At 59.9% G+C, this 54,441-nt stretch carries 61 protein-coding genes (2 of these 61 running past the window's edge); 32 read left to right on the forward strand and 29 right to left on the reverse strand.

Features of this window, described 5'->3' with window-relative positions:
* The 3 genes in view from deoC to NOR97_RS14040 are tightly spaced (at most 23 nt apart) and all read left to right on the forward strand, a layout consistent with a single transcriptional unit that may run on beyond the window.
* Positions 1 to 359, forward strand: the end of a protein-coding gene (gene deoC / locus NOR97_RS14030) for a deoxyribose-phosphate aldolase (RefSeq protein ID WP_257599484.1). It extends 640 nt beyond the left edge of the window; 359 of the gene's 999 nt are visible here — the last part of the coding sequence; the start codon falls outside the window, past its left edge; it ends in the stop codon at positions 357 to 359.
* 11 nt (positions 360 to 370) lie between these two features.
* On the forward strand, positions 371 to 2,704 hold the full coding sequence (locus tag NOR97_RS14035; protein ID WP_257599485.1) for an aldehyde dehydrogenase family protein: 2,334 nt from the start codon (positions 371 to 373) through the stop codon (positions 2,702 to 2,704).
* A gap of 23 nt (positions 2,705 to 2,727) precedes the next feature.
* On the forward strand, positions 2,728 to 3,537 hold the full coding sequence (locus tag NOR97_RS14040; RefSeq protein WP_257599486.1) for an SDR family oxidoreductase: 810 nt from the start codon (positions 2,728 to 2,730) through the stop codon (positions 3,535 to 3,537).
* A 22-nt stretch (positions 3,538 to 3,559) separates the two neighbouring features.
* Here NOR97_RS14040 and NOR97_RS14045 read toward each other — a convergent pair whose 3' ends face one another.
* The 7 genes from NOR97_RS14045 to NOR97_RS14075 form a co-directional block, all read right to left on the reverse strand.
* Complete coding sequence (locus NOR97_RS14045; RefSeq protein WP_257599487.1) at positions 3,560 to 4,870, reverse strand: pitrilysin family protein; 1,311 nt, start codon at positions 4,868 to 4,870, stop codon at positions 3,560 to 3,562.
* The gene (locus NOR97_RS14050) at positions 4,867 to 6,207 is read right to left on the reverse strand and encodes a pitrilysin family protein (RefSeq protein WP_170346674.1); all 1,341 of its coding nucleotides are present in this window, start codon (positions 6,205 to 6,207) and stop codon (positions 4,867 to 4,869) included. Before NOR97_RS14050 ends, NOR97_RS14045 begins: the two co-directional genes overlap by 4 nt.
* Positions 6,208 to 6,288: 81 nt before the next feature.
* Positions 6,289 to 6,804, reverse strand: coding sequence for a DUF3035 domain-containing protein (locus NOR97_RS14055; RefSeq protein WP_257599488.1), 516 nt, complete (start codon positions 6,802 to 6,804; stop codon positions 6,289 to 6,291).
* A gap of 50 nt (positions 6,805 to 6,854) precedes the next feature.
* Positions 6,855 to 7,331, reverse strand: a complete 477-nt coding sequence (gene lspA / locus NOR97_RS14060; RefSeq protein WP_170346676.1) for a signal peptidase II — start codon at positions 7,329 to 7,331, stop codon at positions 6,855 to 6,857.
* On the reverse strand, positions 7,331 to 8,920 hold the full coding sequence (purH, locus tag NOR97_RS14065; RefSeq protein WP_257599489.1) for a bifunctional phosphoribosylaminoimidazolecarboxamide formyltransferase/IMP cyclohydrolase: 1,590 nt from the start codon (positions 8,918 to 8,920) through the stop codon (positions 7,331 to 7,333). Before purH ends, lspA begins: the two co-directional genes overlap by 1 nt.
* Positions 8,921 to 8,942: 22 nt before the next feature.
* Positions 8,943 to 10,682 (reverse strand): heparinase II/III family protein, encoded by a 1,740-nt coding sequence (locus NOR97_RS14070; RefSeq protein ID WP_257599490.1) that lies wholly within the window; start codon positions 10,680 to 10,682, stop codon positions 8,943 to 8,945.
* A 90-nt stretch (positions 10,683 to 10,772) separates the two neighbouring features.
* The gene (locus NOR97_RS14075) at positions 10,773 to 12,032 is read right to left on the reverse strand and encodes an RsmB/NOP family class I SAM-dependent RNA methyltransferase (RefSeq protein ID WP_257599491.1); all 1,260 of its coding nucleotides are present in this window, start codon (positions 12,030 to 12,032) and stop codon (positions 10,773 to 10,775) included.
* Between the two features lie 88 nt (positions 12,033 to 12,120).
* Between NOR97_RS14075 and NOR97_RS14080 the strand changes: the two genes are divergently transcribed.
* Positions 12,121 to 12,303 carry a DUF1674 domain-containing protein gene (locus NOR97_RS14080; RefSeq protein WP_152459369.1) on the forward strand — a complete coding sequence of 61 codons (183 nt, stop codon included), beginning with the start codon at positions 12,121 to 12,123 and terminating at the stop codon, positions 12,301 to 12,303.
* A gap of 4 nt (positions 12,304 to 12,307) precedes the next feature.
* Here the strand turns inward: NOR97_RS14080 and NOR97_RS14085 are convergent, their stop codons facing one another.
* The gene (locus NOR97_RS14085) at positions 12,308 to 13,162 is read right to left on the reverse strand and encodes a LysR family transcriptional regulator (protein WP_257599492.1); all 855 of its coding nucleotides are present in this window, start codon (positions 13,160 to 13,162) and stop codon (positions 12,308 to 12,310) included.
* 99 nt (positions 13,163 to 13,261) lie between these two features.
* On the opposite strand from NOR97_RS14085, the gene NOR97_RS14090 reads away from it, so the two are divergent.
* Genes NOR97_RS14090 through NOR97_RS14100 form a run of 3 tightly spaced genes read left to right on the forward strand, consistent with a single transcriptional unit; the run spans position 13,262 to position 15,650 of the window.
* Positions 13,262 to 14,398 (forward strand): TauD/TfdA family dioxygenase, encoded by a 1,137-nt coding sequence (locus tag NOR97_RS14090; RefSeq protein WP_171616979.1) that lies wholly within the window; start codon positions 13,262 to 13,264, stop codon positions 14,396 to 14,398.
* Positions 14,395 to 14,985: an HD domain-containing protein gene (locus tag NOR97_RS14095; RefSeq protein WP_257599493.1), complete on the forward strand. Its 591-nt coding sequence runs from the start codon at positions 14,395 to 14,397 to the stop codon at positions 14,983 to 14,985. The genes NOR97_RS14090 and NOR97_RS14095 overlap by 4 nt, the downstream gene beginning before the upstream one ends.
* On the forward strand, positions 14,982 to 15,650 hold the full coding sequence (locus NOR97_RS14100) for an ureidoglycolate lyase (protein WP_257599494.1): 669 nt from the start codon (positions 14,982 to 14,984) through the stop codon (positions 15,648 to 15,650). Before NOR97_RS14095 ends, NOR97_RS14100 begins: the two co-directional genes overlap by 4 nt.
* Here the strand turns inward: NOR97_RS14100 and NOR97_RS14105 are convergent.
* Together NOR97_RS14105 and dapB are read right to left on the reverse strand one after the other, a co-directional pair.
* Entirely contained in the window at positions 15,637 to 16,320 is a 684-nt protein-coding gene (locus tag NOR97_RS14105; RefSeq protein WP_257599495.1) for a DUF2306 domain-containing protein, read from the reverse strand. The genes NOR97_RS14100 and NOR97_RS14105 overlap by 14 nt on opposite strands.
* A 39-nt stretch (positions 16,321 to 16,359) precedes the next feature.
* Complete coding sequence (gene dapB, locus NOR97_RS14110) at positions 16,360 to 17,169, reverse strand: 4-hydroxy-tetrahydrodipicolinate reductase (RefSeq protein WP_257599496.1); 810 nt, start codon at positions 17,167 to 17,169, stop codon at positions 16,360 to 16,362.
* 91 nt (positions 17,170 to 17,260) lie between these two features.
* Between dapB and rbfA the strand changes: the two genes are divergently transcribed.
* From rbfA to rpsO, 6 genes are all read left to right on the forward strand, one after another.
* Positions 17,261 to 17,656 carry a 30S ribosome-binding factor RbfA gene (gene rbfA / locus NOR97_RS14115; protein ID WP_152459376.1) on the forward strand — a complete coding sequence of 132 codons (396 nt, stop codon included), beginning with the start codon at positions 17,261 to 17,263 and terminating at the stop codon, positions 17,654 to 17,656.
* On the forward strand, positions 17,653 to 18,390 hold the full coding sequence (locus tag NOR97_RS14120) for a phosphodiester glycosidase family protein (RefSeq protein WP_257599498.1): 738 nt from the start codon (positions 17,653 to 17,655) through the stop codon (positions 18,388 to 18,390). Before rbfA ends, NOR97_RS14120 begins: the two co-directional genes overlap by 4 nt.
* Positions 18,391 to 18,450: 60 nt before the next feature.
* On the forward strand, positions 18,451 to 19,356 hold the full coding sequence (truB, locus tag NOR97_RS14125) for a tRNA pseudouridine(55) synthase TruB (protein ID WP_257599499.1): 906 nt from the start codon (positions 18,451 to 18,453) through the stop codon (positions 19,354 to 19,356).
* A gap of 21 nt (positions 19,357 to 19,377) precedes the next feature.
* Complete coding sequence (locus NOR97_RS14130; RefSeq protein WP_170346689.1) at positions 19,378 to 19,881, forward strand: DUF1643 domain-containing protein; 504 nt, start codon at positions 19,378 to 19,380, stop codon at positions 19,879 to 19,881.
* 94 nt (positions 19,882 to 19,975) lie between these two features.
* Complete coding sequence (locus tag NOR97_RS21170; RefSeq protein ID WP_306977554.1) at positions 19,976 to 20,989, forward strand: calcium-binding protein; 1,014 nt, start codon at positions 19,976 to 19,978, stop codon at positions 20,987 to 20,989.
* 143 nt (positions 20,990 to 21,132) lie between these two features.
* Entirely contained in the window at positions 21,133 to 21,402 is a 270-nt protein-coding gene (gene rpsO / locus NOR97_RS14145; protein WP_152459381.1) for a 30S ribosomal protein S15, read from the forward strand.
* A 161-nt stretch (positions 21,403 to 21,563) separates the two neighbouring features.
* On the opposite strand, the gene NOR97_RS14150 is transcribed toward rpsO, so the two are convergent.
* Positions 21,564 to 22,316: a class I SAM-dependent methyltransferase gene (locus NOR97_RS14150; RefSeq protein ID WP_257599500.1), complete on the reverse strand. Its 753-nt coding sequence runs from the start codon at positions 22,314 to 22,316 to the stop codon at positions 21,564 to 21,566.
* A 399-nt stretch (positions 22,317 to 22,715) separates the two neighbouring features.
* Between NOR97_RS14150 and NOR97_RS14155 the strand changes: the two genes are divergently transcribed.
* Positions 22,716 to 23,873 (forward strand): Hint domain-containing protein, encoded by a 1,158-nt coding sequence (locus tag NOR97_RS14155; RefSeq protein ID WP_257599501.1) that lies wholly within the window; start codon positions 22,716 to 22,718, stop codon positions 23,871 to 23,873.
* An 83-nt stretch (positions 23,874 to 23,956) separates the two neighbouring features.
* On the opposite strand, the gene NOR97_RS14160 is transcribed toward NOR97_RS14155, so the two are convergent.
* Positions 23,957 to 25,558 (reverse strand): BCCT family transporter, encoded by a 1,602-nt coding sequence (locus NOR97_RS14160; protein ID WP_257599502.1) that lies wholly within the window; start codon positions 25,556 to 25,558, stop codon positions 23,957 to 23,959.
* A gap of 480 nt (positions 25,559 to 26,038) precedes the next feature.
* Here NOR97_RS14160 and pnp point away from each other — a divergent pair, with 480 nt between their 5' ends.
* Positions 26,039 to 28,189 carry a polyribonucleotide nucleotidyltransferase gene (pnp, locus tag NOR97_RS14165; protein ID WP_170346693.1) on the forward strand — a complete coding sequence of 717 codons (2,151 nt, stop codon included), beginning with the start codon at positions 26,039 to 26,041 and terminating at the stop codon, positions 28,187 to 28,189.
* Between the two features lie 177 nt (positions 28,190 to 28,366).
* A complete protein-coding gene (locus tag NOR97_RS14170; RefSeq protein ID WP_257599503.1) occupies positions 28,367 to 29,374 on the forward strand; it encodes a Hint domain-containing protein in 1,008 nt (335 codons plus the stop codon).
* Between the two features lie 7 nt (positions 29,375 to 29,381).
* Here NOR97_RS14170 and NOR97_RS14175 read toward each other — a convergent pair whose 3' ends face one another.
* Positions 29,382 to 30,017 carry a DUF1326 domain-containing protein gene (locus NOR97_RS14175; protein ID WP_257599504.1) on the reverse strand — a complete coding sequence of 212 codons (636 nt, stop codon included), beginning with the start codon at positions 30,015 to 30,017 and terminating at the stop codon, positions 29,382 to 29,384.
* 235 nt (positions 30,018 to 30,252) lie between these two features.
* Between NOR97_RS14175 and NOR97_RS14180 the strand changes: the two genes are divergently transcribed.
* The 4 genes from NOR97_RS14180 to NOR97_RS14195 all read left to right on the forward strand — a co-directional run bounded on the left by NOR97_RS14180 (position 30,253) and on the right by NOR97_RS14195 (position 31,894).
* Positions 30,253 to 30,525, forward strand: coding sequence for a PepSY domain-containing protein (locus NOR97_RS14180; protein WP_171233448.1), 273 nt, complete (start codon positions 30,253 to 30,255; stop codon positions 30,523 to 30,525).
* Between the two features lie 23 nt (positions 30,526 to 30,548).
* Positions 30,549 to 31,070 (forward strand): helix-turn-helix transcriptional regulator, encoded by a 522-nt coding sequence (locus NOR97_RS14185; protein ID WP_257599505.1) that lies wholly within the window; start codon positions 30,549 to 30,551, stop codon positions 31,068 to 31,070.
* 134 nt (positions 31,071 to 31,204) lie between these two features.
* Positions 31,205 to 31,645: a hypothetical protein gene (locus tag NOR97_RS14190; RefSeq protein ID WP_257599506.1), complete on the forward strand. Its 441-nt coding sequence runs from the start codon at positions 31,205 to 31,207 to the stop codon at positions 31,643 to 31,645.
* A gap of 30 nt (positions 31,646 to 31,675) precedes the next feature.
* Complete coding sequence (locus NOR97_RS14195; RefSeq protein ID WP_257599507.1) at positions 31,676 to 31,894, forward strand: hypothetical protein; 219 nt, start codon at positions 31,676 to 31,678, stop codon at positions 31,892 to 31,894.
* A 226-nt stretch (positions 31,895 to 32,120) separates the two neighbouring features.
* Here the strand turns inward: NOR97_RS14195 and NOR97_RS14200 are convergent, their stop codons facing one another.
* Positions 32,121 to 32,771, reverse strand: a complete 651-nt coding sequence (locus NOR97_RS14200; protein WP_117871788.1) for a peroxiredoxin — start codon at positions 32,769 to 32,771, stop codon at positions 32,121 to 32,123.
* A gap of 213 nt (positions 32,772 to 32,984) precedes the next feature.
* Between NOR97_RS14200 and NOR97_RS14205 the strand changes: the two genes are divergently transcribed.
* Positions 32,985 to 34,424, forward strand: a complete 1,440-nt coding sequence (locus NOR97_RS14205; protein ID WP_257599508.1) for an aldehyde dehydrogenase family protein — start codon at positions 32,985 to 32,987, stop codon at positions 34,422 to 34,424.
* 59 nt (positions 34,425 to 34,483) lie between these two features.
* Here NOR97_RS14205 and NOR97_RS14210 read toward each other — a convergent pair whose 3' ends face one another.
* Both NOR97_RS14210 and NOR97_RS14215 read right to left on the reverse strand, forming a co-directional pair.
* Entirely contained in the window at positions 34,484 to 34,921 is a 438-nt protein-coding gene (locus NOR97_RS14210) for a glyoxalase superfamily protein (RefSeq protein WP_374041586.1), read from the reverse strand.
* Positions 34,922 to 35,095: 174 nt separating this feature from the next.
* A complete protein-coding gene (locus tag NOR97_RS14215) occupies positions 35,096 to 35,947 on the reverse strand; it encodes a bifunctional helix-turn-helix domain-containing protein/methylated-DNA--[protein]-cysteine S-methyltransferase (protein WP_257599509.1) in 852 nt (283 codons plus the stop codon).
* 116 nt (positions 35,948 to 36,063) lie between these two features.
* On the opposite strand from NOR97_RS14215, the gene nth reads away from it, so the two are divergent.
* The 4 genes from nth to NOR97_RS14235 all read left to right on the forward strand — a co-directional run bounded on the left by nth (position 36,064) and on the right by NOR97_RS14235 (position 38,521).
* The gene (nth, locus tag NOR97_RS14220) at positions 36,064 to 36,708 is read left to right on the forward strand and encodes an endonuclease III (protein WP_257599510.1); all 645 of its coding nucleotides are present in this window, start codon (positions 36,064 to 36,066) and stop codon (positions 36,706 to 36,708) included.
* Positions 36,705 to 37,694, forward strand: a complete 990-nt coding sequence (locus NOR97_RS14225) for an adenosine kinase (RefSeq protein WP_257599511.1) — start codon at positions 36,705 to 36,707, stop codon at positions 37,692 to 37,694. Before nth ends, NOR97_RS14225 begins: the two co-directional genes overlap by 4 nt.
* Positions 37,695 to 38,039: 345 nt before the next feature.
* Positions 38,040 to 38,246 (forward strand): cold-shock protein, encoded by a 207-nt coding sequence (locus tag NOR97_RS14230; RefSeq protein WP_257599512.1) that lies wholly within the window; start codon positions 38,040 to 38,042, stop codon positions 38,244 to 38,246.
* 146 nt (positions 38,247 to 38,392) lie between these two features.
* Entirely contained in the window at positions 38,393 to 38,521 is a 129-nt protein-coding gene (locus tag NOR97_RS14235; RefSeq protein WP_257599513.1) for a hypothetical protein, read from the forward strand.
* Between the two features lie 27 nt (positions 38,522 to 38,548).
* Here NOR97_RS14235 and NOR97_RS14240 read toward each other — a convergent pair whose 3' ends face one another.
* Positions 38,549 to 39,397 carry an AbiJ-NTD4 domain-containing protein gene (locus NOR97_RS14240; RefSeq protein ID WP_257599514.1) on the reverse strand — a complete coding sequence of 283 codons (849 nt, stop codon included), beginning with the start codon at positions 39,395 to 39,397 and terminating at the stop codon, positions 38,549 to 38,551.
* Positions 39,398 to 39,495: 98 nt separating this feature from the next.
* Positions 39,496 to 39,981, reverse strand: coding sequence for an RNA pyrophosphohydrolase (locus tag NOR97_RS14245; protein ID WP_257599515.1), 486 nt, complete (start codon positions 39,979 to 39,981; stop codon positions 39,496 to 39,498).
* Between the two features lie 137 nt (positions 39,982 to 40,118).
* Here NOR97_RS14245 and NOR97_RS14250 point away from each other — a divergent pair, with 137 nt between their 5' ends.
* Positions 40,119 to 42,146: an NADPH-dependent 2,4-dienoyl-CoA reductase gene (locus NOR97_RS14250; RefSeq protein ID WP_257599516.1), complete on the forward strand. Its 2,028-nt coding sequence runs from the start codon at positions 40,119 to 40,121 to the stop codon at positions 42,144 to 42,146.
* Between the two features lie 21 nt (positions 42,147 to 42,167).
* Here the strand turns inward: NOR97_RS14250 and NOR97_RS14255 are convergent, their stop codons facing one another.
* Positions 42,168 to 42,776, reverse strand: coding sequence for a LysE family translocator (locus NOR97_RS14255; RefSeq protein ID WP_306977576.1), 609 nt, complete (start codon positions 42,774 to 42,776; stop codon positions 42,168 to 42,170).
* 99 nt (positions 42,777 to 42,875) lie between these two features.
* Positions 42,876 to 43,316, reverse strand: coding sequence for a DUF4399 domain-containing protein (locus tag NOR97_RS14260; RefSeq protein ID WP_257599517.1), 441 nt, complete (start codon positions 43,314 to 43,316; stop codon positions 42,876 to 42,878).
* Between the two features lie 227 nt (positions 43,317 to 43,543).
* Here NOR97_RS14260 and NOR97_RS14265 point away from each other — a divergent pair, with 227 nt between their 5' ends.
* Positions 43,544 to 44,449: a LysR family transcriptional regulator gene (locus NOR97_RS14265; protein ID WP_117871765.1), complete on the forward strand. Its 906-nt coding sequence runs from the start codon at positions 43,544 to 43,546 to the stop codon at positions 44,447 to 44,449.
* A 52-nt stretch (positions 44,450 to 44,501) separates the two neighbouring features.
* Here NOR97_RS14265 and NOR97_RS14270 read toward each other — a convergent pair whose 3' ends face one another.
* Positions 44,502 to 45,419 carry a hydrogen peroxide-inducible genes activator gene (locus NOR97_RS14270; RefSeq protein ID WP_257599518.1) on the reverse strand — a complete coding sequence of 306 codons (918 nt, stop codon included), beginning with the start codon at positions 45,417 to 45,419 and terminating at the stop codon, positions 44,502 to 44,504.
* Between the two features lie 98 nt (positions 45,420 to 45,517).
* Here NOR97_RS14270 and NOR97_RS14275 point away from each other — a divergent pair, with 98 nt between their 5' ends.
* The gene (locus NOR97_RS14275) at positions 45,518 to 46,480 is read left to right on the forward strand and encodes a sodium-dependent bicarbonate transport family permease (protein WP_257599519.1); all 963 of its coding nucleotides are present in this window, start codon (positions 45,518 to 45,520) and stop codon (positions 46,478 to 46,480) included.
* Here NOR97_RS14275 and NOR97_RS14280 read toward each other — a convergent pair.
* Genes NOR97_RS14280 through NOR97_RS14295 form a run of 4 tightly spaced genes read right to left on the reverse strand, consistent with a single transcriptional unit; the run spans position 46,473 to position 49,389 of the window.
* A complete protein-coding gene (locus tag NOR97_RS14280; protein WP_257599521.1) occupies positions 46,473 to 47,375 on the reverse strand; it encodes an OmpA family protein in 903 nt (300 codons plus the stop codon). The two genes, NOR97_RS14275 and NOR97_RS14280, sit on opposite strands and share 8 nt — an antisense overlap.
* Complete coding sequence (locus NOR97_RS14285; RefSeq protein ID WP_170346797.1) at positions 47,372 to 47,929, reverse strand: peroxidase-related enzyme; 558 nt, start codon at positions 47,927 to 47,929, stop codon at positions 47,372 to 47,374. The genes NOR97_RS14280 and NOR97_RS14285 overlap by 4 nt, the downstream gene beginning before the upstream one ends.
* Positions 47,930 to 47,959: 30 nt before the next feature.
* Positions 47,960 to 48,670 carry a GNAT family N-acetyltransferase gene (locus NOR97_RS14290; protein ID WP_257599523.1) on the reverse strand — a complete coding sequence of 237 codons (711 nt, stop codon included), beginning with the start codon at positions 48,668 to 48,670 and terminating at the stop codon, positions 47,960 to 47,962.
* Positions 48,667 to 49,389 (reverse strand): molybdopterin-binding protein, encoded by a 723-nt coding sequence (locus NOR97_RS14295; RefSeq protein WP_170346715.1) that lies wholly within the window; start codon positions 49,387 to 49,389, stop codon positions 48,667 to 48,669. The genes NOR97_RS14290 and NOR97_RS14295 overlap by 4 nt, the downstream gene beginning before the upstream one ends.
* Positions 49,390 to 49,440: 51 nt before the next feature.
* Here NOR97_RS14295 and sfsA point away from each other — a divergent pair, with 51 nt between their 5' ends.
* The 3 genes from sfsA to map all read left to right on the forward strand — a co-directional run bounded on the left by sfsA (position 49,441) and on the right by map (position 51,540).
* Positions 49,441 to 50,148, forward strand: coding sequence for a DNA/RNA nuclease SfsA (gene sfsA, locus NOR97_RS14300; RefSeq protein ID WP_257599524.1), 708 nt, complete (start codon positions 49,441 to 49,443; stop codon positions 50,146 to 50,148).
* 5 nt (positions 50,149 to 50,153) lie between these two features.
* Positions 50,154 to 50,642: a GNAT family N-acetyltransferase gene (locus NOR97_RS14305; RefSeq protein ID WP_257599525.1), complete on the forward strand. Its 489-nt coding sequence runs from the start codon at positions 50,154 to 50,156 to the stop codon at positions 50,640 to 50,642.
* An 85-nt stretch (positions 50,643 to 50,727) separates the two neighbouring features.
* The gene (map, locus tag NOR97_RS14310; protein ID WP_257599526.1) at positions 50,728 to 51,540 is read left to right on the forward strand and encodes a type I methionyl aminopeptidase; all 813 of its coding nucleotides are present in this window, start codon (positions 50,728 to 50,730) and stop codon (positions 51,538 to 51,540) included.
* Here map and NOR97_RS14315 read toward each other — a convergent pair.
* The 4 genes from NOR97_RS14315 to NOR97_RS14330 form a co-directional block, all read right to left on the reverse strand.
* The gene (locus NOR97_RS14315; RefSeq protein ID WP_257599527.1) at positions 51,528 to 51,707 is read right to left on the reverse strand and encodes a hypothetical protein; all 180 of its coding nucleotides are present in this window, start codon (positions 51,705 to 51,707) and stop codon (positions 51,528 to 51,530) included. The two genes, map and NOR97_RS14315, sit on opposite strands and share 13 nt — an antisense overlap.
* A gap of 25 nt (positions 51,708 to 51,732) precedes the next feature.
* Positions 51,733 to 52,368 (reverse strand): HAD family phosphatase, encoded by a 636-nt coding sequence (locus NOR97_RS14320; protein WP_257599528.1) that lies wholly within the window; start codon positions 52,366 to 52,368, stop codon positions 51,733 to 51,735.
* 89 nt (positions 52,369 to 52,457) lie between these two features.
* Entirely contained in the window at positions 52,458 to 53,015 is a 558-nt protein-coding gene (rsmD, locus tag NOR97_RS14325) for a 16S rRNA (guanine(966)-N(2))-methyltransferase RsmD (RefSeq protein ID WP_257599529.1), read from the reverse strand.
* Entirely contained in the window at positions 53,012 to 54,223 is a 1,212-nt protein-coding gene (locus NOR97_RS14330; RefSeq protein WP_257599530.1) for an NAD(P)/FAD-dependent oxidoreductase, read from the reverse strand. Before NOR97_RS14330 ends, rsmD begins: the two co-directional genes overlap by 4 nt.
* 99 nt (positions 54,224 to 54,322) lie before the next feature.
* Between NOR97_RS14330 and NOR97_RS14335 the strand changes: the two genes are divergently transcribed.
* A protein-coding gene (locus tag NOR97_RS14335; protein ID WP_257599531.1) for a peroxiredoxin crosses the window boundary here: on the forward strand, positions 54,323 to 54,441 show its 5' portion. The gene runs 367 nt beyond the window's last position; only the first 119 of its 486 coding nucleotides appear in the window; the start codon lies at positions 54,323 to 54,325; its stop codon lies off the right edge, out of view.

The following is a 54,441-nucleotide window of genomic DNA, read 5'->3' on the forward strand; positions in this document are numbered from 1 at the left end:
GTAATGTCGCGCGCGCCTCGCTGGTCTGCATGATGGCGGGGGCGGATTTCATCAAGACCTCGACCGGTAAGGAAAGCGTCAACGCCACCCTGCCGGTGTCGCTGGTGATGATCCGCGCCATCCGCGACTATTACGAGCGCACCGGCCATCGCGTGGGCTACAAGCCCGCGGGCGGGATTTCCAAGGCCAAGGACGCGCTGGTCTACCTGTCGCTGATCAAGGACGAGCTTGGCGACCGCTGGCTGCAACCCGACCTGTTCCGCTTTGGCGCCTCGTCGCTGCTGGGCGATATTGAGCGGCAGTTGGAACATTTCGTCACCGGGGCATACTCGGCCGGATACCGGCACCCGATGGGCTGAGGACAGGAACAATGACAGTCAAAGAGATTTTCGAGACCATGGAATACGGACCCGCCCCGGAAAGTGCCGCCGAAGCCCTGGCATGGCTGGTCGATCAGGGCGACAAGTTCGGCCATTTCATCGACGGCGCCTTCACCAAACCCGGCAAGGGTTTTGAAAGCCGCAACCCGGCCACGGGCGAGGTTCTGGCCAAGCTGACCCAGGCCACCCAGGCCGATGTGGACGCCGCCGTGGCCGCCGCCCGCAAGTCGCAACCCAAATGGGAAAAGCTGGGCGGCCCGGCCCGCGCCCGCTACCTCTATGCCATCGCGCGGCTGATCCAGAAGCATGCCCGCCTGTTCGCGGTGCTCGAGACGCTGGACAACGGCAAGCCGATCCGGGAATCGCGCGACATCGACATTCCGCTGGTGCAGCGGCATTTCTACTATCACGCGGGCATGGCCCAGCTGATGGAAACCGAGCTGCCCGACGCTGAGGCGCTGGGGGTTTGCGGCCAGATCATCCCGTGGAACTTCCCGCTGCTGATGCTGGCGTGGAAGGTGGCCCCGGCGCTGGCCATGGGCAACACGGTGGTTCTGAAACCGGCCGAATACACCTCGCTGACGGCGCTGCTGTTTGCCGATATCTGCATGCAGGCCGGGCTGCCCAAGGGCGTGGTCAACATCGTCACCGGCGACGGCGCGGTGGGCGAGATGATCGTGAACGCCGACGTGGACAAGATCGCATTCACCGGTTCGACCGAAGTGGGCCGCCGCATCCGCGAGGCCACCGCCGGGTCTGGCAAGGCCCTGACGCTCGAGCTGGGCGGCAAGTCGCCCTATATCGTCTTTGACGACGCCGATATTGATTCAGCCATCGAAGGTCTGGTCGATGCGATCTGGTTCAACCAGGGCCAGGTCTGCTGCGCGGGCTCGCGCCTGCTGGTGCAGGAGGGCATTGCCGAGCGGTTCTATGCCAAGCTGCGCGCCCGCATGGACAAGCTGCGTGTCGGCAACCCGCTTGACAAATGCATCGACGTGGGCGCCGTGGTGGACCCGGTTCAGTTGCAGACGATCACCTCCATGGTCGACAGCAATACGGTGGGCCGTGTGCATCAGGCTGCCTGCGAATTGCCCGCAAACGGCTGCTACTACCCCCCGACGCTGATCACCGGGCTCGAAACCTCGGACCCGTTGATGCAAGAGGAGATATTCGGCCCGGTTCTGGTTTCGTCGACCTTCCGCACCCCGGCCGAGGCGGTCGAACTGGCCAACAATACCCGCTATGGGCTGGCGGCCACGGTCTGGACCGAAAACGTGAACCTTGCGCTGGACATCGCACCCAAGCTGGTTGCGGGCGTGGTCTGGGTCAATGCCACCAACCTGTTCGACGCGGCGGCGGGCTTTGGCGGCGTGCGCGAAAGCGGCTTTGGCCGCGAAGGCGGCTGGGAAGGGCTGAGCGCCTATACCAAGCCCAAGGGCAAGGCTAAGCCGCTGGCGAAAATCGACCCCGTCGTGCGCGAAGGCGCTCCGGTCGATCCGATCGACCGAACTGCCAAAATGTATGTCGGCGGCAAGCAGGCACGGCCCGATGGCGGCTATTCCCGCGCGGTCTGGGGCAAGGCGGGGCTGCTGGGCCATGTGGGTCTGGCCAACCGCAAGGATGTACGCAACGCGGTCGAGGCTGCGGCGGGGGCCAAGGGCTGGTCCAAGGCCACCGGCCATTTGCGGGCGCAGATCCTGTACTATATCGGCGAGAACCTCTCGGCCCGCGCCGACGAGTTCGCGCATCGCATCGACGCGATGACCGGCCGCAAGGACGGCGCGAAAGAGGTCGACGCCGCGATCCAGCGCCTGTTCACCGCCGCCGCCTGGGCCGACAAGTATGACGGCCAGGTGCATGGCGTTCCCATCCGGGGCGTGGCGATTGCGATGAAGGAACCGTTGGGCGTGATCGGCGCGCTCTGTGCGGACGAGGCACCTCTGCTGGGTCTGGTCTCGGCCATGGCCCCGGCGATCGCGATGGGCAACCGGGTGGTTCTGGTGGCCTCTGAACCCTATCCGCTGGCGGCCACCGATTTCTACCAGGTGCTGGACACCTCGGACGTACCCGCAGGCGTGGTCAACATCCTGACCGGCAGCCACGCTGAACTGGCGAAACCACTTGCCTCGCATCTGAACGTGGATGCGGTCTGGTCGTTCTCATCGACGGACCTGTCGAAGGAGGTCGAGGTCGTTTCTGCCGGGAACCTGAAACGGACCTGGGTGAATAACGCCACGGCACTCGATTGGGGCATGGACCATTCCCGCCGCTTCCTTCAGGCTTCGACCGAAGTGAAAAACATCTGGGTGCCCTACGGCGAGTAGGGCTCCCGCCAAGGGAGGCCTACATGGATTTTTCGGGAAAAACCGTCATCGTCATCGGTGGCACCAGTGGCATCAATCGCGGCATCGCCGAGGCCTTCGCGGCCTCGGGTGCGAAACTGGCCGTGGCCAGCCGCTCGCAGGAGAAGGTGGATGACACCGTCGCTGCGCTGAAGGCGGCAGGCGCGGCCGAGGCCATCGGCGCGGCCTTTGACGTGCGCGATGCCGAAGCGGTCGCGGCGGGGCTGAAACAGTTCCACGCGGCGCTCGGCGATTTCGACGTGCTGGTTTCGGGGGCGGCGGGCAACTTCCCGGCGCTGATGGCGGAGATGTCGGCCAACGCCTTCCGCACCGTGGTTGAGATCGACCTGATGGGCACCGTGCATGTTCTGAAAGGCGCCTATCCCTATCTGAAACGGCCCGGCGGCAACATCATCAACATCTCAGCCCCGCAATCCTATCTGCCCTACGAGGGCCAGGCCCATGTCTGTGCCGCCAAGGCGGGGGTCGATCAGATCACCCGTACCCTGTCGATGGAGTGGGGCGTGGAAGGCATCCGGGTGAACTCGGTGGTGCCGGGCTTCATCGAGGGCACCGAAGGCGCGAAACGGCTGGCCCCCACCCCAGACGCGGGCGAGCAGCTGCGCCGGGACGTGCCGCTGGGCCGCTGGGGCACCCCGCAAGACGTGGCCAATGCCTGCCTGTTTCTGGCCTCGGACATGGCCAGCTATATCAGCGGTACGGTTCTGGCAGTGGACGGGGCGTTGTATCAGCGCGGCTCGGGCCAGTTCGGCCAGATGATGGGAGACATGCTGCGCAGCATGAAAAAGGGGTAAGCCGCAGCTTACCCCAAAAGGTTCAGTTCGTTGTTTCCAGGCCCACCGGCTTGCCAACGACGACAAAGTGCAGACCGTCCGGGTCAAGCAGTTCGGCAGCAACGCGGTTCACATCTTCCAATGTCACCGCGTTCACCTTGTCATTGCGGGTGGCGATATAGTCAATCGGCAGGCCTTCCATCTGCATTCCGACCATGATCGAGGCAATCTGACCATTGCCATCGAACCGCAGCGGATAGGCGCCGGTCAGATAGGTCTTGGCGTCGTCAAGTTCCTCTTGCTTCACACCCTCGGTGGCCGCGCGCGCCCATTCATCGCGAATTACGTCGATGGCTTCGGCGATACGGTCATTGGCCGAGGACACGGACCCAAGATAGACCGAAGCCAGATCCTTGGGCACCAAATAGGTCCCGACCCCATAGGTCAGGCCGCGCTTTTCGCGCACCTCCTGCATCAGCCGGCTTTCAAATCCGCCGCCGCCAAGAATGTGGTTCAGAACGAAGGCCGCAAAGAAATCCGGGTCATCCCGATCAATCCCGGCCTGACCGAACAAGGCCACGGACTGAGGTGTGTCGAATTCGACAACGCTGACGCCGCCGGGAATGTTCACCTCTGCCTTGCCCGGGATGGGCTTGCCGGTGTCCGGCAAGTCGCCAAGCAGGGTATCAAGCAGGGTACCCAGTTCCTCTGCCGTGATATCGCCGACGGCCCCCACGTACAGACGATCCTTGGCGAACACGCCATTGTAAGCCGCGACCACGTCATCGCGGGTCAGGGCCGAGACACTTTCGATGGTGCCTTTCCCTTCGGATCCATAGGGGTGATCGCCGTAGGCCATTTGCGCAAAGGTGAGGCCTGCGATTTCGTTCGGGTCAGTCTGATCCGAGCGCAGGCCCGACAGAACCTGCGCGCGCACCCGGTCAACCGCATCCTGATCAAAACGCGGTTCGTGGATCGTCGTGCGCAGCAAATCGACCACTTCATCCCGGTTTTCGGACAGAAAACGCGCGGAAATCGAAACTGAATCGTCGCCAGCATTGTATCGGAACGAAGCCGCCAGAGCTTCCAGCTCGCGGGCATAGGTCCGCGCATCCAGGTCGCCCGCGCCTTCTTCGATCAGCCCGCTCATCAAGTTGACCGCGCCGCGTTTGTCGGGGTCGTCCAGTGACGTACCACCACGAAACCGCAACTCCAGCGCGGTGAATGGGATGGAATGGTCCTCGACCAACCAGGCTTTGATGCCGCCGGGCGAGGTCACTTCTTCGATCTGGATCTCGGCCAAAGCCGGCAGGGCGACCAGGCAGGCAATCAGCGTTGCAACAAACCGTTTCATTGCGTCACCTCGTCATCGCGCATCAGCCAGCCGGTGACCGACGCCTCGGGTTGCAGAACTTCGCGGGCCGCGGCGATGATCTCATCCCCGGTCACGGCCTGAAGGATCTCGGGCCAGGCCTGAACATCTTCGACCGTCAGGCCGCTGGTCAGGGCCCGGCCATAGCGGTTGCCGATGCCGTCCACATTGTCGCGCGCATAGGTCTGGGCGGCGCGTAGCTGCATCTTGATGCGCTCAAGGTCGTCTTCGTTCACACCTTCGGCGATGAAGTCGGCCACGGCCTGGTCCATGGCGTCTTCGGCTTCTTGCAGGGAAACACCCTCGGCCGGAACGACGATCAGATCGAAGGTCGTGTCATCCAGCGAAACACCACGATAGAACGCCCCGGCATAGACGACCTTCTGCTGATCAAACTGCAACTTTTCGTTCAGATAAGAGGTGGTGCTTCCACCCAGCAATTCGGCCAGCAGAAACAGAGCCGCCGCTTTTTCCTGTTCGCCCGGATCGCGTTCCGGGGCCAGATAGCTGCGCTGAACGTAAGGCTGGGCGACGCGCGGGTCCTTGAAGGTCAGGCGACGCTCGGCTGTTTGCGGCGGCTCTTGTGACCGCACCCGCTCGGGCAGGTCCGGATTGGCGGGAATCACACCGTAATACTGATCGGCAAGCGCGCGGACTTCGTCGGGATCAACGTCACCCGTGACCACCAGAATGGCGTTGTTGGGTGAATAATGGGTCTGGTAGAACGACAGCGCGTCCTCCATGTCCAGATCTTCCATCTCGTGCATCCAACCGATGATCGGAACGCCGTAGCGGTGGTTCAGATACTGAGCCGCACTCATCTGTTCGCCGAACAGGGCGCGCGGGTTGTTTTCGGTACGTTGGTTGCGTTCCTCAAGAATCACGTCCCGTTCGGTCAGAATATCCTCTTCGCTCAGCCGAAGGTTTCGCATCCGGTCGGATTCCATCCGCATCATCAACTCTAGCCTGTCGGCCGCGACACGCTGAAAATATGCGGTGTAGTCATACGAGGTAAAGGCGTTGTCGTTGCCGCCATTGGCTGCGACGGTGGCCGAAAACTCACCCGGGGCCAGCGTGTCGGTGCCTTTGAACAGAAGGTGTTCCAGAAAATGCGCCACACCCGAGGATCCGATCGGCTCATCTGCGGATCCGGCACGGTACCAGACCATGTGTTGTACAACCGGTGCGCGGTGGTCTTCGACCACGACGACATCCATTCCGTTGTCCAATGTGAATGTGGTGACCGCTTCTTTCCCGTCCTCGGCAAAAACCGGGGTGGCAGCGATCAGGGCAGCCGACAAGGCCAGGGCCCGAACCATGGGGCATCCTCCGTTTCGTTTCTGGTATTCAAACTACGGTGACGCGGCCCGGGTTCAAGCCCGATGACGGAAAGTTAAGAATTATTCACCCGGCGGCGAAGAAGGGGTTTCGATCCCGGCCCGACGGGCAGCTTCTGTTTCCGCGAACGGATCGATCGATTGTTTTTCGTAAACCTGACCATAGCGGTCGACCGGGAACAGGCGCAGACCTGTCCAACGCCCCCGCCGTTTGCGGAACGCGGCGTCATCAGCCTCGACCACCTGCCGCGCATCGGGGGAAACACCATAGCGGCTGGAGGCCGTGACAAGCGCTGCATCCGAGGATGGCACAGCCGTATTCGGGTTCAGCGCAGAAGCATTTCCGCCCAGCGCAGCCACCGCATCGGCATTTGGGTTCGGATCCGTCAGATTCGCGCCACCCGGCGTGGGTGCCGGCAAGAACGCATAGTCCTGAGGTTGGGTAAGCGGCTTGACCGGCAGCACGGAAAACTCATCCGGCCCCGGACCCGGAGGCTCCAGATCCCGAAGACCCGGATTCGAACACGCCGCAACCGCAGCGGCAACAGTCAAAACAAATAGGGCGCGCGGCATCCGCATTGGTGTCTCCAGCCTGTTTCAGGCGCTTTTATCGCATATCATTCCGCGCGTCACGAGGCCTTTTTGCCGTCAAACAGCACCAGCCCGATGGCTCCTGCAAATATGAAGACATCTGCGAGGTTGAAAACAAACGGATTGTTGATGCCGCAACAGGACATGTTCAGGAAATCCAGAACAAAGCCGTAAAGAACCCGATCCACCACATTCGCCAGCGCACCGCCAATCAGCAGGCCGCCACAAAACAGCATCAGCCTTGAATGGGCTGCACGGCTGAGCCAGACAAGCACGCCAACACAGATCGCCACGGAAACGCCGATCAGAATCCAGCGCGCGGCCTCCGAGTTTCCTTGGAAAAGGCCGAAATTGATGCCCCGGTTCTCGCCGTATTTGAACACCAGCAGCGGCGGCACAACATCGATGCCGCCGGGCTGATCGGCCACGCGCATGACGTGAACGACCAGGTATTTGCTGATCTGGTCGATCGCAAAGGCGGCCAGCGCCGCCCAGAGAAGCAGGCGTGACCGCATCAGTGGCGGAAATGGCGCATGCCGGTAAAGACCATGGCAAGGCCCGCCTCATCCGCCGCGGCGATGACTTCATCGTCACGCATGGACCCACCCGGTTGGATCACGCAGGTTGCGCCCGCCTCAGCCGCTTCCATCAGGCCGTCAGGGAAGGGGAAAAACGCGTCCGACGCAACGGCCGAGCCGATGGTCAGCGGTTGGGCCAAGCCCAGCACGTCAGCCATACGTTCGGCTTTCTTGGCGGCAATCAGGGCCGAGTCCACACGGCTCATCTGGCCCGCGCCGACGCCCACGGTGGCGCCGTCTTTGACATAGACGATGGCGTTGGACTTGACGTGCTTTGCCACTTTCCAGGCAAACAAAAGGTCACGCATCTGTTCGTCGGTCGGGGCCTTCTTGGTCACAACTTTCAGATCATCCATGCCGACAAAGCCGTTATCCTTGTCCTGCACCAGCAACCCGCCGGCCACCTGACGCACGGTTTTCCCACCGGCGGTCACATCCGGCAGCGCTTCGGTCGTCAGCAGGCGCAGGTTTTTCTTGGCGGCAAAGATTGCCTTGGCCTCATCCGATGCGCCCGGAGCGATCACGACTTCGGTGAAAATCCCGGTGATCTCCTGCGCGGTCTCGGCGTCCAGAGGCTGATTCAACGCCACGATCCCGCCAAAGGCCGAGGTGCGGTCGCAGTCGAAGGCAGCCTTGTAGGCCTCAAGCAGGGTTGCACCCCTGGCCACGCCACAGGGGTTGGCATGTTTGATGATGGCGCAGGCGGCGCCCTGCTGGGGGTCAAACTCGGCCACCAGCTCAAAGGCCGCATCGGTGTCGTTGATGTTGTTGTAACTCAGTTCCTTGCCCTGATGCTGCACGGCGGTCGCAACGCCCGGACGGTTTGTGCCGTCGGTGTAGAACGCCGCCTGCTGATGGCTGTTCTCGCCATAGCGCAGGGTCTGTTTCAATTCACCGGCAAAGGCGCGACGTTTCGGGGCTTCAAGCTCCAGCGCGTCGGCCATCCAGTTGGACACAGCCGTGTCATAGGCCGCGGTACGCGCATACGCCTTTTGCGCAAGCCACTGACGGAAACCATAGGAAGTCTTGCCGTAGTTTTCTTCCAGTTGATCCAGCAGCGAGGAATAGTCCTCGACATCCACAACCACATTCACGAAGGCATGGTTTTTGGAGGCCGCGCGGATCATTGCCGGACCGCCGATATCAATGTTCTCGATGCATTCGTCATAACCCGCGCCTTTGGCCACGGTTGCCTCGAACGGATAGAGGTTCACAACCAGCAGATCGATCGCACCGATGCCGTGTTCTTCCATCGCAGCAACATGGGTGTCGTTGTCCCGCAGCGCCAGCAGGCCACCATGCACCATCGGGTGCAGGGTCTTGACCCGACCATCCATCATCTCGGGGAAACCGGTGATCTCGCTGACATCCTTCACCGCAAGCCCTGCATCACGCAACGCCCTGGCCGTGCCGCCGGTCGACAGCAGTTCGATCCCGCGCTCGGCCAGCGCCTTGCCCAGCTCGATCAGCCCGGTTTTGTCGGATACGGAAAGCAACGCGCGGCGCACGGGGTGAAGATCGGTCATGGGTCCAAAGGTCCTTTTGGCGTCAGTCTAACTCGGGCTCGTCCCGGTGCGTATCGCGCACGGCATAGGCTGTGTCCTGTGCCTTGCTCAGAGTCCACCGGGTGCGCGTCGCATACTCCATTGCGCGCCCGGATAGAACGATCTGTTTTGTCGCGCGTGGCTTTAAACGCCCTTTTTCAAGGTAAACGCTTGGCTCGACGGACAATTTTCCAACGCCATCATGGCGGAAAACCCAGATTTCACCGCTTTTGAGCGCCATCGACACCGCCGCACCGCCCAAATCCAGCGCCGCATCGACATCCGGATGCAGGTGAAACCGGATGTCATAGCCGATGCCTCTGAGGCCCGAAGCATCCATCGCCTTGTCAAACTGTCGCTTCGCCTTGTCGGTCGCGGTCAGCAGAATATCCTCAACGGTCAGTTCCCGACCGTCAAATCGCAATTCGAATGTACGCGCATGGGTCAGGCCAAAGACCTTTGCGTATCCATCATGCCCGGCCATAAAGCGGATGCCCTCGAACGCATCCTCGAAATCAACGGGCACCTCTTGCGGTGCGTCAACCAGCGCCTGAGCTTCACGCCCCGGCACCGGGCTGGCCAGCCGGGCGCTTGAGAACCCATCCAGGCAAAGCGTCGAGTGCGACGGCGTCGCCCGTCCGGCGCGGCGCCATTCCAGCCCGAAACTGGCCCCCGACCCGCAGTTCACGATCAGCGGCCGCCGCCCCGAGGTCAACTCGAACGCCAGAGTAGAGGCATGCGCATTGTACGAGGCCGCTCCGGAAGGCGGCACACTGGCATCCACGATCACCGTGGTGCGTGCGGCTGCCAGCCGGGCATAGCCCATCGGCAATTCGGTTGCCGCCTTATGTTTGACGCCGCTTTGCGCAAGAGCCTGTTCCAGACGTCCCTCGACACCGCGCCCGCCACCATGGAACCGTGCCAAGGCCCCGTCCGCGTGGCGCAGGCTGCGCAGGGTCGGCGCGATCCGTTTGATCGCATTGGCCTGAGCGGCAGGCGTGCCGCGCCCAAGATCGCTCAGCGCCGCCGATGTCCAGCTGAGCAATGTGAAGACCTCGAGCAGTTCTTCCGGATTACGTGTTGGAATGCCGCCTTGCGCGTCGACCTGACGGTCACATTCTCCGGCCAGGGCGCGCAGGGCCGGGTCGGCCATGTGCTCCAGCCCCTCCAGCGCCAGCCCGGCCTGTACCAGCCCAGCCAGCGCCTCGAACCGGGGCAGACCCGGGGTCGCGGCATGCCAGCGTTTGGACAGAAACCATGTCTGTTGGGCAAGCGAGCGGAAAAACAGCTTGCTTTGTTTTTCATCCGCCCCTCGCAGCAGAAAAAGCGCGTGGTTGATCCAGCGCATCACCCGTCGTCCGGTCAGATCAGGCACCCAGCCAGGCCCTTGCCCGCGCCCGTGCGCCTCGATCCATCCCCAGACCCAGCGCTGCGCCTTTTCCCGCGCACGCATGTCTCCGACCGCAGCCAGATCATCCAGCCAGGCAAAACCGTGACGTTCTTCGTCAAATCCGGCACTGGGGGCGGTGACGTCCCAAAGCCCTGTATCTTCGGCCTCGACCAGATAGCCTGCGAACAACAGGTTTCCGGCAACCAGTTGCCGCCCACGTGCAAACGAACCCACCGAGCGCGGATCCGGTTGCGCAACAAACCCTGTGACCGCCTTCTGCCGCTGGCTCAGGCGCGCATAGAAACGGTTCTGAAACCGCATCCACCGGCTGGTCATGGTGTCTGATTTCGACATGACGCGTGTTACTCTGCCCCTTGCGCTCTGCTGGCGCTTGAGACCCAACGATAGACCGCGCCGATCGTCAAGTCATCGAAAAGCGTGTGTTCAGACGGATTTGGTCAGGCACGCGATATAGAACCCGTCCATACCGCCCCGATCCGGCCAATAATCGGGGCGCAATCGCATGCCGCCTTCTTCAGTGATCCAATCCGTTTCAACACCGGGTACTTTCAGCGCGTCGCGATCCGCGCTCATGCCAGGATACATGTCCAGCGCCTCTTCCACCTGAACTTCGCCCTCGTCCGGCAGCAGGGAACACGTGCAATAGACCAGACGCCCACCGGGTTTGAGCAAGCCCCACGCGTGGGCCAACATGCGCGACTGGAGCTCGATCAGGCCGCCGAATTCCGAACCGTCCTTGGCAAACGGCAAGTCAGGATGCCTGCGAATCGTACCCGTGGCCGAGCACGGCGCGTCCAGCAGGATCGCGTCGTACCGGTCTTCGTGTTCCAGCGCATCGCCCACGATGACCTTCGCCCTAAGGCCGGTCCTTGCAAGGTTCTCGCGCACCCGTTCCATCCGTGAGTCCGACACGTCTAGTGCCGTGACATCAGCCCCTGCGGCCACAAGCTGCATCGTTTTCCCACCCGGCGCCGCACACAGATCCAGAACTTTCTGGCCCGCCTTCGGGGCCAGAATGCGAACCGGCAATGCGGCTGCCGCATCCTGCACCCACCAGTCTCCGGCCTTGTACCCCGGCAGGGTCGAGACCTGACCCGCATCGTGCAACCGCACCGACCCGGTCGGAAGGATCTCGCCTGAAGGGCCTTCCGCCCCGGGTTTCAAGGTAAGGTCCAATGCCGCGCCCGCGAAATGTGCCTGCTCGATTCCGGTAACGGCATCCGTGCCCCACGCTGCGATCAGCGGTTCACGCAACCAGTCCGGCAAACGCGGAACGCGCATCTTCGGCCACGCCTCGGGGCCTTCTGCCGCAACCTTGCGCAGAACGGCATTCACCAACCCCTTGAGGCGACCATGCTTGCGCGAACGGCTGACGATCTCGACCATGGAATTGACGACGCCATGGGCGGCTTCGCCGTTGCAAAGCTCGACCGCACCCATTCTCAGCGCGTTGTGAACCGTCAGAGCGGGTGTTCGGTTCAGGTGGTTGGCCAGCAGGCGGTCGGCCCGTTCCAGCCCACGCAGTGTTTCCAACGCCAGTCGCTGGGCACGCGCGCGATCCTCGGGTTCCAAGCGATCCACTGCGCCCGCCGCCAGACACTCGGCCAGCAGGCGACCTTCGCCCAGAACCTGATCCAGAAGATAGATTGCGCTGCGCCGTGCTGCTGTCGCGCTGTTAGACATGGTACCGCCTTCATGTGACCTGCGTCCGCATTGCCAATGGCGGACGCGGGCGTATATCAAGACTGCGCAAGGAAAGGAACCCGATGTCATGAGTGACGACCGCAAAGACTTGCCCCCCGCCGCCCAGCGCGCCCTGGCAGAAGCGGAAGAACGCCGCCGCAAAGCCAAAGCCGAGGCCCGGGAATTGCCGAAAGAGCTGGGTGGCCGGGACGGACCGGACCCGGCCCGTTACGGTGACTGGGAAAAGAAGGGCATCGCCATCGATTTCTGAACGGTCAACCACGCAGCGCATTCAGGAAATCCTCGATCAGGGCACGCTGTTTTCTGGACTTCGCCCGGTCTTCAGGCCAGGTCAGCCAGTACCCGTCTTTGGTGTGCAATTCGGGTAAGTCCAGCCGCCGCAACCGCCCCTCTTGCAGGTCGGCAAGGGCCAAGGGAACAGATCCCAAAACCACACCCATGCCGCGCCGCGCAGCCGAAATCGCATGTTCCATCGAATCAAAGCTGATTTTTGATTGCGGCAGGTCCAGCTGGCCGTTTTTCTGGCTCCATTCTCTCCAGCCGGGGCGTTCTCCGCGCAGGTCAATCAATGGAGCGCCCCAGTCGACACCCGGCGGTGCCATGGGGGCAAGGACCTCAGGCGCGATCAGGGCGGCATCACGCCCGGCCCAGATGCCCCGACCATATCGGATTTGCAGCCAGGTTCGTTCTTCGTCCAAAGACGACCGGCGCGCGACCGAGTCGGTCATCACCCGAACCTCTGGCTGCATCTCGTGAAACCGGGTCAGCGCAGGCAGAACCAGTGCGTGGATGTTCGACGACAAGCCGGCCACGCGCAGCTCGCGCGGGGATTTGCCAAACAGGTCCTCGGTATTGCGCTCCAGCGCGCGAAGGCTGTCCTGCACCAAGGGCAGATAGCTTTCACCTTCGACCGTCAGTGACACGCCCCGCGCCTCGCGCACGAACAAGGATCGGCCCAGCCAGGCTTCGAGGTTGCCGATCCGCTGGCTGACAGCGGCCTGCGTCAGCCCGAACTCCTTGGCTGCTGCCGAGAACCCACCAAGACGCCCGGCGGCCTCGAACACGCGCAGCCAGTCCAGTGGCGGTAGCCCGATCCTTTTCTTAGCCATTAGATTTTCCAAGCCTCAGCCGAAATAAGGATTAATTGTCGTAATGCCATGAAAAGCGTATCTGCTCAACCAAAGCTCGCGCCGAACAGGAGACCCCAAATGCTGCGCACCGCCACCCATGACACTTCGGTCGTCACCGTCGCGTTCGACACAGGAACGCAAGCCCGCTTTCACGCCGTCTGGTTGCGCGACAACGCGCTGGACCCGGAAACCCGGGCCCCGGGCAACGGCCAGCGGCTGATCACCATCGGCGATATCCCTGCTGACATCTCGGTCAGTTCAGCCGAGGTTGTCGCGGGCGGCCTTCAGGTCACGTTCCAGCCCGAAGACAAAACCGTTACTTTCCCGGCCGAATGGCTGGCCGAACACAACTATGATTGCGAACGGGACGACACGCTGGGCCGCACCGGCCCCGGCATCATCACCTGGGAAGGCGGGATCGCCGCACCCTCTGGCGACTGGAACGAGGTTCATGCCAGCCCTGCGGCCAAACGCAGCTGGCTGGCGTCTGTGGCGAGTTACGGCTTTGCCAAGCTGACGGGCGGGCCAACCGAACCAGAGTCGCTTTTGAAAGTGGCCGACCTGTTCGGCTATGTCCGCGAAACCAACTATGGCCCTTATTTCGAGGTTCGGACGGAAGTGAACCCGACCAACCTCGCCTATACCGGGCTTGGCTTGCAGGCCCACACCGACAACCCCTATCGCGACCCTGTGCCGACGCTGCAAATCCTCTATTGTCTGGAAAACAGCGCCGAAGGGGGCGACTCGATCGTGGTCGACGGCTTTCGCGCTGCCGAAAAGCTGCGTGCGCAGAACCCCGAAGGTTTTGCGCTGCTGGCAGGCTACCCGGCACGGTTTGAATACAAGGGGTCTGACGGTGTCTGCCTGCGGTCCCGCCGTCCGATGATCGAATTGTCGCCGGATGGCGAACTGGTTGGCATCCGCTTCAACAACCGTTCCTCAGCGCCTTTCGTGGACGTGCCTTTCGACAGGATGGAAGCCTATTACGCGGCTTACCGCCAATTGGGCGAGATCATCGACGACCCGGCCATGGGCGTGTCGTTCAAACTGGAGCCGGGTGAAAGCTTCATCGTCGACAACACCCGTGTCCTGCATGCACGGCTGGGCTATTCCGGTGCCGGTTCGCGCTGGTTGCAGGGATGCTATGCCGACAAGGACGGGCTGCTGTCCACACTGGCGGCGATGGAGATGACGCAGCCGGAGGCGGCGGAATGAAGCCCGATTTCTCGACCCTGAACCGGGACAATATCGTCGCCTTCATCGGGGATATCTTCGAACGCCGCGGCGGTGAGGAATATCTGGGCGAACCCGTCACCATGGCCCAGCACATGCTGCAAGGCGCCACCATCGCCGAACAGAACGGCCAGCCTGAAGAGATCATCGTCGGCGCATTGTTGCATGATATCGGCCATTTCACGTCCGAATTCGGGACCTACCACCCCGATGATACCGAAGACCGCCACCACGAGGATGCGGGTGCTGAGGTTCTGGAGCAGTTCTTCCCTTCGGTCATCACCGATTGCTGTCGATATCACGTGGCCGCCAAACGGTATCTCTGCGCCACCAAGCCCGAATATTTCATCCGCCTTTCTGCCGCCTCGGTCCATACCTTGGAACTGCAAGGCGGCCCGATGAGCGCCGAAGAAGTCGCCGCCTTCGAATCCAATCCGAACCTGAAAGAGATCATTCAGGTCCGGTATCTGGATGAGGCCGGCAAACGGGCGGATATGGAGACACCGGATTTCGCCCATTTCGCACCGATGGTGCAGCGCATGGTCGACAAACACCTGGGGGCATCATGACGGCGCCCGAGTACATCTTCGAGGCCAGTTCCAAGCCATCCCTGCCGTGGCACGAGGTTCCCCTGATCCGGGCGACGGACAGCACGGTTAGGGGGTACGGCTGTTTGGTCGACGACCCCGAAACCTTTGAAATCGAGATCGTACGCTGGCCGCAGCAGGGCTGGCGACCGATTGACGACGGCACGGGTGACGAAGGCGGCTGGGTTGAAGGCACGTTCAAATGCGATTGGCAGGGTGACGTGCTTTACGGTGAGAACGAGGCGGTCAAAGGCCATTACGTGCTGGGTTGGTCCGCCGACCCCCAACAGGCACAAACCGACCGGAAAACAGCACCGCGGGATCAAGTGTTGCTGTGGCATATGAACTATCACCCCGACGGCGGGCAGATGTTCTGGCCGCTGGACAACAAGCCCTTCATCGTGCCTGTGGCCCTGCCCGGCGACAATCTGACGCCGGAAAAGATGGTCGCATTCTGGTGTGACGGATCAAGGGGGCTCTATATCCATCCCGGCATATGGCACGAAGGGATTTTCCCGGTTGAGGACAACCAGCGCTTCCTTGACCGACAAGGAGCCGTTCACGCGCGGGTCAGCGCGGATATCGGCACAGAATTCGGCGTCTACCTCGCGTGTCCCCTGCGGGCCGACAAGATCAGGAACCTGTGACCAGGGCATTTTGATGAGTGGCACGGTTGCGGGCGATCCAGATTTGTACGACCAGCAGATACGGTACAAAGAACGCGAAATTCTGAATCAGATCGAACAGGCCCGAGAAATCGGGCTCTGACCCCCACCCGCCGGTCAGCAGATACCACAATGTGTAATGCACGCGGTAAAGCCAGGATCCAAGCGCCAGCCAGAACAGCCGCAATCCCCATGCCCAATGTCCTGCGCGATCCCCTTCCAAAGCCCTGCGCGCCACCATCAGCGCGGCCGTGAAAAGACACAGCCCGTACAGAAAGAAGGCGGCAGACATCAGCGGCCCGCCGATGGTTCCGCGCAGGGGAATATAACTCATGCCTGCCAGCCCGGTGATCAATGCCAGCGCCACCAGACAGGCTCCCATCACGCGGTGAAACCGATTGTACTTGAGCCGCAGCCCCTTCAGCAGTTGAAGCGGGACGAGTACGACCAGAAAACTACCTGCCAGAATGTGCACCAACATCGCGGCATTGCCGACATTCTCGCCATCAGCGAACAGATAGCTGCGCCGGGCGGCGTCCTGCGACAGGCCATCGCCGATCATTCCAACGCCATGCGCAACGAAAGGCAGCAGTGTCAGGTAGAACACCGCAAGCAAAATGCCGGTTGCCAGTCCAGAGCGCCGAATCCTCATGAATCAAAGCTTAGCGTCGGCGACCGCTTCGTCTATGGCTCACAGCCCCAGCACATCCACCATGTCATATTGGCCCGGCGCCTTCCCCTGCCCCCACAGCGCCGCCTTCAGCGCACCACGGGCAAAAATCGCGCGGTCGCTGGCCAGATGACGCAGGACGATGCGCTCTCCGGGTGCGGCAAACAGGACGTCATGTTCACCAACGATGTCGCCGCCACGTATGGCATGAAAACCGATATCTCCGCGTTTGCGGGGACCGGTGATGCCGTCGCGACCCCGGTCGGACACCTCCGACAGTTTGACGCCGCGTCCCTCGGCAGCGGCCTCGCCCAACATCAGAGCAGTGCCGGATGGTGCGTCCACCTTGTGATGGTGATGCCCTTCGATGATTTCGATATCAAAATCCTCATCCAGTGCAGCCGCGACTTTCTTGGTCAGTTGCACCAGCAGATTGACGCCAAGGCTCATGTTCCCTGCCCGCACGATCACCGCGTGGCGCGAGGCCGGTTCCAGCGCGGCGATCTGCTCATCCGTCATGCCGGTTGTCCCGATTACATGCACGCAACGCGCCTGCGCGGCCAAAGCGGCAAAGCCCAGCGTCGCCTCGGGTGCGGTGAAATCGATCACCGCCTGTGCCTGCGCGAAGGCTTCCAGCGGGTCATCGGTAACTTTGACGCCCAGCGCCTGGCCACCCATGGCTTCGCCCACATCCTGACCGACCCAGTCATGCCCCGTGCGCTCGACCACGCCGACCAGACGCGCCTGATCACTGTCGTTTACGGTGTTGATCAGCATCTGCCCCATACGGCCCGAAGCCCCTGTGATGACGATCCCCGGAATATGGGTCATGGCGGTATTCCCTTGCTGCAAACTGCTCAAAGCCTCCTACCCCGTTCGCGCCCGCTTGGCAAAGCCCCGGTTTGCGCTTAGATCGGGGATTATGGCAAAGAACAAATTCCACGATGGCCCCGGCCCGTCCCAACGACAGCTGCGCGTCGGCGAACTGATCCGCCGCACCCTGTCCGAGGTTCTGGCGCGCGGAGATGTCCACGACCCCGACCTGAACCGCATGTCGATCACAGTGGGTGAGGTACGCACCTCGCCCGATCTGAAGATCGCCACCGCCTATGTGCTGCCCTTGGGCGGCAAGGGGCAGGAGGACGTGATCGATCTGCTCGCCCGCAACAAAAGTGAACTTCGGCGCATGGTTGGCAAGAAGGTCGGCCTGAAATTCTCGCCCGATCTGCGGTTCCGCCTTGATGACACGTTCGACCGTCTGGACGACACCCGCCGCATGTTCGAACAGGACGCGGTGCGCCGCGATCTGGACGAGTGATCCGGGCACTTGTCACATTGGGAGCGGTTGTCTGGGCCGCGCAAGCCTCTGCGGTCACTTGCGAAAAGCTGACCTATGATGACAAGCGCTATACCGTCTGCGAAGTCGACGCGGCAAACGAAGACCTGCGCCTGTTTCTCAACGACGAAAACGGGGATCTGCTGGGGCATTTCTCGTCGGTGAACGAGGCGCTGGCCCCCGGCGGCAAGCGTCTGGCCTTTGCCATGAACGCGGGCATGTATCACGATGACCGGTCGCCCGTCGGCCATTATGTCGAGAACGGCAAAGAGGTCATGCGGGTGATCTCCAACCCCGGCCCCGGCAATTTCGGCCTGCTGCCCAACGGCGTGTTCTGCATCCGCGAGGGCCGGGCTGATGTGTTCGAGACGCTGGATTTCCTCGATCAGGCCCCCGACTGCCGGTTCGCCAGCCAATCCGGCCCGATGCTGGTGATCGATGGCGAGTTGCATCCCCGGTTCCTGCCCGATTCGACCTCGCACTATGTGCGCAACGGGGTGGGCACCAGCGCCGATGGCACCCGGGCGGTGTTTGCGATTTCCGAAGATTACGTCACATTCCACGAATTCGGCCGCCTGTTCGGGGACGTGCTGGAAACTCCGAATGCGCTGTTCTTCGACGGCAATATCTCTCGCATGTATGACCGCGCGAACAATCGGTCCGATGTCGGGTTTTCGCTGGGACCGATCGTGGGTGTGGTCGAAGACGCACCTTGAAATTGACAGGGCGATGGCGATCCGCTAGGTCGCGCGCCTCAGCAAGATTGAAGGTGCTTTATGGGACGCAAACGCAAGGGTCGCGACATTTCCGGCTGGCTGGTGGTGGACAAGCCCGCGGGCATGACGTCGACCGCCGTGGTCAACAAGGTGCGCTGGGCGATGGATGCCAAGAAGGCAGGCCATGCGGGCACGCTGGACCCCGAGGCCACCGGCGTTCTGGCCGTGGCCCTTGGTGAGGCGACCAAGACCGTTCCCTACATCACGGATGCTTTGAAGGCTTACACCTTCACTGTCCGTCTGGGTCAGGCCACCAACACTGACGATGCCGAGGGCGAAGTGATTGCCGAAAGCGATGCGCGTCCGTCAGATGAAGACATCAAGCAGGCGTTGACCCCGTTTCTGGGCGACATCATGCAGGTCCCGCCCAAGTTTTCCGCCGTGAAAATCGACGGCCAGCGCGCCTATAAACTGGCCCGCGATGGCGAAGACGTTGAACTGACAGCACGGCCCCTTTGGGTCGAGGAACTGATCCTTGTCGACCGCCCCGACGCAGATCACGTGGTGCTGGAGATGACCTGCGGCAAGGGCGGATATGTCCGCTCGATCGCCCGCGATCTGGGTGAAGCGATGGGATGCCACGGCCACGTCCGGGAACTGCGCCGGATCTGGTCCGGACCGTTCGAGGCCGAAGACGGGTTGAGCATCGAACAGATCGACGAAATGGCAAAGACCACGGCGCTGGACGACTATCTGCACCCGCTGGAAGCCGGCCTGTCGGACCTGCCCGAGCTCAAATGCACCCCCGAAGGTGCAACCCGCCTGCGCAATGGCAACCCGGGTATGGTGTTGGCCTCGGATGTTGAATACGGCGACGAGGCATGGGCCTCGCTGGATGGCAAGGCCGTGGCCGTGGGGGTTTACAAATCGGGCGAATTGCATCCCAGCCGGGTGTTCGCCGCCTGAACCACGTGTTAGGCGAAAAGCATGATCACCCGAACGCACACCAAGGGCGATGCGCCCTCGACCGCCATCTATTCCGACTGCGAGAAATACCGCTATAGCCTGACCCGTGTGTGGGACCCTGCAGGGCGCAAGGCGCTGTTTGTCATGTTGAACCCGTCTACCGCGACCGAAGTGCAGAACGACCCGACGGTGGAACGCTGCGAACGCCGTGCCCGGGCGCTGGGGTTCGGCGCGTTTCAGGTGACCAACATCTTTGCCTGGCGCGACACCGATCCGCGCAAGATGCGTGCCGCTGCCGATCCGGTAGGCCCGGAAAATGACGCCGCCATTCTGGAAGGTGTTCGGTGGGCCGATCAGGTCATCGCCGCCTGGGGCACCCATGGTGCGCATCTGGACCGGGGCCCGGCGGTGGAAACCCTGCTGCGCCGGACCGGCCAGCCGCTGTTCCATCTGGGCTTGACCAAAGACGGCCACCCCAAGCACCCGCTTTATATCGCCTACAGCCAACAGCCCGAGCAATGGTGATTAAGTATTAACCATTTCAATAACTTGACTTTGACCCGACCGCCGATTGCGTGGGATGTTCACCCTCGGAGCATTCTGCGATCGGAGAGGTGTCATGTTTCTGGCCGGATTGATCGGACTCGCCGCCATCGGCGGTGCCGCGTACGCGATGAGCGACATGCTAATCGAAGACGAGGACGTATCAGAGGACGACCCCAATGATGACGCAGAAACTGAACCCGACACCGGAGAGTTTCTTGAGATTGGCGAAAACGTCGAAGACCCGGTAAACCCCGACATCGAAACCCCATCCACTGGAACCGTAATCTCTGAATTCGAAGGAGATCTCGTGATTGCCGGCAGCGATGGCCCGGACCAGATCACCGGTCAGGACGGTGTTGACCAGATCAACGGGTTTGGCGGCGATGACACCATCGACGGCGGCCAGGGCGACGACGTTCTGCACGGGGGCGACGGTACGGACACGATTGCGGGCGGTCAGGGTGATGATGTTCTGCACGGAGAGGCGGATGACGACTTTCTGTTCGGCAATCAGGGGGACGACGCCCTGTTCGGCCATTTCGGGGACGACACCCTGGATGGCGGCGAAGGCGAAGACGAGCTTTACGGCGGTCAGGGTGACGATACTCTGATGGGCGGGGCCGATGATGACGCGTTGCAGGGCGGGTTCGGAGACGATGCGCTGAACGGTGGCGCAGGTGAAGATACGGTCTTTGGCGGCGACGGCGACGACTTTGTCTTTGGCATCGAAGAGGGCGCAGCCGAAAAGGATTTCCTGAACGGCGGCGACGGTGACGACACCATTGTGGCAGGCGGCGGGGATGTGGTGACCGGTGGGCAGGGCGCCGATGACATCGTGCTGAGCCCGGGTGACGAAGACGTCACCGTCATGGGCTTCCAACCCGGCGAGGACAAGCTGCTTGTCACCTGGGAGGATGAGGCCGACCCGGAGATTGAGGTGGAACCCGACGCGGAAAACGCCAACCTGACGCGGGTCATGATCAACGGTCAGGAAGTGGCGCAGGTATACGGGGCCGAAGGTATGTCGGTGGCCGACATTCAATTGATCACCGAAGCGCAACTGGCCCAGTACGGGCAGATGGTCTGATCCCGCAAATTCCCTTTGCCATTTGGTGAAAATGCGCCTATACGCGCCCATCCGCATCGGAATCGGTGCGGTTTTCTCCATGGGCCTGTGCTGGACGACATCCCGGCCTGCGCCATCAACTCTAACCTTTGAAGGAGACCCCGATGTCGATTACTGCTGAAGAAAAAGCACGCGTCATGAAAGAATTCGCAACCAAAGAGGGCGACACCGGTTCGCCTGAAGTACAGGTTGCCATCCTGACCTCGCGCATCACCACTTTGACCGAGCACTTCAAGACCCACAAGAAAGACAACCACGGTCGTCGCGGTCTGCTGAAGATGGTTGCCCAGCGCCGTAAGCTGCTGGACTATCTGAAAGGCAAAGAAGAAGCACGTTACCAGGACCTGATCAAAAAGCTGGGCATCCGCCGCTAAACGCTTTTTTGCAGATGACCTGAAACCGGGTATTCCGGTTCAACGCCCGCCAACCGGCGGGCGTTTTCCGTTGGATCCACCGCAAGCGATACCCCCCTTAACTTGCCAGAGCAGCTGGACATTCCCCGACGGTCAGGGAATGTCCGTTGCGGCACTTGGTTTTAGGCTTTCTGCGTGTTTTCCCAACGCGTGGCATAGTCACTTTGCGACACACTTGCACTTGTCTTGGTGCCGGCAACAGGTTTTCGAACCACATAATCCAGAAGAACAGGCAATCCCGGACCAAAAGTTCCCAGCGGTCGCGGACGTTTCTTTGTCTTGTTGGGGTCCGTCATTTTCACCACGTCACGAGCAGCGTATGGCCTCAATGGCTGCCACACGCATTTCAGAGCCTCATAGTTCATGGCGTTTACCCAAAAGCCGTACACGATCTCTGGGCAAATCTGATAGAAGCCGTGATTGATCCAGTTGTTCGATGGCGAATGTGCGATAAACACACCCCCGGGCTTCAGCATCTTGTCAATGTTCCGGTAGGCGGTCGGCAAATCGAACACGTGCTCGCAGGTTCCACCGTCATAGATAACGTCAAACCGACCAACCAGATTTTCAGGCAAATCCCCCGCGAGATCCTGAACGATGCTCGCACCTTCGAAGTCCGAAAAATCCAGCGAATCCACTTCCGAGAATCCAAGTTTTCGAAAGAATGTTTCCGAGTATCCATCATCCGGGTTGCGAAGGTCAGCTTCGGCCACTCCGGGCAGGTATTTCTGCAAGGTTTCCCTGAACAATGCGGCGGACGTAGACCGGCGCGCACCGATCCAATCCTGCCGCCCCAGCATCAGAAAGCTTCCTGACAGGTCATTGGATTTGACATCTTCGATCAGGCGCGCAGCCAGGACATCAACAATTGACACTTGTTCCTCCGAAGGGTGGCTGAAAGCGGTTTTCTTCGCGTGAACGTCCTATTCTGAGTATTCAATGTCAACGCGATAGCAACTCCAGAGGTCACTCGACAAGGGTGGCTAGTTCCCTGTTCAGGGTATAGTTGGGGGTTTCCCTGCTTCAGTGGCATTCTGACGCCCGAGTATTCGGGATTTCGCAACAATCGCAGCGCCAGCCACAAGCATTGGCACGTCATCAAAACCAGCAGCGTAATCGGTATACCTTCTGACACCGCAGCGCCATGCAAGACGACTAGATTTTCGAGTATGAACCGGGACATATATATCCGACACCACCCAACGCCCAGCTTGATTGTTAGACGCAAATGAGCTTTGTGCTGACGCAGGCTTTTGCAAAAATTAGAAACTTAGATGACCAGCTTCAGCATATCAAACGGTAACAGCACCACATATACAGATACTTCTCCCGGTGGCGGTGTCGTTATCGATTTCGATACGCTCGACAACAGCTTCAGTGCTCAAATCAATGGGGTTGACCTGTTTGTTGGTGGGCCGGGATCGGCGCCCAATGAACTTCAGTTCCAGATTTCTGGCACCTCGGGGCAAACAGTTCGCTTTGCTGACGGTCAGAGATATGAAGTCAACACACCAGCTGTTTGGCAGTTGGGAAATACAAACGGTGAACCCGTGGTCCGCTTGGTGATCAATCCGGATGGGACGGTCGAGCTCTATGGCGTAAAGTCAAGCAATGGCTCGCTTGAACCTCTGGAACTGTTCAACGGAATGACAGTCAATTCCAGTGCTATTGCAGCGGCCTGGAACGACAGCGGTACCAATGATATCGAAATCAACCAGATTTTAACTGGCCCGACCAATGCAAGCGGTGAGTTTGTGGACGTTCTGTGCTTTGCATCTGGGACAATGATTGACACACGCCACGGATCAGTGCCAGTCGAAGACTTGCAGATTTCAGATCAGGTTTTGACCTATGACAATGGCTACAAACCCATTCGATGGATCGGCTCGCGCCACCTAAGCTCTGCCGAGCTTCATGCGCGGCAAAAGCTGAAACCGATTTTGATCCGCACCGGGGCTCTGGGCGACGGATACCCGAAACAGGACCTTGTCGTCTCGCCGCAGCATCGCATTCTTGTGTCTTCAGCAGTTGCGCTGCGGATGTTCGATTTCAAGGACGTGTTGATCCCCGCAAACAAGTTGTTGTCGCTGGAAGGCGTTGACATTATGCAAGACACACGAGACGGTGTTGAATACTATCACTTGCTGTTTGATACCCATGAAATCATCTGGTCCAATGGGACACCGACAGAAAGCCTGTTTACCGGCCCCGAAGCACTCAAATCAGTCTCGGCTGACGCGCGAAAAGAAATCATGGACTTGTTTCCAGAATGCTGCGCCCCACAGTTTCAAGCACGCTCTGCGCGTTTTATTCCGCAACAGGGCAAGCTGATGCGAAAGCTTGTCCAACGACATCAGGCAAATTGCAAACCCCTTTTGGAGAGTGTGCGGCGGCAGACACCCGTGCCCATCTTTGCTCGGGGTTGCGAGTAGATTAGATCCAGGGTTGCTCAGGTCGGCCACAAAAAAACGCCCACCGTTTGGCGGGCGTTCATTTTTGGGTTTCAGTGTATGCTCTACATCTTCGCCCGCTCAGATTTCAGTGCCAGCCACAGGCAGTAACACATCATCAGAACCACCAACGTAAAGGGAATGCCGGTTGAAACCGCCGCGCCTTGCAGCGCGGAAAGACCACCTCCCAACAGCAATGCGATGGCAACCAGGCCTTCCAATGTGCACCAGAACACACGCTGAACCACGGGCGCGTCCATCTTGCCGCCTGCGGTGATCGTGTCGATCACCAACGACCCTGAATCGGACGAAGTGACGAAGAAGATGACGATCAGGACAAGCGCGATCGGGGCTACGATGCTATACAGCGGCAGTTCCTTCAGGAAGCCGAACAACGCTCCCTCGGGGGCGTAGCTGTCAATCACGGTCGCGCGGACGCCTTCCGCTCCTCCTGCGTTCAACATGTCGATGGCGGCGCCGCCGAAGGTTGACATCCACAGGGCGCAGACGGCTGTCGGCGCCAGCAACGCGCAGATTATGAACTCGCGCACCGTTCGACCCTTTGAAATGCGGGCAATGAACATGCCAACAAACGGTGACCATGCGATCCACCACGCCCAATAGAAGGTCGTCCAACCGTGGAAATAGCTGGTGTCTTCTCGTCCGAACGGGTTCGACAGCGCGGGCAGGTGCAGCACGTAGTCGGTCATCACGCTGAAATACCGCGCGATGGCCGTGCCGATGCCCGTTACAGCGATGACGAAGAGGAACAGCCCCACGGCCATGACCATATTGATCTCACTCAGCCGTTTGACGCCCGCATCCATGCCCAGCAGAACCGAGCCCAGCGCGATCAATGTGATCCCGATGATCAGCAAGACAACCACAGTGGGGCTGGGTTCGATGCCGAAGACCTCGTAAAGGCCAGCCGCAACTTGCTGCGCCCCCAGGCCGAGCGACGTGGTCAGACCGAACAACGTGGCAAAAACCGCCAACGTGTCGATGATATGGCCCCACCAGCCCCAGACCCGTTCTCCAAGGATCGGATAGAAGGCCGAACGCAAGGTCAGGGGCAGGTTCAGGTTGTAGCTGAAGATTGCCAGGCTCAGGCCGACTGCGGCGTAAACCGCCCAGCCTTCCAGCCCCCAATGGTGAATGGTTCCGACGACACCGGCATATTCATTTCCAGGCACCGCGATATCAATGCCCAGCGGTGCCGCGTTTCCGCCCTCGGCAAAATTGTAATAGACCGGCTCCATCACTCCGAAAAACAAAAGACCGATACCAATGCCGGCGGCGAACATCATCGCGATCCATCCGGCGTAGGAATAATCAGGCTTGGCGTCCTTGCCGCCGATCCGCACACTGCCGACGGGCAGGATGATCAAAACCAGGCAAAACAGGGTGATTGCATCAACCGAAAGGACCAGAAACCAATCGAACGTGCTGGTCAGCCAGGGCCGGAGCCATCCGAAGAACGAGGCCGCCGCCTCTTGGTTGGCCAATGCGATCAGAACGAACGCAAAGATCATGATACTCGAGATCAGAAAGACCGGGTTGTGGATGTCCAAGCCAAACGGCCGGACATTGTCCTGCCCCAGTTCATATTCCGTTTCGAAGTCGTAAATCCGGGGATCCGGATCCAGCATCTTCTTTGTCTGTGCCATTCGATTGCCCTTCTGTTCGCTAACTGCAAACGCCAAGGTACTCGGTCGGCGGACGGGAATGAGTTTGTTAACCCCCTTGGCGCGTTTCCGTCATTTCGACCGCGGGCTTCATGATAAAAGCTTATACTGCCTTCATATTTTTACAAAATGCATTCGATTGCGGATATGTTAGCGCTACAGTCAATTCCGGATTTCCGTGGCCCCGTATCCGAAAAATAACAGCGACTTTACAGGTTGATCGTTGTTCAGGCTTGAATCTTTTGCATCGGACACAGCAGAAGCCAGCCCCGGCATGAACCAGCCATCCGATGCAGTTTCGCTTTCCTTCCAACGCATTCTCATGTATGCGCGCGGTATCTGAGACGTTGTGCCCTGACCCCGGCACTCGAATGGAAGATAAATTGGGGTCGGCGGCAATGGGGCCGCCACGCAAAACGGGAGACCCGCAGGGGCGGGAGTGCTCCCATCTAGGATACGCATATGTTTGATGTAACGAAAAAATCAATTCAGTGGGGCGAAGAGACGCTGACACTGGAAACCGGCAAGGTTGCCCGTCAGGCCGACGGCAGCGTGATTGCCACCCTGGGCGAAACCAGCGTCATGGCCAACGTGACCTTCGCCAGGGAACAGAAGCCCGGTCAGGACTTTTTCCCGCTGACCGTGCATTACCAAGAGAAATACTATGCCGCCGGCAAGGTGCCGGGTGGCTTCTTCAAGCGCGAAGCACGCCCGACCGAGAAAGAGACGCTGACCGCGCGTCTGATCGACCGTCCGATCCGCCCGTTGTTCGTTGACGGCTTCAAAAACGAAGTTCTGGTGATGTGTACCGTGCTGAGCCACGATCTGGTCAACGATCCCGACATCGTTGCGATGATTGCTGCTTCGGCTGCTCTGACCATTTCCGGCGCGCCGTTCATGGGCCCGATTGCCGGTGCCCGTGTTGGTTTCGTGGATGGCGAATACGTCCTGAACCCGACCGTGGACGACATGCAGGACCTGCGCCTGAACCCCGAACAGCGTCTGGACCTGGTTGTGGCCGGCACCAAAGACGCCGTGATGATGGTGGAATCGGAAGCGTACGAACTGTCCGAAGCGGAAATGCTGGGTGCGGTGAACTTTGCGCATGAGCAGATCCAACCGGTCATCGACCTGATCATCTCGCTGGCGGAAGAAGCCGCGAAAGAACCGTTTGACTTCCAGGCGCCGGATTATTCCGAGCTTTATGCCGCCGTCAAGGCTGCCGGTGAAGAGCAGATGCGCGCCGCCTTCGCGATCACCGACAAGCAAGAACGCACCGCCGCTGTTGCCGCTGCCCGCGAAGCGATCAAAGAAGCGCTGACCGAAGAGCAACTGGAAGACGGCAATCTCGGTTCCGCGATGAAAAAGCTGGAAGCCGGCATTCTGCGCGGCGACGTCGTCAGGGGCGGCAAGCGGATCGACGGTCGCTCGACCACCGATATCCGTCCGATCGTTGCAGAAACCTCGATTCTGCCCCGGACCCACGGTTCTGCCCTGTTCACCCGCGGTGAAACACAGGCGCTGGCCGTGACCACGCTGGGCACCGGCGACGACGAGCAGTTCGTCGACGCGCTGCACGGCAACTTCAAATCGAACTTCCTGCTGCACTACAACTTCCCCCCGTATTCGGTGGGTGAAGTTGGCCGTGTTGGCCCTCCGGGCCGTCGCGAAGTGGGCCACGGCAAACTGGCCTGGCGCGCGCTTCAGGCGGTTCTGCCTGCGCCGACCGATTTCCCCTACACCATTCGCGTGGTGTCGGAGATCACTGAATCCAACGGATCAAGCTCGATGGCCTCTGTCTGCGGCGGTTCGCTGTCGATGATGGATGCGGGGGTTCCGCTGAAAGCGCCGGTTGCCGGTGTGGCCATGGGTCTGATCCTGGAAGATGACGGTGAGTACGCTGTTCTGACCGACATCTTGGGTGACGAAGACCACCTGGGCGACATGGACTTCAAGGTTGCGGGCACCGAGTACGGCATCACCTCGCTCCAGATGGACATCAAGGTTGCCGGCATCACGCCGCAGATCATGGAAACCGCCCTGGCACAGGCCAAGGAAGGCCGGATGCACATTCTGGGCGAGATGGGCAAAGCCCTGTCCGAGACCAACGATTTCTCGGTCCACGCCCCGCGCATCGAAACCATGAACATTCCGACCGACAAGATCCGCGAAGTGATCGGTTCGGGCGGCAAGGTCATCCGCGAGATCGTCGAGGTTTCGGGCGCCAAGGTCGACATCAACGACGATGGCGTCATCAAGATCGCCTCGCCCGATGGTGAGTCGATCCAGAAGGCCTATGACATGATCCATTCGATCGTGGCAGAACCTGAAGAAGGTCAGATCTATACCGGCAAAGTGGTCAAGATCGTCGATTTCGGCGCCTTCGTGAACTTCTTCGGCAAGCGTGACGGTCTGGTCCACGTGTCGCAGATCGAAAACCGCCGCCTGAACCATCCGTCGGATGTTCTGAAAGAAGGTCAGGAAGTCAAAGTCAAACTGCTGGGCTTTGACGATCGCGGCAAGGTGCGCCTGTCGATGAAATGCGTCGATCAGGAAACCGGCGAAGAGATCGTGCCTGAGAAAAAAGAAAAGAAAGAGGAAAACGCAGAGTAATCTGCCCCTCTGACAGACAGCGGAAGGCCCCGGTTTCAACCGGGGCCTTTTTTTGTTTGCGCGGCACCGGGATGGTTAACTGCGGCGCAATTTTGGTAAATCAATTATTAACACTTATTGCGTGTATTAGCTCAACCTTAAGGGGGATATTGCCGTTTTCAAGGAAGCTGTTCGACCGTGGCATCGATTACTGTTTACGAAATCAGCGCAGACCCGTTCAGCAACCGCAGTGTTGATGTTACTGCTGCGTATTCTGTCGAAGTCACGGATAATGACGCCCTGCTGCAAGATCCCGACCCGGATGGCAGCTCGCAACTCGACCTTGGGTCTCTGCCCGGCTTTTCCGGCTCGACCCAGAATTTCAGTACTTTCGAAAACTATACGGGCACGGTCGATGGCGCGCCGGTCACGTTTATCCTGATCCAGTTTTCAAACCCGCGTTACATCATAGTCACTTCGGGTCAGGCTGAACTGAATGACACGATTTCAGACACCAGTTTTTCCGGCATCGCGCCGCCCTCTACCTATAGCACTTTGCCTTCTTTCGTGTGTTTCACCACAGGATCTCTGATCCAGACACCGACTGGACTGCGCCGGGTCGAGGCACTGGAGCCCGGCGACCCGGTCATCACCGCCGGCGGCCATGCCCGCCCGGTCCGCTGGATCGGCAAGCGCCGGTTGTCCGCGTCCGAGTTGCGGCGAAACACGCACCTGTCCCCTGTACGGATCAAGGCGGGCTGTTTCGGGCCGAACGGCCCTTCCCGCGATCTTGTCATTTCCCCACAGCACCGGATTGCCGTGACCTCGGCCATGATGGAGCTGATGCATTGCGAAGCGGCCATGCTGGCCCCCGCAAAAGGGCTGATCAATGGGCACACCATCGTTCAGGAAACGCCTGCACATGGGGTGGAGTACATTCATATCCTCTTTGATCAGCATGAGTTGGTGAATGTCGAAGGACTCTGGTCCGAGTCCTTTTACCCCGGTGACACAAGTCTTGAGGCAATGGCACCCGCCACCCGAAGCGAACTGTTCGAACTGTTCCCGGAACTGGCCAATGGTGAAGGCGGTTATGGTTCAACCGTATTGCCGGTCCTCAAACCCTTCGAAGTCCGGGTGCTGTCGGCGGATCTGGCGGTTCCGGGCTGGAAGGTCCGCCCCAATGAATCCGCGAAAGCCGCCTGACAGCAGGTCAGTGCGCGACACCACCGGGGCCGTGTTTCAAAACATGCCACTGGCCGTAGCTGTCTTTCAGATCCAGTTTGATCGCCGCATCGGCTCGGGTCGAGGCGCTGCCGATCTCGGCAATGGTGAATTCGATCCCGCCGGGAATATCGATGCGTACGCGATGTTCCCCGCCGCCATGCGGGGCCTGAATCGGGCGCCCGGTCGACTTTAGAACGTCACCAACGGCGACGCTGGCCGTTCGCCCTTCGATATCCATCGCAAGCTCAATCGGCAGGTACAGCGTGTCATGTACCGTCTCACACATGGCCCGGAACACGTACCAATGCGTTGCCATCTCTTCGGTTTCTTCGCCGTGAAAGACTTTTTCCAGCGCATCGCGCTGCGCCGCTGTGGCCCCGGGGTCGACGATCACCTGCATTTCGCCGCCACCCTCGAATATTGGCCCGGGCCATGCATAGATCAGGGCGGCCCTGGTTCCACTCAGATCCGTTTCGCCAAAATATCCGTTGGATATTTCAAGCACCTCGAAGCCGCGGCAATCGCCATGCGTCGGCAATTCCTCGAACTGGCAGGGGCAGGCATAACCGCAATTGCAGTTTCCGAAGCTTTCCCCTTCGACGTACCAATCTGTAAAAGCCATGGTCTTCTCCTGTTCAAGACAGTCAGAAAGCCCGACATCGTTGGTCACATGCCCGTATGTATCCGCAACACAAACTATCACAATTTGATTGCAACCTGAACCTGACGGGCGGAAACGGCCGCAAATGGCATAAACCTTGGTTCAATTCGCCCCGTTTCAACCAAAAGCCAATCGCAGGTCTCCTCTGCCATCCCCAGTTCGACCGCATCGCCACAACGCAAAAAGGAGATGCGATATGGAAACCTTGAAACTGCTGACACTGACGGGATTGATCGCAACCGCACCGGTTCTTGCTTTGGCCAATGTCGGACTGGGTGACAAACTGGGCACAAGCGAAGCCGATATCCGCGCGGCGCTGGAAGCCCAAGGGTACCAGATCGAAGAGATCGAGTTCGAAGGTGGGAAGATCGAGGTTGAACTCACCAAGGATGGCGTGGAAACTGAACTGGTTCTGTCTGACACGGACGGGGTGGTGACAGCCATCGAACTCGAAGAAGACGACGACTGAACCTGCAACGTCCAAGGGGCCGCATGAAAGTACCTCAAACGTCTTTGCTCTGGCTCCTTCTGGTGGTGCAGGCCCTCTGCGCCGCCTTTTTCATGACGGATGCGCTGCTGGATTGGACGGGCGGCGACGGCGCGGGCTTTCGTCACCTTCATTCGTTCGAGCTGTTTCTGTCTCTGGCGCTTGTCGGCGGCCTGAGCGCCACGATCGCCCTGATCCGCTCCCAGTCCAGACGGGTGCGCGGCATGCAGCGGCAACTGCAAGTGGCGCAAGGGGCCTTTGCCCAGGTCATCGAAACCCAGTTCAGCGAGTGGCAGCTCAGTGATGCTGAGCGTGACGTTGCCATGCTGACGATCAAGGGTCTTTCCATCGCGGAAATCGCCGGAATGCGACAGACGAAAGAAGGGACGATCAAGGCCCAAAGCGCTGCGGTCTATCGAAAGGCGGGCGTTTCCAGCAGGGTTCAGTTGCTTAGTTTTTTTGTCGACGAACTCCTGTCAGAACCGTTGGTCAGAGAAGTGCCAAACCCACCAGCCAGTCTGCCCTGAAACAGTGGCATAACCTCGTGCCTATTCACTCACACATTCCTAAAGACACGTGAAGTGAAGCCCCGGCGCCTTTCACTTTTGGCCAGCCGCGCCCACACCCGTGATATGCAGATTTCGGAACACTGGAGATGGTTATGTTCACGCGCCTCATTCTCGCGTCTACGGCTCCGGTGATCAGCGCAACGGCGCTTGCCGCGCCGAGCCTGGGCGACGGCACTTATGTTCACGGCTTCATCGGCCACAGCCTGCTACAGGACAGCGATTTCACCGGAACGATCGGTGGCGCGACGCAATCGGTCGATACCGATTTCGACGCAGGTTTCGGACCGGGCCACGCGACAGGCAAGGAAATCCCGCAATGGTCCAATGACATCATCGGAACGCGGATCGAGTTGGAAGGGTCTTATCGCGACAGTGACGTGGATGGTGTGAACTTTACCGGCAATGGCCCGGGGCCCGGGGGCAATAGCTCGGGCGACGTCACGCAGACCTCGTTATTTGCCAATCTGCTGTTCGATTTCAAACAGGCCGGCGTGCTGACACCGTTTGCCGGGTTCAGTCTGGGTGCCACCTAGTCGGATCTGGGTTTTTCTTATGGGCCGGGTGTGGCGCTGGACGATACCGACACCACTTTGGCCGCCCAGCCGATCGCCGGTGTGGCATATGACATCAACGCGTCGACAACGCTCACCGTTGACGCCCGTTACGCCCGTGCCTTTGATGTACTGTCGCAGCGCCTGGCCCCCAACGGAGCTTTGACCGGCAACGTAGAGGACGATCTGGATTCATTCAGCGTCAGTTTCGGACTTCGCCATAATTTCTGATTGCTTCGGGTGTCAGGTTTCTCTCCGGTTTCCTGCCCCTTTTTGCCCTCGCGCCTCAGGTGCGGGGGCACCCGGAAAACCCGAAAAACGCAGCACGCGCTGGACATACCGGCAGTCGCCCGGCCTGCAACAACCGCCCGCTTCATCTGGCTAAAAATATCCTCGGGGGGAATCGTGCCGGCAGGCACGATGGGGGGCAGACAGCCCCCCTGACCCGGCAACCGGCTTACGACGGCGCTTTGGTCTTGCGCAGATAGGGGAAGATCGTTTCGAACTCACCAAACTTGGCCTTGGCGTCTTCGTTCGACACGGTTGGCGGGATGATCACGTCTTCGCCCGGCACCCAATTGGCAGGTGTCGCGACCCCCTTGGCCGACATCTGCAACCCATCAAGCGCGCGCAAGATTTCGGCAAAGTTCCGGCCCACGGTCATCGGGTACGTCATCGACAGCTTCAGCTGCTTGTCCGGGCCGATGATGAAGACCGAACGCACCGTGGCACTGTCGGCCGGTGTGCGGCCATCGGGCAGATATGCTTCGGCGGGCAGCATGTCGAAAGCCTTGGACACGGCCAGACCTTCATCGGCGATGATCGGAAAACCGGGGTTGGCCTTGCCGTATTCCTCGATGTCCTTCTTCCACTTCTTGTGGTCTTCGACACCATCGACTGAAACGCCGATCACCTTGGTGTTGCGCGCGGCCCATTCGTCATTCAACTGCGCAACGGCCGAAAACTCGGTGGTGCAAACAGGTGTGAAATCCTTTGGGTGCGAGAACAGAATGGCCCAGCTGTCGCCAATCCAGTCGTGGAACTGAATGGTGCCCTGATCCGTTTCTGCCGTGAAATTCGGAACGGTGTCGTTGATACGCAAACCCATGGGGCATCTCCTTTTCTGTGAAAAACCTGAGTCGGTCGTCTGGAACCTAATCACTTTGCGCGCAGGTTAAACCAGCCATCGTATCCAGAGATACGGATTTCGTGAGCCTGACCGAAAAAAAATTTGATCAAATTCACTATTGCTCAGCCTGTGCATGGGTGACAGAGTGGCCCCGAACAGCCGGCTTCAGGCGAACCTTCAGGAGGGCTCAGGATGATCGAAAAGCGGGATTTCTACATTAACGGTCAGTGGGTCGCCCCGTCGCAGCCCAATGACTTCGAGGTCATAAACCCCTCGACCGAAGAGCCCTGCGCAGTAATCTCGCTTGGGGCCGAAGCCGACACGAATGCAGCCGTTGCCGCAGCCAAATCCGCCTTGCCAGGCTGGATGGCCACGCCGGTGGAAACCCGCATCGCGCTGGTGGAAAAACTGGCCGAACTCTATGCAAGCCGGTCAGAGGATCTGGCGCAGGCGATGTCACTTGAAATGGGCGCCCCGATCGATCTGGCGCGCGCGGCGCAGGCTGGTGCCGGCATCTATCATCTGAAGAACTTCATCCGCGCCGCCAGAGGGTTTCAATTTGAACGCCCGCTGGGGGATCATGCACCGAATGATCGCATCATTTACGAGGCGGTTGGCGTTGCCGCTCTGATCACGCCGTGGAACTGGCCGATGAACCAGATCACGCTCAAGGTGGGTGCTGCCTCGATTGCGGGTTGCACGATGATTCTGAAACCGTCGGAACAAAGCCCGCTGAACGCGATGATCTTTGCTGAGATGATGGACGAGGCAGGCTTCCCGCCCGGTGTGTTCAATCTGGTCAACGGCGACGGGGCGGGTGTTGGTTCGCAGCTTTCGGGTCATCCGGATGTGGACATGGTCAGCTTCACCGGTTCGACCCGCGCAGGCACCGCGATTTCCAAAAACGCGGCTGATACCCTCAAGAAAGTACATCTTGAGCTTGGAGGAAAAGGGGCCAACGTCATCTTTGAGGATGCGGATGAAAAAGCGGTCAAGCGCGGGGTGTTGCACATGATGCAAAACACCGGCCAGAGTTGTAACGCCCCCAGCCGGATGCTGGTGCAGCGCCCGATCTATGACAAGGCTGTGGAAACCGCGGCCGAAGTTGCAAACATGGTCAAGGTTGGCCCTGCCCCAGAGGAAGGCCGCCACATCGGTCCGGTTGTGAATGACGTTCAGTGGAGCAAAATTCAGGACCTGATCCAGAAGGGCATCGATGAAGGGGCGCGGCTGGTTGCAGGCGGCACCGGACGACCTGAGGGGCTGAACAAGGGTTACTATGTCCGCCCCACGGTCTTTGCCGATGCAAACAACCAGATGACCATCGCCCGCGAAGAAATCTTTGGCCCGGTTCTGACCATGATCCCCTTCGACACCGAAGAGGAAGCTGTCGAAATCGCCAACGATACGCCCTATGGCCTGACGAATTATGTTCAGACACAGGATGGTGCGCGAGCCAATCGCATGGCGCGGGCTCTGCGGTCGGGCATGGTCGAAATGAACGGACAATCGCGCAGCGCGGGCTCACCGTTCGGCGGCATGAAGCAATCCGGCAACGGGCGGGAAGGCGGCGTCTTCGGGCTTGAGGACTTCCTTGAAGTCAAAGCCGTCAGCGGCTGGGCCGCAGAGTAACTTCACCTGCGAAGCAGACAGATTGGGCGGGGCAACGCGGTTGCCTCGCCCATAACGCTTTATACAGGCCGCACCACAAGCTGGGGTTCGCCATCGGACGTGTGGCGTCGGGACCGACCGTCCCACCCGATCTCTCCGGTGACGCGTTGCCGAAATGCAGAGAAACTGTCAAAGCGCACCACATCTACCGGCGTGTCGAAATGCAGGGTCACTCGGCGACGCGCGCCATCGCCCAGCATGGTCATACCGCGAATTTCGGCCGTGAACGCCTGACCCAGATAGCGCCCTTCAACCCGATCACCCACGCGCAGATGCATCCGGTTTCCGGCCATTGCATGCAAGGTGTTCCAGTCTCGAACACCATGCTGATGGGCCAGCAGTTCCAATGCCGCGCTGTGCGACAGCAAAACGCCCTTCGTCTTCAATTCTTCCCGCAGGCGTTTCGCCTGCGCTTTCAGCTCTTCAACCGGAGCAACGGTTCGGGATCGTGTCATCATGTGCCTCGTTTCCTTGAACGGGCGCGAAATCAGGACGGGGCTCGCATTTCCATCCGCGCGCCGGGAAAGGGCAACAGATGCTTTTCAAACCGGGTTTCACCAAAGCCTATGGCCGCGAACGGCAGGGGACCCGAACCTGAGGTGCCTTTTGGCAGCGGTCAGGCCGTCTGTCAATCAGGCGTCTGCCTGCGCCGCCTCGTAGGCCAGCATGGCACGCTTGACCGGCAAGCCCCAGTGATAGCCTCCCAGGCCACCTGATTTGCGCAAGGCACGGTGACAGGGGATCAGCCAACTGACCGGGTTGCGGCCAACTGCCGTTCCCACGGCGCGAACGGCTTGCGGCGAGCCGACCCGCTGGGCGATCTCGGAATAGGTCGTGACCTGCCCGGACGGGATATGCATCAGCGCTTCCCACACCTTGATTTGCAAAGGTGATCCGATCAGGAAAACCGGTGTTGGCTCCAACCGGTCGCTGGCAGCGCCAAAAGCACTCAGCGCCCAAGGACGCAGGCGCATCGGATCTTCGACGAACGTCGCCTTGGGCCAGCGCGAGATCATATCTTCCATCGCGGCCTCTTCGCCGGTCTCGGCCCCGAAGGCCATGCCGCAGATGCCCTTGTCGGTACCCATGACCAGCGCGGGGCCAAAGGGGCATTCGAACCACCCCCAATAGATCGTCAGACCTTCGCCCTTGCGGGCATATTCGCCGGGGCTCATGGATTCCCACTTCAGGAACAGATCATGCAGACGTCCGCTACCGGACAGGCCCACATTGTGTGCAGTTTCCAGTGTTGTGAACCGTTCGCGCAGCAATGCCTTCGCATGGCCCAGTGTCAGGTATTGTTGGTACCGTTTTGGCGACACTCCGGTCCAACGCGAGAACAGGCGCTGGAAATGGGCCGGGCTCATATCCATCTGGCGTGCCAGCTCATCAAGGCTCAGGCCCTCGCCGCCCTGATCAATCAACTCGATTGCGCGGCGCATGACGTTGTAATGGTATCCGCTTTCCGGGGTCTGGACGTTCATGGTTCCACCTCATCTTCTGACAAAACCATAGCGCGCAGGCCACGCTGCCGCGACCCGGAACTTGCGCATTGGCTTTGGGCTTGTGTCAGAGCCCGGTGGACGGCATTAAGACCCGGATGGCAAAGCAACTCGACTATCATACGATCCGCGAGATTTTCACGCGCTTTCAGGAGGCCGACCCGGAACCCAAGGGCGAGCTGGAGCATGTGAACGTCTATACTCTGGTCGTCGCCGTGGCCCTTTCGGCGCAAGCCACGGATGCGGGCGTCAACAAGGCGACGCGCGACCTGTTCAAGATCGCCGACACGCCGCAAAAGATGCTGGATCTGGGCGAGGAAGGCCTGATCGAGCACATAAAAACCATTGGCTTGTTCCGCCAGAAGGCCAAGAACGTCATCAAGCTCAGCCGTATCCTGGTTGACGAATATGGCGGCGAGGTTCCCAATTCCCGGGCTGCCCTGCAATCCCTTCCGGGTGTGGGCCGCAAGACGGCCAACGTGGTTCTGAACATGTGGTGGCGACAACCGGCGCAGGCGGTGGACACCCATATCTTTCGCGTCGGCAACCGCACCGGCATTTGCCCGGGCAAGGATGTGGACACGGTCGAACGCGCCATCGAAGACAATATTCCTGCTGACTTTCAACTCCATGCGCATCACTGGCTGATCCTGCATGGCCGGTACCACTGCAAGGCGCGCAAGCCGCAATGCCCGACCTGCATCATCCGTGATCTCTGCCAATTCGAGGACAAAACCCAATGAAGACTTATCAACTGACCGGCATCGGAAATGCCGTTGTGGACGTGATTTCCCAGGCCGATGACAGCTTTCTGGAGCTGATGGGCATCGAAAAAGGCATCATGCAGTTGATCGAACAGGAACGCGGCGAGGTGCTGTACGCCTCGATGGAAAGCCGCGTTCAAACGCCGGGCGGCTCGGTGGCCAATACCATTGCGGGCGCAGGCGCGCTTGGGCTGGATGCGGCCTTCATCGGCCGGGTTCACGATGACGCACTGGGCCGGTTCTATGCAGATGCGATGAACGAGGATGGCGTCGATTTCGTGAACCCACCAGTTCCGGGTGGTGAATTGCCCACGTCACGCTCGATGATCTTTGTCTCGCCCGATGGTGAGCGGTCGATGAACACCTATCTGGGCATTTCCTCGGAACTGTCGTCTCAGGACGTCTCGCAAGAGGTCGCTGGAAACAGCCAGATCATGTTCCTCGAGGGGTATCTGTTCGACAAGGAAAAAGGCAAGGCGGCATTCCTTGAGGCCGCGCGCGCCTGCCACAAGGGTGGCGGCAAGGCCGGCATCGCCATTTCCGACCCGTTCTGCGTGGAACGTCACCGGGTCGATTTCCTGCTGCTGATCGAAAATGAGCTGGATTTCGTGATCGGCAATGAGGCCGAGATCAAATCCCTGTTCGAAACTGACGATCTGGAAGACGCATTGGCCAAGACGGCCGCGATCTGTCCGCTGGTGGTCTGCACCCGCTCGGGCGACGGTGTGACCGTTCTGAACGGCGACACCCGCATTGACGTACCGGTTGAAAAGGTTGTCCCCGTTGATGCAACAGGTGCGGGCGACCAGTTTGCGGCGGGCTTCCTGTTCGGCATGGCGACGGGCCGCGATTACGAGACCTGCGCCAAGATTGGCAATGCCTGCGCTCGCGAAGTGATCAGCCATATCGGCCCCCGCCCTGAAGCGAACATGCTGGAATTGCTGCGGGAAGAGGGGTTGGTTTGAGCCATGATCGGCCCTAGCACGCCAACCTGAGGCTGCCGTAATCATGCATCGTGCCATGCCGAGCAGAGCAAACACTCCGCCCTGTCCGTCTGATGGCCCGTTCCGGATGGGGCCGGGTTCAGGGTGATCTCGGCCAACCGGTCGGCCCCGACCTGTTCAGAGTGACGTAGGGTAAAACACGAATAAGGATGGTCAAGGCGTCTGCGATCGGTCAGAAGGGGCGGGCTACGTTACTGCTTTCGATCCCCTGCTTTCCCTACCGGACTTCAGCGAACTCGATATAGGCCGACTGCGCCACGCTGTTGCAATTCCGCGAACAGGTTGAAAAATACAGGAGATCTCACGATGGCCAATGGCACCGTGAAATGGTTCAACACCACCAAAGGCTTCGGCTTCATTGCACCCGAAACAGGCGGCAAGGACGTTTTCGTCCATATTTCCGCCGTCGAGCGTTCCGGCCTGACCGGTCTGGCCGACAACCAGAAGGTTACCTACGACGTTCAATCCGGCCGCGATGGCCGCGAGTCGGCGGAAAACCTGCAGCTCGTCTGAGTGGACGATCCAAGATGGGAACGGGGCGTCTTTGGGCGCCCTATTTCGTTGTGGCACGATGTTTTCGGTCGCGCGCCTGTCGTTCCTGACGGGGTAGGTTCAAGCGCACTGTCGGCATTCCTCACCCCTGCGTTGCGCTGGCCGCGATGATCGGCAGCTCGGCTTGGTTGCTGGCCCATGATCTGGCGGCCCGCATCCGCGAGGTGACCGGCCATATCGGCCCGCGGCCGGAGGTGACCATACCGGAATTGTTGCGGGAGGAAGGGTTGGTTTGAGGGGTGGGTGCGAGCGACTAGACTTCCCTATTCCCCTGCGCTACGCATGATCAAATAGGATACGAACGATGCGCAAGCGCCTAGCATGAAGAGCGCATCGGCTTCGTCTACTTGGGCTTCGTCTTTAAAAACAAGCGCATGTCGCACGCCTTCTTCGTCACTGGCGTATCCATAGAGCGTGCTGAAGGCGGATTTCAGACTGCCGTGAAGGTAACCCTCCTTTTCTAGTTTGGATAGCGCGGGACCAAGCGTGGTGGCTTTAGGGACCAGCATTAGTGCCATCGCCTCCACGGCATGGATGCTTTCCCTCACTGAACTAGACCAGTTGCCAGCTCGGATTTCCACACCTGCATCAATCAAGTGCTTTCGAGCCGCAACTGCTCCAGAAGCTTCTGTCGCCGCAATAGCCACTTCGAAAGCTTCAGCCTGCTGTTCGGTTCCGATGGCGACAATTTGGTTTTCGATAATCCGGTAGGCCGCCTTGGCTGAAACAAAGGCAGTGGACAGATCTTGTTTCAATTCGCTGCTGGACTTCGGATGCCGAACAAAGAATTCTACCAAGTCAAAAAGTCTGCCGATTTCAGCAGCCTTAATGTATTGGTCGAGAACCTGCCTAAGTTCATAAGGACTGTTAGTGAAAGTGTTTGAGGATTTCCGAAAGAATAGCACATGCAAGTCTTTTGCTACGCGCTTCCAATCTCCGTCAAAGTAGGAGCTGTCTACTCCAAAGCATTCTTCGCGCTCAATCTCTAAGTCTAGATAATAGTAGAACAACCGGCGCAATTCGCTGGAAACCTCTCCGAGTCCCAACTGTGGTGGTCGCTGGGCCAAACCGGTGCGTTGAGAAAACGGAATGTACGTATCTTCAGTACTCATAGAAGCTCCATTTTGACTAACGTCCAAGGCGTTTCGTCCTTATGCATATCCAGATCAAAACAGTCCAACAGTCAACGGCTCAAAAAGGACTGAGTCGCCTATTCTAAATACCTCCCAAACGCCTCCATCACCCGCTCGTACACGTCCCGCTTGAAGGGCACGATCTCGGCGATCAGGCGGTCGGGGTCCTGCCATTTCCAGCGGGTGAACTCGGGGTGATCCGTCTGGATGTCGATCTGGTCGTCGGTTCCCAGAAACCGCATCAGGAACCATTTCTGCTCCTGCCCGCGAAAGCGGCCCTTCCAGATGTGGGGCACGATGTCATGCGGCAGGTCATAGGGCAGCCAGCCCTCGGTCTCGGCCACGATTTCCACAAGATCACCGGTTACGCCGGTTTCCTCCCACAGCTCACGCAAGGCCGCATCACGAGGGTCTTCGCCCTTGTCCACACCGCCCTGGGGCATCTGCCAGGCGTCCTCGAACCGGTCGTTGCGCTGGCCGACGAAGATCTGGCCCTGATCGTTCATCAGCATCAGCCCAACGCAGGGGCGATAGGGCAGTTTGGCGATTTCTTCGGGGGTCATGCGCGGCCTCATCGTGTTGTTTCGCCCACCTCTAGCAATCACCGGCGCAACAGCAAAGAGGGTGACGTGGGGTTTCGCGTGACAAAGTTTACGCGAACGTCAATCTATCACGCAAATTCAGGAGGGAGAGTTTTGCCATGACTGTGTACCCAAACATGCTGGCACCACTGGATCTGGGCTTTACCACGTTGAAGAACCGGGTCCTGATGGGCTCGATGCATACCGGGCTGGAAGAAACCGGCGACTGGAACCGGGTGGCCGAGTTCTATGCCGCCCGCGCCCGCGGCGGCGTGGCGCTGATGGTCACGGGCGGCATCGGGCCGAACCTGGAAGGCTCGGTCCTGCCCGGCGCTGCGATGATGACCAGCGACAAGGATGTGGTCAACCATTCCATCGTCACCGACCGGGTGCATCAGGCGGGCGGTAAGATCGCCATGCAGATCCTGCATGCGGGCCGCTATGCCTATGGGCCGAAATGCGTGGCGCCCAGCCCGATCAAGTCTCCGATCTCGCCCTTTCCGCCGACCGAGCTGGATGAAGAAGGGATCGAGAAGCAGATAGGCGACATCGTCAACGCCGCCGTGCTGGCGCAGAAGGCGGGCTATGACGGGGTCGAGATCATGGGGAGCGAGGGGTATTTCCTGAACCAGTTCTTGGTGACCCATACCAACAAGCGCACCGACCGCTGGGGCGGGTCCTATGAGAACCGGATGCACCTGCCTCTGGAAGTGGTGCGCCGCACCCGCGAGGCGGTGGGGACCGATTTCATCATCATCTACCGGCTGTCGATGATCGACCTGGTGCCAAATGGCTCGACCTTTGACGAGGTGGTGCAGCTGGCGCAGCGGATCGAACAGGCCGGGGCGACGATCATCAACACCGGTATCGGCTGGCACGAGGCGCGGATTCCGACCATCGCCACATCGGTGCCGCGCGCGGCCTTTGCCTGGGTGACGAAGAAACTGATGGGCAAGGTGGGGATTCCGGTCATCACCTCGAACCGGATCAATACGCCGGACGTGGCCGAGCAGGTGCTGGCCGAGGGCTGCGCCGACATGGTGTCGCTGGCGCGGCCGATGCTGGCGGATGCGGATTTCGTGGCCAAGGCCATGGCCGGTGAATCGGCCAGGATCGCGCCCTGCATCGCCTGCAACCAGGCCTGTCTGGATCACACGTTCAGCGGCAAGCTGACATCCTGCCTGGTGAACCCGCGCGCCTGCCACGAGACCGAGCTGGTGATCGAAAAGGCCGCAACGCCCAAGCGCGTGGCCATCGTGGGCGCGGGCCCGGCGGGCCTGTCCACGGCGATGACAGCCGCCCAGCGCGGCCATGACGTGACCGTGTTCGACAAGGCCGACGAGATCGGCGGCCAGCTGAACATGGCCAAGCAGGTGCCGGGCAAGGAAGAGTTCTGGGGGCTGGTGGACTGGTACCGCACCATGCTCGACACGCTGGGCGTCAAGGTGGAACTGGGCCGCGCGGTCGGCGCCGATGATCTGACCGGGTTCGACGAGGTGGTGATCGCCACCGGCGTCAATCCGCGCGACCCGCAGATCCCCGGCGAGGACCGTGACAATGTCGTGAACTACATCGACGTGCTGCGCAACAAGGCCCCGGTGGGCAAATCGGTAGCCGTGATTGGCGCGGGCGGCATCGGGTTCGACGTGTCGGAATACCTGCTCGAGGAAGGCCACTCGCCCACCACCGACCTGCCCCTGTGGATGAAGGAATGGGGCGTCGCCGACCCCGAGCAGCACCGCGCGGGACTGGCGCCCGAAGGCCCGCAGCCCGAGGCGCCCAAGCGTCAGGTCACCCTGTTGCAGCGCAAGAAACAGGCGCATGGCAAGGGGCTGGGCAAGACCACCGGCTGGATTCACCGCGCGACGCTGAAGATGAAGAACGTGAACTTCGTCGGCGGCGTGAACTATGAACGCATCGACGACGAAGGGCTGCATGTCTCGTTCGGAGAAGAGCGCGCCGACCCGACCGTGATCAAGGCCGATACGATCGTGCTGTGTGCCGGTCAGGTGCCCGAGCGGTCGCTGGCCGACGCGCTGATCGAACGCGGCATCACCCCGCATGTGATCGGCGGCGCGGATGTGGCGGCGGAACTGGACGCCAAACGCGCGATCAATCAGGGCACACGCCTTGCCGCAGAGTTCTGAAGCCACTCGTTCAGAGTGTCTTCACTCCGACAGCGCGAGTTTTGCACCCAAGGCACCAAAAGCGGTTGCGAAACACCGCTTTATCCACGCCATCACAGCAGGGCGCCGGATTACATAGTCCCGCGCCAGTGCGGCGCATGCGCCATACCCGACAAAAACAACAAGTGTCATGGCCATGAAGGCCAGCGCCAGTTTGGTCAGTTCCATTCCTGCATTTGCTGAATTCGCTGGCAGGAATTGAGGCAGAAAGGCCAGGAAGAATAACGACAACTTTGGGTTCAAAACGTTGATCAGCGTTCCTCTAACGGCAACTCCAAAGTTGCTTTTTGCGGATTTCTCCGCCGCGACGTCCATGGCACCGCCGTCCTTCAGGATACCCCATGCCATGTAGAACAAGTACAAGACGCCAAGATATTTGATGAGTTGAAACGCGACGGCACTGGTGTGCAGCAATGCTGCAAGTCCGATGATGCTGGCCAAGGCCGCCGGAACGATCCCAAGTGTGCATCCGAAGGCTGCGGCGAGACTTGCGCGAAACCCGCGCCCAAGACCGACAGCCAAAGTATAGATGACGCCGGTACCCGGCAGCAAAACAACAATCAATGATGTGATGAAGAATTCCAGCGACATTATTACCCCCTGCAAATGCATGCAGATTCACTAAGTGCGCCGAAAATGTAAACGCCTTTCCATCACATGAACCGAACGGACGGTTTCAACGACCTGCGGCTATTCCACGGTGATCGTAATCACCTCGGATACAATCGGCGGGGAATGCGGCACATGCCCGGCGTCGCCCAGAACCAATTGCAGAGTGTGTTGGCCCGGCGACAGATCCAGTGTTACTTCGGTCTGACCGCCCCCGAAGTGCATGTGATGTTCGTCGGCGGGCAGACCATTGGCCAACTCATCCGCGCCATCCTCGCCCTCACCCAGCGGGGGACGGTCAAGCAACAGGTGGTGGTGCCCGGTGTTTTCTTTCTCGGTTCCGGCGGGTGCGATGCCCATGCCGCTGAGACCAAAGACAACCGTAACCGGTGATTGAACGGTATCGCCATCCGACAGGTTGACGAAATAGACCTTTGCATCGGGATTCGATGGGGTCTCTCCTCCGGCGTGTGCAATGCCCACCGAAAGGCAAAGCGCAGCAATGGCGAAAAAGGGTTTCATGATCTCCTCCCTGGTCACAAAAATGCCATTCTCAATGTGAGATCTTAGCGCGATTGCCTGAAAAACACAGCGTCACAATGCCTGCGGCGCGTTTGGAAACCACTGTTTCTACGTTTCCCATACGCAAACGATCCGATTCAAATCCCTGATATTATCCCATGTCTGCCCCGTTTCCGCCCAGATTCAGCGCCATATTCAGGACGGAAATCAAGATCTGGGGAACGAGTATGGACCGACTGACCGAAATGGAAGCCTTCGCCAATGTGGTGGACCAGGGTGGCTTCACCGATGCGGCCAAAAAGATGGGCATCTCCAAATCAGCTGTGTCCAAACACGTATCAAGCCTTGAGGCGCGCCTGGGAGCGCGGCTGTTGAACCGCACCACGCGCCGGGTTTCACCAACGGAAATCGGGCTGGCCTATTATGACCGCGCGCGGCGCGTGTTGAATGATGCCGGAGAAGCGGATTCACTGGTCACGTCAATGCAATCGGCCCCGTCTGGTCTTTTGCGCATCAGCGTCGCCACGGATTTCGGCGTCAATCACCTGTCGCCTGTTCTGTCCGAGTTCCTTGCAGCCTACCCCGACATCACCGTGAACATGGTTTTGAACAACCGCTATGTCGAGCTGATTTCCGAAGGATTTGACGTGGCCGTCCGCATTGGTGAGCTGGAAGACAGCACGCTGCGCGCCCGCAAACTGACCGAAACCGTCAAACGCATGGTCGCCGCGCCCAGCTATGTCGAAAGATTCGGCCGGCCACAGAAGATCGACGATCTGAACGAACACAAGCTGCTGCATTATTCCAGCCAGTCGTCGGGCAATGTCTGGAAACTGACCGCGCCATCCGGCGAAAAGCGTCAGGTTCGAACGGCCGGATGGTTGAGCGTGAACGATGGCCAATCCCTGTTGAACGCGGCGGTTTCCGGCCTGGGTATCGCGTATCTGCCCAGCTATCTTTATGCAGAAGCCCTGAAGGCTGGGCTGGTCGTCGATGCCATGCCGTCCCTGCCCGACGAAGTTCAAGGCGTTTACGCGGTCTACCCGCCGGGCCGCTTTACGCAACCCAAAGTACGGGCCTTCATCGATTTCCTCGTCGACTCTTTTCACGAGAAGGGTCCGATGGACTGGTAATTTCTCCCTGAAGACCAACTTTTGGCCCGCATGTGAAAGTGCGGGCCATTTTTTATGGGTCGATCACCGACAGCCCCATGGACCGGGCGGAAGAGCGCAGGCTGTCCGTCAGCACATTCTGACCCGGCGGCGGGGTCTCGGAACGGCGTGCCAACAGGGCGATATCGCGATTTGCATTGGCGATGGACAGCGGTCGCAAGCGCACTTCGTCGCGGTAGATCCCCTGTCTGCGAGCATAAAGATCAGGCAGTACCGCAACACCAACACCCGAAGCCGCCATCAGGACAATGGAATCAAGTGTCGTGCCTTCATACTCATCCGAAACCACCCCACCGCATTCTGCCGCCAATGCATAAACGATGCGCGACAGGCGGTGGCTTTGATCGAGGGTCAGGAAAATCCGGTTCTGAAGGTCTGCGGCACTGACACCCTGCAAATCCCGCGCCAGAACGTCATCAACGGCAACCGCGACCCAGAGAGGTTCGTTGAACAACCGGTGTTGCACGGTATTCGGATGGTCCTCGGGCGTGGACAGAATCAGATCGAATCGACCGGATTTCAGACCCTGTTCCAGATCCAATGTGTTTTCCTCGCGCACCACGATGCGCAATCCGGGGCGCAGCCGGTGCACCTGTTTGATGGCTTGCGGCAACAGATAAGGCCCGATCGAAGGCAAAACCCCCAGTCGCAACCTTCCTCCGACGGGCATATCGTTCGACATGGCGTGGCGCAGGTCCTTGACCTCTGCCAGGATCTTCTGCGCGCGCAAGATGAACTCTTCCCCCTTCGTCGTCACCTGGATTCCACCGCGGTTACGGTCAAAGATTCGAACGCCAAGCTCTTGTTCTACGGTCGCAATCTGCGTCGACAGGCTGGGCTGGCTGACATTCAAAACCTCGGCAGCCAAACTGAATCGCCCAAGGCGACTGACCGTAACGATGTATTCCAACTGTCGCAGTGTCGGGCGCATTTCATAGCCTGAAACTATTTATAACTTAGAAAGATAGTATTTGGCGAATTCCATTTTGCAAGGCACCCAACCCGAAAACGAGGGATCAGGAGTCAATTATGCCCGGAGTGATCGAAACACTGTCCAGCAATCTGCTGGTGCCGACCATATTGTTTTTTGCTCTTGGGCTTCTGGCGGCCTTTGTACGCAGTGACCTGTCCATTCCGGCGGGCGCGGCCAAGTTCATGTCGCTCTATCTGTTGCTGGCCATCGGGTTCAAGGGCGGTGCCAGTCTGGCCGCGCATGGCATTCACCTGCAACTGTTCCTGACTCTGCTGGGCGGTGTTGCCTTGTCCTTTGCCATCCCCTTCGTGGCCTTTGGCCTGCTCAGGGTGATGACAAAGCTGGATGCGCTGAACGCGGCGGCGGTTGCAGGGCACTATGGTTCGATCTCGATCGTCACCTTTGTCACCGCCACCAGCCTGCTGGATCTGGTGGGGCTGTCCCATGACGGGTTCATGGTGGCCGTTGCGGCTGCGATGGAGGTTCCTGCAATCCTGTCGGCACTTTGGCTGGCACACAAGACCGGAAGCAATGGCGTCAAGGATGACAAGCTGTGGCGTGATCTGCTGGCCAACGGCTCGATCGTGCTGCTTACCGGTGCTTTCCTGATCGGAGCCATCACCGGCGGCGAAGGCATGCAGATGATCGCGCCCTTCATCGTGACGCCGTTCACCGGTATTCTGTGCCTGTTTCTGCTGGATATGGGCCTGTCGGCAGGGCGCAGCCTGATCGGCAATCGAGACAAGCTGTCGGTTGGCCTGTTCGCCTTTGGTGTCTTGATGCCCCTGATTGGCGCACTGATGGCCTGGGCGGTAGGAGCCGTGATCGGATTGCCGCAAGGCAGCTTGTTCCTGTTCATGGTGCTGTCAGCATCGGCTTCGTATATCGCGGTTCCCGCCGCGATGAAGATCGCCCTTCCGAAGGCCGAGGCCGGGATCTATCTGACCTTGTCGCTGGGGGTGTCGTTTCCGTTCAACATCACCGTCGGGTTGCCGCTGTACCTGTGGTGGATCAGTTGACGAGCAATACGGCTTCGACCCGACGGTTCAGATCGCGCCCTTCCGGGGTTGCATTCGATGTAAGCGGAGACAGATAGCCGACACCCTGCGCTTCGATCCGGTCGGGTTCCACGCCATGTGCATCAATCAGGCGGGTTCGCACCGCTTCGGCCCGGCTTTTGCTGACCGCAATATTCGCCTGCAAGGCACCGGTATCGTCAGTGTGCCCCACCAGTGCCAGACGCGTTTCCGGGTTGTCGGTCAAATATCCGGCCAACAAGGTCAGTGAGTCAAACGGACCCTCGCCCAGGGCAACCTCGCCCGTAGGGAAATGCAGATCATCCAGGATCACGTGGCCCGTTGCCGCCAAGGCCTCCAGCACCCCGACCGAACCTTCTGCGGCTTGCTCGACCACCACAGGGTCCGGGTCCGGTGCATCTTGAGGCGTCACCCGGATCATCTGAACATAGCCATCCGGGGGGTTGCGGCTGACCAGCAGACTAAGGGCAACCGGCCCCTTGGTGGCCGACAGAAAACGGTAATCCTGAATGGCGACATACATATCCGGGGTTGGCACGACCTCGGTGCCAAAGCGAAAGTCGAAACCACCACAAACCCGCGCGTCGCATTCGAACAGGATCTTGTAGCCCTGCGCCTCGATCTGTTCCCGCAGCGGGGCGAGAAGCTGCAATGTCGTGCTCGACCCCGCCTGAAGCCGCCACGTAAAGCGTTCCACACGCCCTTCTAACGTTTCTGCGGGAACAGAGCCATTTGCATAAGGCCCCGTCGGCAGGTCATAGCTGTCCAGTGGCGACGTCCGGTCGCTGATCTGTCGGGCACTGGCCGGCAGGGTCAGGTCCTGCGCGGCAACAGATCCTGTCATCAGCAGGGCAACAAGGGCGGCGGTGCGGATCATCGAAACTGTGCGTGATATTCTTCGTTGGGCACCATCGCCGTTGCGCTGGCCACCCGGTTTGACATGTTGAAAAAACCGGCGACATTGGCGATGTCCCAGATGTCCCGGTCAGTGAATCCGGCGTCTCGCAATTTCTGTCGGTCGGGCTCTTCGATCTCGGCGCTGGCGGTGGTCATCTTTGCTGCGAAGTCCAGCATCGCCCGTTGACGCGGCTCAAGCGGCGCGACGCGGTAGTTCATCACCAGCATTTCGCCCAGTTGCGGATTGCCCGAAAGCTGACGCACTGCCGCCCCATGCGCGACCAGACAGTAGAAGCATTTGTTGATCGACGAGACGACGACCGCGATCATCTCGCGTTCCAGCTTGGTCAACCCGCTGTCAGCCAGCATCAGATCGTTATACATCGCGGTGAATGTGTTCAGCTTGTCGATGTCAAATGCGTTGGCTTTCAGCACATTCGGCACCATGCCCAGTTTTTCGACACAGATATCAAAATATTTCTGCGTTTCCGGCGGCAGCGGATCGACCATGGGCAGGTTCAGCGCGGTAGGCATGTCTTTTTGTGTCACGGCGACCTCTTCAGTTCAGACAAGATGACGGTAATGGTATTCGCCTGCGATCTCCATCCCGAGGGCGCGATAAAGACCGTTGGCGCCCTCATTGGCCTTGGTGCAGATCACGCTGAGGTTCTGCGCACCATGATCCCGCGCCCAGAATGCCGCTGCGCGCATGGTCCAGTGGCCCAGCCCCTGACGGCGATGTTCAGGAAGGATTTCAAGCGCGTGGACCATTGCAGTATCTGCATGCATCGCCACAAAAGCCACGCCGCTGGGTTTATCGTTGTGACGCAGCAAAAATCCTGTCTTGGGGCCCTTGGCGCGTTCCATCACCGCAATCCGCTTGGGTCCGATCCCGCCCGAGGCCCAGATGTCGCGCATGATCTCAAGCGGTTCCCAGATCGAAAACACCATGACCGGGGGGATTGGCTGAACGGTCAGACTGGAGACGGGGCAGACGTAGATGTTCACCGGGTCAAGAATATCATAGCCCCTCCGGGCCAGCATTGCATCCAGGGCCTCATCTCCGGGCCGCAGACAGAAGATGCGCTTTTGCCCCATGGCCAGCATCGCGGCCTCGGCGGCGTTGATATCGTCTTCATTGGCCGGGCCCAATGCACTGGCCGCAGACACCCGCGACCCTCCGCCCTGCCCCTCACGCAGCAGAAACGGGCCAAGCCGCTGATAGCGTGCGGCGGGCCATGTGCCATCAACTATGTCCGCCCAGGTGCCGCTCAAAGCTCAAGCTCTTTCGCCAAACGGGTGGTGGCCGCGTCGATCCGGCCCCCGTCGGTGCCGCGCACAACCACGTTGGCCCCGAAGGCACCGTTGATCTGAAACGGGTAGCACCCGATGGACAGGTCGCTGAAATCTTCGGCCAGGGCCGCCAGGGTTGCGGCGATATCACCTTCTCCGCGGTCCACACGCAGAGTTTGCGACAACAAAGGGCTGCCTCCGGTCAATGTTGGCAAAACGCTTGCCACCATCGCCTGAAAAACCGACGGCACACCTGCCATGACATGCACGTTCGCAAGCGTGAACCCGGGCGCCGTGGAAACCGGGTTTTCGATCAGCGTCGCACCGTCCGGAATACGCGCCATGCGCAAGCGGGCGGCATTCAGTTCCAGCCCGGATTTGTCGTAATGGGCCTGCAAGAGCGCACGCGCGTCATCGCGCACATCAATGGGTGTATCGAAAGCGCGGGCAATGCAATCGGCCGTGATATCGTCATGGGTCGGGCCGATGCCGCCGCTGGTGAAGACAGTGTCATAGGCGTCGGACAGCGCTTTGACGGCCGCTTCGATGGCAGGGGCGTCGTCGCTGACAATGCGGACCTCTTTCAGGTCGATGCCGTGTTTTGTCAGCTCCTGCGCCAGAAAGTGCATATTCGCATCGCGGGTGCGACCCGACAGGATTTCATCCCCGATCACCAGCATCGCTGCGGTTGGATTGGCCATGGCGCTGTCCCCCTCTTGATCGTCCTTGGGGGCAGGTATAGGCCCTGAACCATGCGATTTGAAACCCCTCTTGTCCCCGCCCGGCTGATCCGCCGCTACAAACGCTTTCTGGCCGATTGCAGGCTTGAGGATGGAAGTGAGGTAACGGCCCATTGCGCCAATCCGGGGTCGATGATGGGGCTGGCCGAGCCCGGCGAGAAGATTTGGCTGGAACCCAACGACGATCCGAAGAAAAAGCTGAAATTCGGTTGGCGGCTGGTGGACCACGAGAACGGGCATTTTACCGGGGTCGATACCTCGGTTCCGAACCGGGCGCTGCGCACTGCTTTGGAAGCCGGTGAGATTCCCGAACTGGCCGCCTATGACACCGTCCGGCCCGAGGTGAAATACGGCGACAACAGCCGCATCGACTTCCTGCTGACCGGGCCGGGCCTGCCGGATGCCTATGTCGAGGTGAAAAGCGTGACACTGTCACGCCAGCCCGGACTGGCCGAGTTTCCCGACAGCGTCACAGCCCGTGGCACCAAGCATCTGGGCGAGTTGGCCGCGATGGCCGCGCAAGGGCACCGAGCGATCATGCTGTATCTGGTTCAGCGAACCGATTGCGACCGGTTTGCTTTGGCGGCCGATATTGATCCAGCCTACGCGGCGGCATTTGAGGCGGCGCAGGCACAGGGGGTCGAGCGGTTGGTTTATGGGACGTGTATCACACCCGAAGGTGTTATCTTGGACATGTCCCGAAGCGTATTACCAGAGTGATCAGCATGTCTGTTGCGGATTTTGAGATCATAAATTTGAAATCGGGTATCATCCCGCAGGCATCCGAACTCTGGCATTCGGGGTGGCACGATGCGCACGCGGCTATCTTGCCCGACGATTTGACCAGCCAGCGCACATTGGACAGCTTCGCAGAGCGGCTGCACAAATACGCCGACATGACACGCGTCGCAGTTCAGGACGGTGTAGTTTTGGGCCTATGCATCATATTGCGGGATGAGATCAACCAGATGTATGTCTCGCCGCAAGGGCGCGGGACAGGGCTGGCAGCTGCCCTCCTACGAGACGGCGAACAGAAAATTCTGGCCAACGGACACGCGACCGGCTGGCTCGCTTGCGCCATAGGAAACAGGCGCGCGGCCCGCTTCTATGAAAAATGCGATTGGGTAAATACGCGAACCAAGGTTCTGAGGTTTGAAACACAAACCGGAGATTACCCGCTTGAAATCTGGCGGTTTGAAAAACATCTGAATTGAAGACCCGCGATCCCGCACCCTCTGGTACTTTCTGCACAAGCAGCGTAAAAGGAATGCTGCGCGCAACATTTGGAGCTTAGCGTCGATGAAAGAGCATCGTGGCCGCCTGACCAAGGACGGCATCCGCATCTATGAACAAGGTGACTTTGCCGGGATGCATGCGGCAGGGGCTTTGGCTGCGCGAATTCTGGATGACATTGCCGAACATGTGTTTCCCGGTCAAACCACCGGCGCCATTGACGGGCTGATCACGCAGATGGTCGAAGACGCCGGCGCGACCTCGGCCACCATAGGTTACAAAGGCTATCAGCACGCCAGCTGCATCAGCGTGAACCACGTGGTCTGCCACGGGATTCCCGGTGAGAAGAAACTGAAGGATGGCGACGTTCTGAATATCGACGTGACCGTCATCGTCGATGGCTGGTTCGGCGACACCTCGCGCATGTATGTGGCGGGCAAGCTGCCGCGCAAGGCGGAACGGCTGATCCAGGTGACCCATGACGCGCTGTTCAAGGGCATCGAGATGGTCAAGCCCGGCAATACCTTTGGTGACATCGGCCACGCTATTCAGTCCTATGTCGAAGCGCATCGGATGAGCGTTGTACGCGATTTCTGTGGTCATGGTCTGGGCCGGGTGTTCCACGCACCACCGAACGTGTTGCACTATGGCCGCCCGGGTACCGGTGCGGTTCTGGAAGAGGGTATGTTCTTTACCATCGAACCCATGGTCAATCTGGGTCGCCCCGAAACCAAGACTCTGGCCGACGACTGGACAGCCGTGACCCGCGACAAATCGCTGTCGGCACAGTTCGAACATTCGGTGGGCGTCACCTCGGATGGGGTCGATATCTTTACCCTGTCACCCGCTGGCAAATTTCACCCGACCTATTCCTCTTGATCCGCGGCCTGTGCGCGGAGAAGTTTCAACAGCATCGTTTCATCCCTCCACGGCGTGACCGCGTCGTGGATGAAGACCGGCGCGCGCAAGGGTTTGCGCTCTGGGCTGGTGGAATCTTCTGCATAGCTGGAAAAGGTCCAGGCAAAAGGTGTCAGGGTGCGGTCCATGCGTGCACATTAGCACGACCGCGGGTCAAAGTCCCAACACCCCATGCGCCTGTGACATGTCCGTGATCACTTCGGCCCCCAGATCCGCCAGCTTTTCACCGCCTCCCTGAGGCGCATAAGCAAGGCAACGCATACCGGCGCGGATTGCCGCCGTGACACCGCTATGACTGTCTTCGATCACCACCGGAGCCGTCGCGCCAAAGTGCTCGGCGGCCAGTTGGAACATCTTTGGGTCCGGCTTTCCGGTGCCCAGCACATGGGCCGAGAACATCACGTCTTTGAACCGGTCCCAAAGCCCGTTCTGACCCAGAGTGATCTTCATCTTGTCCGGGCTGCCATTCGACGCGACGCAACAGGGGATACCTTTTTGATCCAGCCCCTCAAGCAGGTCTGCGATACCGGGCACCAATGGCACACCTGCACGCAGGCGGTCATAGGTTTCGGCATAGACCTGATCTATCCAGTCTTCGGGCAGAACGGCACCCATCGCGCGGGCCTTGTCCCGCACACCCACCATGGTTCCGCCCACAAACAGGGACATACATTCATGCAGCGCCAGATGCAGGCCATGTTGCGCCAGATTGTCCACCAGCACCTGGTTCGAGACCACCTCGCTGTCCACCAGAACGCCGTCGCAATCGAAAATGACAAGATCGTGCATATGGGATTCCTGCTTTGCCTCACGCTCGGCCTATCAAGGTTTTCCCGTCATCGTCCACCCATGTTCCGCACCAAACCGCGCAGCGCGTTTCAATCTGGAACGCCTTTCCACATCAAGGAAATATGCGTGTCGCCATATTTGCGGCTGTCATGCAATTTAAATCCGGCCGGCGCCTGCATCGGGGCGTTTTCTTCCCAAACCAACAAGGCATCATCCGCGATCCAGCCATTGGCCAAGGCGGCGACGGCCTTCTGCCCCATGGATTTCCCGTAGGGCGGGTCCAGAAAAACCAGATCATAAGGCACACCGGGATTGTCGCCCAACCGGGTCGCGTCGCGGCGGATCAAATCCGTACGGTCGGCGCTGCGGGTCAGGTCGATGTTCTTGCGTATCAACCCCTGGGCCACTCGCCCGTCATCGACGAAGGTGACATGCGACGCCCCCCGCGACAGCGCCTCGAGCCCCAGCGCCCCGGTTCCCGCGAACAGATCCAGCACCCGCAAACCGTCAAATTCGATCTGGTGGCTGAGCACATTGAACAGGCTTTCACGCACACGGTCGGTGGTGGGGCGCAGATGCGCGCCCGCATCACCCTTGCCGACCGAGGCCAGCGCCCGGCCCCGGAATTCTCCGGCAATGATCCTCACGCCTTGAGCAGCGGTTTCAGGTCCGCGCTCGGGTCGGCCACGACTTCGGGATCAGCGGTCTTGCCCATTTCGATCAGTCTTTTGCCGACCATGTATGCCCGCGGATCATTCATCGCATCCACAGCAATCAGCCTGTCGCCCTTGTAATACCAGAAGGACACGGTCTGACCCTCTCCCTTGCGGGTCACCACGCGGTCATATCCGGTGTTCAGGCCCGCGATCTGAAGCTTGACGTCGTACTGGTCCGACCAGAACCAGGGGGTCGCCACATATTCCTTGGCCGCACCCAGCATGTTCTGCGCCACGATTTCGGCCTGGTCGATGGCGTTGGGGACGCTTTCCAGACGGATACGCCCTTCGCCATGGGGGAAAGAGGCGCAATCGCCCGCCGCCCAGATCGACGGATCAGAGGTCCGGCCATGGGCGTCGGTTTTGATGCCGTTGTCCAGTTCGAGCCCTGCCATCTCGGCCAGTTGAGTAGAGGGGGTGATGCCCACTCCGACCACGACGAAATCCACGTCCAGCTTCGTGCCGTCCGTCAATACGGCCCCCACAACCCTGCCATTTTCGCCGATCAGACGATCCAGCCCGACGCCTTCGCGAATGTCGGCACCATATTCGCTGTGCAACGCGCGGAAATAGTCGCTGGTTTCGGGCGCAGCGACCCGTTGCAGGATGCGGTCGGCCATCTCGACCAAGGTGACCTTGACGCCGCGTTTCGCGCAGACGGCGGCGGCCTCGAGCCCGATGTAACCGCCGCCCACAATCAACGCGCGGGCGCCTTCGGTCACTTTGGGTTCCATCTCGCCAATATGGGCCAGGTCGCGCACCACGTGCACACCGTCCAGATCACCTCCGATGGCGGCAGGCAGGCGGCGCGGATCTGACCCGGTGGTCAGCGCCAGTTCGTCATACGGGATGACTTCGTCCCCAACAGTGACCGTTTTGGCCTTGGGGTCGATGCCGGTCACGCGCTGGCCAAGCCGCAGAGTGATGTTGTTTTCCGCATAGAAGCTTTCGGGTCGCAGGAACAGGCGCTCCAGCTCCATCTCTCCAAGAAGGTAGGCCTTGGACAAAGGCGGGCGCTGATATGGCAGATGCGGCTCGGCCCCGATCAGAGTAATCTCTCCGTCGAACCCGTCCTTGCGCAGCCGCGCCACCAAGGACGCTCCTGCCTGACCCGCGCCAATCACAACAATATGGCTCATGTTTTGCCCACCCCGCAGTTTCCCCGTGGTCTCTCTGGTTGGACAACCTATATTGCGGCTTAACCCAATTCTGCAAATCCAAACGACAGGAGCTGAAAAATGATTTCAAAAGGAGACACCTTGCCCGAGGCCACACTGATCCAGATGGGGGCCGACGGGCCGGAGGAAGTTCGGATTTCAGACAAGACCAAAGGGCGCAAGGTTGTCATTTTCGCCGT

Source organism: Ruegeria sp. YS9 (genome assembly GCF_024628725.1).
Classification (GTDB): Bacteria; Pseudomonadota; Alphaproteobacteria; order Rhodobacterales; family Rhodobacteraceae; genus Ruegeria; species Ruegeria atlantica_C.

Excerpts from the sequence above, each read along its gene's own strand:
- NOR97_RS14075 (WP_257599491.1), bottom strand. The coding sequence starts at position 12,032 with ATGTCTAACAGCGCGACAGCAGCACGGCGCAGCGCAATCTATCTTCTG.
- purH (WP_257599489.1), bottom strand. The coding sequence starts at position 8,920 with ATGACCGATCTTCACCCCGTGCGCCGCGCGTTGCTTTCCGTATCCGAC.
- NOR97_RS14090 (WP_171616979.1), top strand. The coding sequence starts at position 13,262 with ATGCTGCGCACCGCCACCCATGACACTTCGGTCGTCACCGTCGCGTTC.
- rpsO (WP_152459381.1), top strand. The coding sequence starts at position 21,133 with ATGTCGATTACTGCTGAAGAAAAAGCACGCGTCATGAAAGAATTCGCA.
- NOR97_RS14275 (WP_257599519.1), top strand. The coding sequence starts at position 45,518 with ATGCCCGGAGTGATCGAAACACTGTCCAGCAATCTGCTGGTGCCGACC.
- NOR97_RS14200 (WP_117871788.1), bottom strand. The coding sequence starts at position 32,771 with ATGGGTTTGCGTATCAACGACACCGTTCCGAATTTCACGGCAGAAACG.
- NOR97_RS14225 (WP_257599511.1), top strand. The coding sequence starts at position 36,705 with ATGAAGACTTATCAACTGACCGGCATCGGAAATGCCGTTGTGGACGTG.
- dapB (WP_257599496.1), bottom strand. The coding sequence starts at position 17,169 with ATGACCCATATTCCGGGGATCGTCATCACAGGGGCTTCGGGCCGTATG.
- rbfA (WP_152459376.1), top strand. The coding sequence starts at position 17,261 with ATGGCAAAGAACAAATTCCACGATGGCCCCGGCCCGTCCCAACGACAG.
- NOR97_RS14160 (WP_257599502.1), bottom strand. The coding sequence starts at position 25,558 with ATGGCACAGACAAAGAAGATGCTGGATCCGGATCCCCGGATTTACGAC.
- lspA (WP_170346676.1), bottom strand. The coding sequence starts at position 7,331 with ATGCGGTCACGCCTGCTTCTCTGGGCGGCGCTGGCCGCCTTTGCGATC.
- NOR97_RS14305 (WP_257599525.1), top strand. The coding sequence starts at position 50,154 with ATGTCTGTTGCGGATTTTGAGATCATAAATTTGAAATCGGGTATCATC.
- NOR97_RS14045 (WP_257599487.1), bottom strand. The coding sequence starts at position 4,870 with ATGAAACGGTTTGTTGCAACGCTGATTGCCTGCCTGGTCGCCCTGCCG.
- NOR97_RS14050 (WP_170346674.1), bottom strand. The coding sequence starts at position 6,207 with ATGGTTCGGGCCCTGGCCTTGTCGGCTGCCCTGATCGCTGCCACCCCG.
- NOR97_RS14285 (WP_170346797.1), bottom strand. The coding sequence starts at position 47,929 with ATGCCTACCGCGCTGAACCTGCCCATGGTCGATCCGCTGCCGCCGGAA.
- NOR97_RS14255 (WP_306977576.1), bottom strand. The coding sequence starts at position 42,776 with ATGTCGCTGGAATTCTTCATCACATCATTGATTGTTGTTTTGCTGCCG.
- NOR97_RS14210 (WP_374041586.1), bottom strand. The coding sequence starts at position 34,921 with ATGATGACACGATCCCGAACCGTTGCTCCGGTTGAAGAGCTGAAAGCG.
- NOR97_RS14320 (WP_257599528.1), bottom strand. The coding sequence starts at position 52,368 with ATGCACGATCTTGTCATTTTCGATTGCGACGGCGTTCTGGTGGACAGC.
- NOR97_RS14185 (WP_257599505.1), top strand. The coding sequence starts at position 30,549 with ATGAAAGTACCTCAAACGTCTTTGCTCTGGCTCCTTCTGGTGGTGCAG.
- NOR97_RS14230 (WP_257599512.1), top strand. The coding sequence starts at position 38,040 with ATGGCCAATGGCACCGTGAAATGGTTCAACACCACCAAAGGCTTCGGC.
- NOR97_RS14190 (WP_257599506.1), top strand. The coding sequence starts at position 31,205 with ATGTTCACGCGCCTCATTCTCGCGTCTACGGCTCCGGTGATCAGCGCA.
- NOR97_RS14315 (WP_257599527.1), bottom strand. The coding sequence starts at position 51,707 with ATGGACCGCACCCTGACACCTTTTGCCTGGACCTTTTCCAGCTATGCA.
- pnp (WP_170346693.1), top strand. The coding sequence starts at position 26,039 with ATGTTTGATGTAACGAAAAAATCAATTCAGTGGGGCGAAGAGACGCTG.
- map (WP_257599526.1), top strand. The coding sequence starts at position 50,728 with ATGAAAGAGCATCGTGGCCGCCTGACCAAGGACGGCATCCGCATCTAT.
- NOR97_RS14295 (WP_170346715.1), bottom strand. The coding sequence starts at position 49,389 with ATGGCCAATCCAACCGCAGCGATGCTGGTGATCGGGGATGAAATCCTG.
- NOR97_RS14205 (WP_257599508.1), top strand. The coding sequence starts at position 32,985 with ATGATCGAAAAGCGGGATTTCTACATTAACGGTCAGTGGGTCGCCCCG.
- NOR97_RS14215 (WP_257599509.1), bottom strand. The coding sequence starts at position 35,947 with ATGAACGTCCAGACCCCGGAAAGCGGATACCATTACAACGTCATGCGC.
- NOR97_RS14250 (WP_257599516.1), top strand. The coding sequence starts at position 40,119 with ATGACTGTGTACCCAAACATGCTGGCACCACTGGATCTGGGCTTTACC.
- NOR97_RS21170 (WP_306977554.1), top strand. The coding sequence starts at position 19,976 with ATGTTTCTGGCCGGATTGATCGGACTCGCCGCCATCGGCGGTGCCGCG.
- NOR97_RS14245 (WP_257599515.1), bottom strand. The coding sequence starts at position 39,981 with ATGACCCCCGAAGAAATCGCCAAACTGCCCTATCGCCCCTGCGTTGGG.
- NOR97_RS14265 (WP_117871765.1), top strand. The coding sequence starts at position 43,544 with ATGGACCGACTGACCGAAATGGAAGCCTTCGCCAATGTGGTGGACCAG.
- sfsA (WP_257599524.1), top strand. The coding sequence starts at position 49,441 with ATGCGATTTGAAACCCCTCTTGTCCCCGCCCGGCTGATCCGCCGCTAC.
- NOR97_RS14155 (WP_257599501.1), top strand. The coding sequence starts at position 22,716 with ATGACCAGCTTCAGCATATCAAACGGTAACAGCACCACATATACAGAT.
- NOR97_RS14130 (WP_170346689.1), top strand. The coding sequence starts at position 19,378 with ATGATCACCCGAACGCACACCAAGGGCGATGCGCCCTCGACCGCCATC.
- NOR97_RS14070 (WP_257599490.1), bottom strand. The coding sequence starts at position 10,682 with ATGTCGAAATCAGACACCATGACCAGCCGGTGGATGCGGTTTCAGAAC.
- NOR97_RS14100 (WP_257599494.1), top strand. The coding sequence starts at position 14,982 with ATGACGGCGCCCGAGTACATCTTCGAGGCCAGTTCCAAGCCATCCCTG.
- NOR97_RS14175 (WP_257599504.1), bottom strand. The coding sequence starts at position 30,017 with ATGGCTTTTACAGATTGGTACGTCGAAGGGGAAAGCTTCGGAAACTGC.
- NOR97_RS14330 (WP_257599530.1), bottom strand. The coding sequence starts at position 54,223 with ATGAGCCATATTGTTGTGATTGGCGCGGGTCAGGCAGGAGCGTCCTTG.
- NOR97_RS14040 (WP_257599486.1), top strand. The coding sequence starts at position 2,728 with ATGGATTTTTCGGGAAAAACCGTCATCGTCATCGGTGGCACCAGTGGC.
- NOR97_RS14240 (WP_257599514.1), bottom strand. The coding sequence starts at position 39,397 with ATGAGTACTGAAGATACGTACATTCCGTTTTCTCAACGCACCGGTTTG.
- NOR97_RS14235 (WP_257599513.1), top strand. The coding sequence starts at position 38,393 with ATGATCGGCAGCTCGGCTTGGTTGCTGGCCCATGATCTGGCGGCCCGC.
- NOR97_RS14085 (WP_257599492.1), bottom strand. The coding sequence starts at position 13,162 with ATGGCTAAGAAAAGGATCGGGCTACCGCCACTGGACTGGCTGCGCGTG.
- NOR97_RS14280 (WP_257599521.1), bottom strand. The coding sequence starts at position 47,375 with ATGATCCGCACCGCCGCCCTTGTTGCCCTGCTGATGACAGGATCTGTT.
- NOR97_RS14035 (WP_257599485.1), top strand. The coding sequence starts at position 371 with ATGACAGTCAAAGAGATTTTCGAGACCATGGAATACGGACCCGCCCCG.
- NOR97_RS14080 (WP_152459369.1), top strand. The coding sequence starts at position 12,121 with ATGAGTGACGACCGCAAAGACTTGCCCCCCGCCGCCCAGCGCGCCCTG.
- NOR97_RS14180 (WP_171233448.1), top strand. The coding sequence starts at position 30,253 with ATGGAAACCTTGAAACTGCTGACACTGACGGGATTGATCGCAACCGCA.
- NOR97_RS14270 (WP_257599518.1), bottom strand. The coding sequence starts at position 45,419 with ATGCGCCCGACACTGCGACAGTTGGAATACATCGTTACGGTCAGTCGC.
- nth (WP_257599510.1), top strand. The coding sequence starts at position 36,064 with ATGGCAAAGCAACTCGACTATCATACGATCCGCGAGATTTTCACGCGC.
- truB (WP_257599499.1), top strand. The coding sequence starts at position 18,451 with ATGGGACGCAAACGCAAGGGTCGCGACATTTCCGGCTGGCTGGTGGTG.
- NOR97_RS14260 (WP_257599517.1), bottom strand. The coding sequence starts at position 43,316 with ATGAAACCCTTTTTCGCCATTGCTGCGCTTTGCCTTTCGGTGGGCATT.
- NOR97_RS14105 (WP_257599495.1), bottom strand. The coding sequence starts at position 16,320 with ATGAGGATTCGGCGCTCTGGACTGGCAACCGGCATTTTGCTTGCGGTG.
- NOR97_RS14095 (WP_257599493.1), top strand. The coding sequence starts at position 14,395 with ATGAAGCCCGATTTCTCGACCCTGAACCGGGACAATATCGTCGCCTTC.
- NOR97_RS14055 (WP_257599488.1), bottom strand. The coding sequence starts at position 6,804 with ATGCGGATGCCGCGCGCCCTATTTGTTTTGACTGTTGCCGCTGCGGTT.